The 55,772-nt window shown below is 68.3% G+C and carries 55 protein-coding genes and 2 pseudogenes (2 of these 57 cut by a window edge); 22 read left to right on the forward strand and 35 right to left on the reverse strand.

The window, feature by feature from the left end; all coding sequences use genetic code 11:
* From ispG to ACFX43_RS25895, 6 genes are all read right to left on the reverse strand, one after another.
* On the reverse strand, window positions 1–234 hold the start of the coding sequence (gene ispG, locus ACFX43_RS25870; protein WP_378837940.1) for a flavodoxin-dependent (E)-4-hydroxy-3-methylbut-2-enyl-diphosphate synthase. It extends 933 nt beyond the left edge of the window; the window shows 234 of its 1,167 coding nt (coding positions 1–234); its start codon is at window positions 232–234; the stop codon falls past the left edge of the window.
* Window positions 235–256: 22 nt separating this feature from the next.
* Window positions 257–1,615 (reverse strand): M50 family metallopeptidase, encoded by a 1,359-nt coding sequence (locus ACFX43_RS25875; protein ID WP_378837944.1) that lies wholly within the window; start codon window positions 1,613–1,615, stop codon window positions 257–259.
* On the reverse strand, window positions 1,612–2,721 hold the full coding sequence (gene dxr / locus ACFX43_RS25880) for a 1-deoxy-D-xylulose-5-phosphate reductoisomerase (RefSeq protein ID WP_378837949.1): 1,110 nt from the start codon (window positions 2,719–2,721) through the stop codon (window positions 1,612–1,614). The genes ACFX43_RS25875 and dxr overlap by 4 nt, the downstream gene beginning before the upstream one ends.
* Window positions 2,722–2,771: 50 nt before the next feature.
* Window positions 2,772–5,393 carry a substrate-binding domain-containing protein gene (locus ACFX43_RS25885; protein ID WP_378837954.1) on the reverse strand — a complete coding sequence of 874 codons (2,622 nt, stop codon included), beginning with the start codon at window positions 5,391–5,393 and terminating at the stop codon, window positions 2,772–2,774.
* A gap of 264 nt (window positions 5,394–5,657) precedes the next feature.
* Window positions 5,658–7,694, reverse strand: a complete 2,037-nt coding sequence (locus ACFX43_RS25890; RefSeq protein ID WP_378837959.1) for an acyltransferase family protein — start codon at window positions 7,692–7,694, stop codon at window positions 5,658–5,660.
* Between the two features lie 143 nt (window positions 7,695–7,837).
* Window positions 7,838–9,280 carry an aminobutyraldehyde dehydrogenase gene (locus ACFX43_RS25895; protein ID WP_378837963.1) on the reverse strand — a complete coding sequence of 481 codons (1,443 nt, stop codon included), beginning with the start codon at window positions 9,278–9,280 and terminating at the stop codon, window positions 7,838–7,840.
* A 117-nt stretch (window positions 9,281–9,397) separates the two neighbouring features.
* Here ACFX43_RS25895 and ACFX43_RS25900 point away from each other — a divergent pair, with 117 nt between their 5' ends.
* Window positions 9,398–10,786 carry an aspartate aminotransferase family protein gene (locus ACFX43_RS25900; protein WP_378837967.1) on the forward strand — a complete coding sequence of 463 codons (1,389 nt, stop codon included), beginning with the start codon at window positions 9,398–9,400 and terminating at the stop codon, window positions 10,784–10,786.
* Here ACFX43_RS25900 and ACFX43_RS25905 read toward each other — a convergent pair.
* Window positions 10,773–12,200 (reverse strand): amidase, encoded by a 1,428-nt coding sequence (locus tag ACFX43_RS25905; RefSeq protein ID WP_378837970.1) that lies wholly within the window; start codon window positions 12,198–12,200, stop codon window positions 10,773–10,775. The two genes, ACFX43_RS25900 and ACFX43_RS25905, sit on opposite strands and share 14 nt — an antisense overlap.
* A gap of 82 nt (window positions 12,201–12,282) precedes the next feature.
* Here ACFX43_RS25905 and ACFX43_RS25910 point away from each other — a divergent pair, with 82 nt between their 5' ends.
* On the forward strand, window positions 12,283–12,927 hold the full coding sequence (locus tag ACFX43_RS25910) for a TetR/AcrR family transcriptional regulator (RefSeq protein ID WP_378837973.1): 645 nt from the start codon (window positions 12,283–12,285) through the stop codon (window positions 12,925–12,927).
* Here ACFX43_RS25910 and ACFX43_RS25915 read toward each other — a convergent pair.
* Window positions 12,898–13,512, reverse strand: coding sequence for a hypothetical protein (locus tag ACFX43_RS25915; RefSeq protein WP_091049772.1), 615 nt, complete (start codon window positions 13,510–13,512; stop codon window positions 12,898–12,900). The two genes, ACFX43_RS25910 and ACFX43_RS25915, sit on opposite strands and share 30 nt — an antisense overlap.
* 17 nt (window positions 13,513–13,529) lie before the next feature.
* Between ACFX43_RS25915 and ACFX43_RS25920 the strand changes: the two genes are divergently transcribed.
* Complete coding sequence (locus tag ACFX43_RS25920) at window positions 13,530–13,703, forward strand: hypothetical protein (RefSeq protein WP_168381104.1); 174 nt, start codon at window positions 13,530–13,532, stop codon at window positions 13,701–13,703.
* Between the two features lie 118 nt (window positions 13,704–13,821).
* Here the strand turns inward: ACFX43_RS25920 and ACFX43_RS25925 are convergent, their stop codons facing one another.
* Window positions 13,822–15,210, reverse strand: coding sequence for an NAD(P)/FAD-dependent oxidoreductase (locus tag ACFX43_RS25925; protein WP_378837983.1), 1,389 nt, complete (start codon window positions 15,208–15,210; stop codon window positions 13,822–13,824).
* Window positions 15,211–15,334: 124 nt separating this feature from the next.
* Here ACFX43_RS25925 and ACFX43_RS25930 point away from each other — a divergent pair, with 124 nt between their 5' ends.
* From ACFX43_RS25930 to ACFX43_RS25945, 4 genes are all read left to right on the forward strand, one after another.
* Window positions 15,335–15,808 carry an Lrp/AsnC family transcriptional regulator gene (locus ACFX43_RS25930; protein WP_008363265.1) on the forward strand — a complete coding sequence of 158 codons (474 nt, stop codon included), beginning with the start codon at window positions 15,335–15,337 and terminating at the stop codon, window positions 15,806–15,808.
* Window positions 15,805–17,184 (forward strand): NAD(P)/FAD-dependent oxidoreductase, encoded by a 1,380-nt coding sequence (locus ACFX43_RS25935; RefSeq protein ID WP_378837989.1) that lies wholly within the window; start codon window positions 15,805–15,807, stop codon window positions 17,182–17,184. The genes ACFX43_RS25930 and ACFX43_RS25935 overlap by 4 nt, the downstream gene beginning before the upstream one ends.
* Before the next feature lie 57 nt (window positions 17,185–17,241).
* Entirely contained in the window at window positions 17,242–18,549 is a 1,308-nt protein-coding gene (locus tag ACFX43_RS25940) for a hypothetical protein (protein WP_378837992.1), read from the forward strand.
* Window positions 18,550–18,717: 168 nt separating this feature from the next.
* On the forward strand, window positions 18,718–19,590 hold the full coding sequence (locus ACFX43_RS25945) for a serine protein kinase RIO (protein WP_378837996.1): 873 nt from the start codon (window positions 18,718–18,720) through the stop codon (window positions 19,588–19,590).
* 60 nt (window positions 19,591–19,650) lie between these two features.
* Here the strand turns inward: ACFX43_RS25945 and ACFX43_RS25950 are convergent, their stop codons facing one another.
* Window positions 19,651–20,241, reverse strand: a complete 591-nt coding sequence (locus tag ACFX43_RS25950) for a hypothetical protein (protein ID WP_378838002.1) — start codon at window positions 20,239–20,241, stop codon at window positions 19,651–19,653.
* Window positions 20,242–20,835 (reverse strand): TetR/AcrR family transcriptional regulator, encoded by a 594-nt coding sequence (locus tag ACFX43_RS25955; RefSeq protein ID WP_378838005.1) that lies wholly within the window; start codon window positions 20,833–20,835, stop codon window positions 20,242–20,244.
* A 72-nt stretch (window positions 20,836–20,907) separates the two neighbouring features.
* Between ACFX43_RS25955 and ACFX43_RS25960 the strand changes: the two genes are divergently transcribed.
* Both ACFX43_RS25960 and ACFX43_RS25965 read left to right on the forward strand, forming a co-directional pair.
* Window positions 20,908–21,786, forward strand: a complete 879-nt coding sequence (locus tag ACFX43_RS25960; protein ID WP_378838008.1) for an oxidoreductase — start codon at window positions 20,908–20,910, stop codon at window positions 21,784–21,786.
* An 18-nt stretch (window positions 21,787–21,804) separates the two neighbouring features.
* Window positions 21,805–22,917, forward strand: coding sequence for an LOG family protein (locus tag ACFX43_RS25965; protein WP_378838016.1), 1,113 nt, complete (start codon window positions 21,805–21,807; stop codon window positions 22,915–22,917).
* On the opposite strand, the gene ACFX43_RS25970 is transcribed toward ACFX43_RS25965, so the two are convergent.
* Window positions 22,892–24,052 carry a glycosyltransferase family 4 protein gene (locus ACFX43_RS25970; RefSeq protein ID WP_378838022.1) on the reverse strand — a complete coding sequence of 387 codons (1,161 nt, stop codon included), beginning with the start codon at window positions 24,050–24,052 and terminating at the stop codon, window positions 22,892–22,894. The two genes, ACFX43_RS25965 and ACFX43_RS25970, sit on opposite strands and share 26 nt — an antisense overlap.
* Window positions 24,053–24,240: 188 nt before the next feature.
* Here ACFX43_RS25970 and ACFX43_RS25975 point away from each other — a divergent pair, with 188 nt between their 5' ends.
* Window positions 24,241–24,675: a hypothetical protein gene (locus tag ACFX43_RS25975; protein ID WP_378838025.1), complete on the forward strand. Its 435-nt coding sequence runs from the start codon at window positions 24,241–24,243 to the stop codon at window positions 24,673–24,675.
* Between the two features lie 74 nt (window positions 24,676–24,749).
* On the opposite strand, the gene ACFX43_RS25980 is transcribed toward ACFX43_RS25975, so the two are convergent.
* On the reverse strand, window positions 24,750–25,463 hold the full coding sequence (locus ACFX43_RS25980; RefSeq protein WP_378838028.1) for a TetR/AcrR family transcriptional regulator: 714 nt from the start codon (window positions 25,461–25,463) through the stop codon (window positions 24,750–24,752).
* A 65-nt stretch (window positions 25,464–25,528) separates the two neighbouring features.
* Here ACFX43_RS25980 and ACFX43_RS25985 point away from each other — a divergent pair, with 65 nt between their 5' ends.
* The 6 genes from ACFX43_RS25985 to ACFX43_RS26010 all read left to right on the forward strand — a co-directional run bounded on the left by ACFX43_RS25985 (window position 25,529) and on the right by ACFX43_RS26010 (window position 30,998).
* Window positions 25,529–26,389: an alpha/beta fold hydrolase gene (locus tag ACFX43_RS25985; RefSeq protein ID WP_378838034.1), complete on the forward strand. Its 861-nt coding sequence runs from the start codon at window positions 25,529–25,531 to the stop codon at window positions 26,387–26,389.
* A gap of 89 nt (window positions 26,390–26,478) precedes the next feature.
* Window positions 26,479–27,276: an alpha/beta fold hydrolase gene (locus tag ACFX43_RS25990; RefSeq protein WP_378838041.1), complete on the forward strand. Its 798-nt coding sequence runs from the start codon at window positions 26,479–26,481 to the stop codon at window positions 27,274–27,276.
* Window positions 27,277–27,290: 14 nt separating this feature from the next.
* A complete protein-coding gene (locus ACFX43_RS25995) occupies window positions 27,291–28,856 on the forward strand; it encodes an FAD-dependent oxidoreductase (protein ID WP_378838047.1) in 1,566 nt (521 codons plus the stop codon).
* Window positions 28,857–28,912: 56 nt separating this feature from the next.
* Entirely contained in the window at window positions 28,913–29,260 is a 348-nt protein-coding gene (locus ACFX43_RS26000; RefSeq protein WP_378838050.1) for an MFS transporter, read from the forward strand.
* Window positions 29,152–29,472 carry a hypothetical protein gene (locus ACFX43_RS26005; protein ID WP_378841215.1) on the forward strand — a complete coding sequence of 107 codons (321 nt, stop codon included), beginning with the start codon at window positions 29,152–29,154 and terminating at the stop codon, window positions 29,470–29,472. Before ACFX43_RS26000 ends, ACFX43_RS26005 begins: the two co-directional genes overlap by 109 nt.
* Before the next feature lie 23 nt (window positions 29,473–29,495).
* Window positions 29,496–30,998 carry an amidohydrolase family protein gene (locus ACFX43_RS26010; protein ID WP_378838057.1) on the forward strand — a complete coding sequence of 501 codons (1,503 nt, stop codon included), beginning with the start codon at window positions 29,496–29,498 and terminating at the stop codon, window positions 30,996–30,998.
* Between the two features lie 20 nt (window positions 30,999–31,018).
* On the opposite strand, the pseudogene ACFX43_RS26015 reads toward ACFX43_RS26010, so the two are convergent.
* Both ACFX43_RS26015 and ACFX43_RS26020 read right to left on the reverse strand, forming a co-directional pair.
* Window positions 31,019–31,209: pseudogene (locus ACFX43_RS26015) on the reverse strand (23S rRNA (adenine(2503)-C(2))-methyltransferase RlmN); the annotation flags it as partial.
* 99 nt (window positions 31,210–31,308) lie between these two features.
* Entirely contained in the window at window positions 31,309–32,244 is a 936-nt protein-coding gene (locus tag ACFX43_RS26020; protein WP_378838064.1) for a LysR family transcriptional regulator, read from the reverse strand.
* Window positions 32,245–32,381: 137 nt separating this feature from the next.
* On the opposite strand from ACFX43_RS26020, the gene ACFX43_RS26025 reads away from it, so the two are divergent.
* The 4 genes from ACFX43_RS26025 (at window position 32,382) to ACFX43_RS26040 (ending at window position 37,230) form a co-directional block, all read left to right on the forward strand.
* Window positions 32,382–33,626, forward strand: coding sequence for an MFS transporter (locus tag ACFX43_RS26025; protein ID WP_378838067.1), 1,245 nt, complete (start codon window positions 32,382–32,384; stop codon window positions 33,624–33,626).
* 4 nt (window positions 33,627–33,630) lie between these two features.
* The gene (locus ACFX43_RS26030; RefSeq protein ID WP_378838080.1) at window positions 33,631–34,869 is read left to right on the forward strand and encodes an FAD-dependent oxidoreductase; all 1,239 of its coding nucleotides are present in this window, start codon (window positions 33,631–33,633) and stop codon (window positions 34,867–34,869) included.
* A 34-nt stretch (window positions 34,870–34,903) separates the two neighbouring features.
* Window positions 34,904–35,878: an amidohydrolase family protein gene (locus tag ACFX43_RS26035; RefSeq protein ID WP_378838084.1), complete on the forward strand. Its 975-nt coding sequence runs from the start codon at window positions 34,904–34,906 to the stop codon at window positions 35,876–35,878.
* 296 nt (window positions 35,879–36,174) lie between these two features.
* On the forward strand, window positions 36,175–37,230 hold the full coding sequence (locus tag ACFX43_RS26040; RefSeq protein ID WP_378838089.1) for a hypothetical protein: 1,056 nt from the start codon (window positions 36,175–36,177) through the stop codon (window positions 37,228–37,230).
* A 110-nt stretch (window positions 37,231–37,340) separates the two neighbouring features.
* On the opposite strand, the gene rlmN is transcribed toward ACFX43_RS26040, so the two are convergent.
* The 8 genes from rlmN to rpsB form a co-directional block, all read right to left on the reverse strand.
* Window positions 37,341–38,459 (reverse strand): 23S rRNA (adenine(2503)-C(2))-methyltransferase RlmN, encoded by a 1,119-nt coding sequence (gene rlmN, locus ACFX43_RS26045; RefSeq protein WP_378841159.1) that lies wholly within the window; start codon window positions 38,457–38,459, stop codon window positions 37,341–37,343.
* 121 nt (window positions 38,460–38,580) lie between these two features.
* Window positions 38,581–38,979, reverse strand: a complete 399-nt coding sequence (locus tag ACFX43_RS26050; RefSeq protein ID WP_378838092.1) for a hypothetical protein — start codon at window positions 38,977–38,979, stop codon at window positions 38,581–38,583.
* Between the two features lie 78 nt (window positions 38,980–39,057).
* A complete protein-coding gene (locus ACFX43_RS26055; RefSeq protein ID WP_378838098.1) occupies window positions 39,058–39,561 on the reverse strand; it encodes a histidine phosphatase family protein in 504 nt (167 codons plus the stop codon).
* Window positions 39,562–39,576: 15 nt separating this feature from the next.
* Window positions 39,577–40,470 carry a phosphatidate cytidylyltransferase gene (locus ACFX43_RS26060; RefSeq protein WP_378838101.1) on the reverse strand — a complete coding sequence of 298 codons (894 nt, stop codon included), beginning with the start codon at window positions 40,468–40,470 and terminating at the stop codon, window positions 39,577–39,579.
* A 174-nt stretch (window positions 40,471–40,644) separates the two neighbouring features.
* Window positions 40,645–41,199, reverse strand: coding sequence for a ribosome recycling factor (frr, locus tag ACFX43_RS26065; protein WP_357360808.1), 555 nt, complete (start codon window positions 41,197–41,199; stop codon window positions 40,645–40,647).
* 62 nt (window positions 41,200–41,261) lie between these two features.
* The gene (gene pyrH / locus ACFX43_RS26070; RefSeq protein ID WP_355018075.1) at window positions 41,262–41,975 is read right to left on the reverse strand and encodes a UMP kinase; all 714 of its coding nucleotides are present in this window, start codon (window positions 41,973–41,975) and stop codon (window positions 41,262–41,264) included.
* A gap of 168 nt (window positions 41,976–42,143) precedes the next feature.
* Window positions 42,144–42,953, reverse strand: a complete 810-nt coding sequence (tsf, locus tag ACFX43_RS26075; protein ID WP_160024472.1) for a translation elongation factor Ts — start codon at window positions 42,951–42,953, stop codon at window positions 42,144–42,146.
* 48 nt (window positions 42,954–43,001) lie between these two features.
* Window positions 43,002–43,901, reverse strand: a complete 900-nt coding sequence (gene rpsB, locus ACFX43_RS26080) for a 30S ribosomal protein S2 (protein WP_091049735.1) — start codon at window positions 43,899–43,901, stop codon at window positions 43,002–43,004.
* A 422-nt stretch (window positions 43,902–44,323) separates the two neighbouring features.
* Here rpsB and ACFX43_RS26085 point away from each other — a divergent pair, with 422 nt between their 5' ends.
* Window positions 44,324–44,947, forward strand: a complete 624-nt coding sequence (locus ACFX43_RS26085) for a murein hydrolase activator EnvC family protein (RefSeq protein WP_378838116.1) — start codon at window positions 44,324–44,326, stop codon at window positions 44,945–44,947.
* A gap of 69 nt (window positions 44,948–45,016) precedes the next feature.
* Here ACFX43_RS26085 and ACFX43_RS26090 read toward each other — a convergent pair whose 3' ends face one another.
* The 8 genes from ACFX43_RS26090 to rplS form a co-directional block, all read right to left on the reverse strand.
* A complete protein-coding gene (locus ACFX43_RS26090; RefSeq protein WP_378838123.1) occupies window positions 45,017–45,979 on the reverse strand; it encodes a tyrosine recombinase XerC in 963 nt (320 codons plus the stop codon).
* 29 nt (window positions 45,980–46,008) lie between these two features.
* Window positions 46,009–47,181, reverse strand: coding sequence for a DNA-processing protein DprA (gene dprA / locus ACFX43_RS26095; protein WP_378838128.1), 1,173 nt, complete (start codon window positions 47,179–47,181; stop codon window positions 46,009–46,011).
* Window positions 47,178–48,761, reverse strand: coding sequence for a YifB family Mg chelatase-like AAA ATPase (locus ACFX43_RS26100; RefSeq protein ID WP_378838135.1), 1,584 nt, complete (start codon window positions 48,759–48,761; stop codon window positions 47,178–47,180). The genes dprA and ACFX43_RS26100 overlap by 4 nt, the downstream gene beginning before the upstream one ends.
* Entirely contained in the window at window positions 48,761–49,126 is a 366-nt protein-coding gene (locus ACFX43_RS26105; protein ID WP_160024477.1) for a YraN family protein, read from the reverse strand. Before ACFX43_RS26105 ends, ACFX43_RS26100 begins: the two co-directional genes overlap by 1 nt.
* Before the next feature lie 139 nt (window positions 49,127–49,265).
* Entirely contained in the window at window positions 49,266–49,574 is a 309-nt protein-coding gene (locus ACFX43_RS26110) for a DUF2469 domain-containing protein (RefSeq protein WP_378838143.1), read from the reverse strand.
* Window positions 49,575–49,576: 2 nt separating this feature from the next.
* Complete coding sequence (locus ACFX43_RS26115) at window positions 49,577–50,269, reverse strand: ribonuclease HII (protein ID WP_378838147.1); 693 nt, start codon at window positions 50,267–50,269, stop codon at window positions 49,577–49,579.
* Window positions 50,266–51,168, reverse strand: a complete 903-nt coding sequence (gene lepB, locus ACFX43_RS26120; RefSeq protein WP_378838153.1) for a signal peptidase I — start codon at window positions 51,166–51,168, stop codon at window positions 50,266–50,268. Before lepB ends, ACFX43_RS26115 begins: the two co-directional genes overlap by 4 nt.
* Window positions 51,169–51,244: 76 nt before the next feature.
* Window positions 51,245–51,595 carry a 50S ribosomal protein L19 gene (gene rplS / locus ACFX43_RS26125; protein ID WP_355229220.1) on the reverse strand — a complete coding sequence of 117 codons (351 nt, stop codon included), beginning with the start codon at window positions 51,593–51,595 and terminating at the stop codon, window positions 51,245–51,247.
* A 257-nt stretch (window positions 51,596–51,852) separates the two neighbouring features.
* Here rplS and ACFX43_RS26130 point away from each other — a divergent pair, with 257 nt between their 5' ends.
* Entirely contained in the window at window positions 51,853–53,064 is a 1,212-nt protein-coding gene (locus ACFX43_RS26130) for a Fic family protein (RefSeq protein ID WP_378838160.1), read from the forward strand.
* A gap of 58 nt (window positions 53,065–53,122) precedes the next feature.
* Here the strand turns inward: ACFX43_RS26130 and ACFX43_RS26135 are convergent, their stop codons facing one another.
* The 4 genes and pseudogenes from ACFX43_RS26135 to rimM form a co-directional block, all read right to left on the reverse strand.
* Complete coding sequence (locus tag ACFX43_RS26135) at window positions 53,123–54,382, reverse strand: ammonium transporter (RefSeq protein WP_378838163.1); 1,260 nt, start codon at window positions 54,380–54,382, stop codon at window positions 53,123–53,125.
* A 133-nt stretch (window positions 54,383–54,515) separates the two neighbouring features.
* Window positions 54,516–54,902 (reverse strand): GNAT family N-acetyltransferase, encoded by a 387-nt coding sequence (locus ACFX43_RS26140; protein WP_378841162.1) that lies wholly within the window; start codon window positions 54,900–54,902, stop codon window positions 54,516–54,518.
* A gap of 102 nt (window positions 54,903–55,004) precedes the next feature.
* A pseudogene (gene trmD / locus ACFX43_RS26145) lies at window positions 55,005–55,673 on the reverse strand (tRNA (guanosine(37)-N1)-methyltransferase TrmD); the annotation flags it as partial.
* Window positions 55,670–55,772, reverse strand: the end of a protein-coding gene (gene rimM, locus ACFX43_RS26150) for a ribosome maturation factor RimM (RefSeq protein WP_378838170.1). Its footprint extends 458 nt past the window's final position; the window shows 103 of its 561 coding nt (coding positions 459–561); the start codon falls outside the window, past its right edge; its stop codon occupies window positions 55,670–55,672. The pseudogene trmD and the gene rimM, both read right to left, overlap by 4 nt.

A 55,772-nucleotide genomic window follows, 5' to 3' on the forward strand; every position in this document is an offset into this window, starting at 1 on the left:
CGGGCAGGCCACCCGGACGATGTCGCAGCCCGAAGCGGTGAGCTCGGCGATCTGCTGCAGCGTGGAGTTGACGTCGGAGGTGAGCGTGGTCGTCATCGACTGCACGGAGATGGGGCTCTCGCTGCCCACGCCCACCGACCCGACCTTGATCTGGCGGGTCTTGCGGCGAGGGGCGAGCACCGGGGCGGGTGCCTCCGGCATACCGATGTCTGTCGGCGTGGGGATCGACGTCATGTCTACCAATCTTACGGGCGGGTCAGGCTTGGAGATGAAGTGGGACGACGAGGTCGGCGACGATCAGGACAACACCCATCACCAGGAGTGCCGAGGCCACGACGTACGCCACCGGCAGCAGCTTCGCCGGGTCGGCATGTCCCGGGTCGGGCCGCCGGAAGACCTTGGCGAAGGTGCGACGTACGCCCTCCCACAGCGCGGTCGCGATGTGACCGCCGTCGAGGGGCAGCAGCGGGACGAAGTTGAAGATGCCGATGAAGAGGTTGAAGCCACCGACCAGGAACGCGAAGCTGGCGACCTTCTCGCCGACATCGAGGCCCTCGTGGGCGGCGATCTCGCCAGCGATGCGGCCGCCGCCGACGATGCTGACCGGGCTGTCGGCCGAGCGCTCCTCGACACCGACGATCGCGAGCGCGACGTGCCAGACCTTGACCGGCAGCCTCAGCAGCGAGTGGACGGCGTTCTCGGCCATCGCACCCATCTCCTTGAGCGCGTAGACCGGCCCCTCCTTGGTCGTGACCTCGTGCGAGGTGGGAGACATCCCGAAGAAGCCGACCCTCGCGGTCTCCGGGTCGGCGCTGGTGTCGTCGACGTCCTTGACCCGCTCCTGCACGACGGTCTGGGTGTGCAGCGTCATCCGCTCACCGTCGCGCTCGATCACGATCGTGGCCTCGCCGTCCATGTTGTCGCGGATCAGCTCCTGGGCGACCGACCACGAGGTCAGCTCGGTGCCGTTGAACGAGATCAGCTCGTCGCCGGGCTTCAGACCTGCGTCAGCGGCCGGGGTGGGCTTGTCGCTGGCGCGGCACTCGCGGCCCTGGTCCTCCCAGCTCAGCAGGCACTCCTGCAGGCTCGAGACGACCGGATGTCCCTCGTCGACGACGTTCTCGCGGACCCCGTAGATCCCGAAGACGCCCCACAGCACGAAGAACGCGATCGCGATGTTCACCGTGGGCCCGCCGGCCATCACGATGACCTTCTTCCACCACGACATCTTGTAGAACAGCCGCGGCTCGTCCTCGGGACGGATCAGCTCCCACTCGGCCGAGCGGGCGTCGCTGATCAGCTGGGTGAACATGCCGGTGTTGGACTTGCGCACCTTGAGCGCACCGTCCTCGGTGCGCTCCCCCAGCTGGTCGGCACCGGGCGGCAGCATCCCGACGATCTTCACGTAGCCACCGAGCGGGATCGCCTTGAGGCCGTACTCGGTCTCGCCGACCTGCTTGGACCACACCGTCGGCCCGAAGCCGATGAAGTATTGCGTCACCTTCCCGCCGAACGCCTTCGCCGGGATCATGTGGCCGAGCTCGTGGAGCCCGATCGAGACCAGGATCGCGAGAATGAAGCCGATCACGGCCAGCGTGTAGAGCAGATAGCTCATGGACGGGTCTCCAGGATCCGAGTGGTCTCCTCGCGCGCCCAGGCGTCGGCGGCGAGCACATCCTCGATCGAGAGGGTGCTTTCAGAGCGTACGCCGTGATGCAGCGTCATCACCTCCGCAATCGTGTCGACGATGCCGGGGAACGGGATCCGGCCCTCGTGGAAGGCGTCCACGCAGACCTCGTTGGCCGCGTTGTAGACCGCGGGGTGGGTGCCGCCGCGGGTGCCGGCCTCGCGGGCGAGGCGCACCGCAGGAAAGGCAGAGTCGTCGAGCGGCTCGAAGCGCCAGTCGGCGGCCTTGGTCCAGTCGATCGGCGTCTCGGCGTCCGGCACCCGATCGGGCCACGCCATCCCCATCGAGATCGGCACCAGCATCGTCGGCAGCCCGAGCTGGGCGACCACCGCGCCGTCGGTGAACTCGACCATCGAGTGGATGTACTGCTGCGGATGGACGACGACCTCGATCCGGTCGAAGGGTACGTCGAAGAGCAGATGCGCCTCGATGACCTCGAGACCCTTGTTGACCAGGGTGGCGGAGTTGGTCGTGATCACCCGACCCATCGCGAAGTTGGGGTGCTTGAGCGCCTGCGCCGGGGTGACCTGCGCGAGCTCGTCGCGGGTGCGGCCGCGGAACGGGCCGCCGGACGCGGTCAGCACCAGCTTGCGTACCTCCTCGGCGCGGCCGGCGCGCAGCGACTGGGCGATCGCGGAGTGCTCGGAGTCGACGGGGACGATCTGCCCCTCCCCCGCGACCCGCTTGACCAGCGGGCCGCCGATGATCAGCGACTCCTTGTTGGCCAGGGCGAGCGTGTTGCCCGCCTCCAGCGCAGCCAGCGTCGGGCGGAGACCGACGGCGCCGGTGATCCCGTTGAGCACCACGTCGGCGGGCTGGGCGGCGGCCTCGACCGAGGCCTCCTCCCCCAGCCCGGAGAGCTTGGGCGCGAACTCGGCCACCTGCGCCTCGAACAGCTCCTTGTTGGTTCCACCCGCGGTCAACGCCACGACCCGGAACCGGTCCGGGTTGGCCCGCACCAGGTCGAGGGCCTGGGTGCCGATGGACCCGGTCGAGCCGAGGATCACCACGTCGCGCGGTCGCTGCTCATTCACCCACCCATCTTCCCAGCAGAGGCTGAGAAGGCGCCAAGCGGTGGGCCCCGTCAGGAGACCTTCCCGGCAAGCCCCTGGAAGACGTCGACCAGGACGCGGTCGAGGTTGGCGACATCCGCGGGCTCGCTCAGGTTGCGCAGCGCTCCCCCGGTCTCCTCCGTCAGCCTGCCGAGCACGCCGATGGGTGCCTGGTCCCCGATCCCGACGGCGATGACCGGGATCGCGCCTTCGCCGCCGATCTCGTCCATCAGGGCGTCGAGGCTCTGCGGCGGGTTCTGGCCACCATCGGAGAGGAGGACTATCACGGTACGGTCCGAGACCTCGGTCTCGGACGCGTCGATCGAGGCGCTTGCGTCGCGGACCGCGTCGTACAACGGTGTCTCGCCCAAGGCCGTCAGGTCACAGATCTCGCGCTCGAGCTGCGCACGGGTGGTACCGCTCAGCGGCTTGATCTCGGTGGAGGTGTCCTTCCCGGCCGGCGGGAACCAGTCCAGGCCCACCGAGTCGCGGCCGTCCTTGAGCTCGCCGATGGCGTTGAGCGCCGCGCTCTTCGCGACCTGGAGGTACGTCGGGTTGTCGGTCGTCTCCTCGGTGCAGGCGTCGGTGAAGCCGTCGAGGCGGACCCGGCGGTCCTGCCCGTCGATCTGCTCCATCGAGCCCGAGGTGTCGATGGAGAGCAGCACGCGTACGGGAAGGCGTACGTTCTGCCACTGGTGCCGCCACTGGTTGACCGTCTTCGGTTCCGGCCACGGGGTCACGGTCTCGACGTCGTCGGCGTCGACCACGTCCCGGAGCTGATCGGTGACCTTCTCCGGCTCACCGGCTGCTCGGAAGCCCCACGCACGAAACTCGTTCTGCGCCTTCTTCGTCCTCAGGTAGTCGACGAAGGCCTCCGACACCGACCGCTTCGCCTCGTCGGAGTCGAGGGATGCCATCGGGACCGCGGGGTGATCGAACGCGTAGATCGTGTCGTCGGGGCTCACCGCGACCATCCGACGGTCCTCGTCCACCGTGTCGCGACAGGAGAAGTCGTCAGAACCGAGCGGGTCCTGGCAGTTGTAGAGGTACGCGGTCTGCTCCTGGGCCACCACGGCATCCATCTGAGCGAGGAGGTCCGGGTTCTCGTAGACGCGGTTCATCAGGCGGGTGATGTCCTCGCCGGCCAACTCGTCGGGCACCGAGGCGATCGCGTCGCGCAGCAGCCCGACCGCGTCCTCCTCGTCGTGGCCGGCGACCAGCGCCTCGTTGAGGGCGACCGAGGTCGCCATCCCCGAGGTCGAGCCGATCGGGTCGTCGATAGCGATCGACAACTCACCGCCGGCGGCCTTGGTGAGGAGCTCGTCCCAGTCGGGCGAGCCCGAGAGCTTCTCCCGCCTCGCCGCGGGCATCAGGATCGACAGGACGGAGGAGGCGACCGAAGTCCACTCGCCGTCGTTGTCGGCCAGCTCGTCGCCGCCGTCCTCACCGAGCTCGCCCGCAGCCAGGAGCTCCGGCCAGACCGACTCCGTCGGCAGCCAGAGGTCCGGCTTGCGCGCCTCGACGACCTCGCAGTCCTCCGGGTCGTCGACCGGGCACTCCAGTCGGTCATCGGGCGCAGCGGCCCAGCCGGTGGCGATCGCCTCGGCGGCGTCACCCGAGTTGACTCCGAACACCTCGACATCGGCGCACGCGCCGTCATCGCCTCGGTACTCCTCGTTGAAGTCGGCGGCCAGCTGATCGATGAGACCGTCCTTCTCGGTGCTGACCACGACGCTCAGCCGGGTCGCGTCTCCTTCGCAGGCTGCTGCCGGAACCAGGCCGCCACCGCCGGAGCCGAGGATCGGCTGGATCGCCGCCAGCAGGGCGATCACGGCGGCGACCGCGACCGGGACCAGCCAGCCGGTGCTGCGCCACCAGGACGCACCGCCGACCAGGGCCCGCGCCTTGTCGCGGGTCAACGGCAGGTAGCGCGGTCCGCGGTCGTCGGTGCCGTCGAGCAGTCCGACGACCTTCCGGTTGCCTGTCTGCAGCAGCGGCGCACCGATCAGCTCCTCGCCGGTCGCGGTCTTCTCGGCGTCGAGATTGACGACTCGGTTGTGCTCGCCGACCGCGTGCGCACGCCCGCCGAGCTCACGGTTGCCGTCCCCGTGCCAGGCCTCGGCGACCACCAGCGCGTTCTCGACGTGTCGCCGGACCAGCGAGGCACTCTTCACCTGCCGAGGCAGCTTGTCCTCGGGCATCAGGGTGAGCAGCGCATAGCCACCCGGCAGGGCGGTCACGGCGACGTCGCGTGACTCCGCCGGAAACTTCCAGTGGACCCGCACGAACATCCCGTCGGTGACTGTCCTCGCCTCGCTCGCCGCGAGGACGACGGCCGCCGAGGTCATCAGGTGGCGCTTGGTCACCGGGAACGCGTAGCCGACGACCTCACCACCCTTGTCATAGACCGCTGCGGTCATCATCAGGGCCGCGGACGTGGCCGGGATGGCGCGCTTCCTCGCCGCGTCCCAGGCGAGCAGCGCGTTGAGCACGACCGCGACGACGACGCAGCCGATGCCCGCGACGACGGCGAAGATCCCGGCCTGACCTTGGAAGACGGACTGGAGGTAGGCGAGCGCTGCCATCGCGACGGCGCCGACCACCGACGTCAATGCCCACGGCTTGGCGGACGACAGGTCCGGGTGTTGCGCCATCCGAGTCTCCTAGCGGGCATCGATCCGATCGCGCGGAGTCTAGTGAAGGCTATTCGAATCGCACTGCGAAAAGAGCCCGATTGCCTGAAGGGGCGGCGCGGCAGACAACCCCGGAAATAGCAACAGCCCCGGACTCCCCCACGGGTCCAGGGCTGTGCATGAAACGTTTTGCAACGTCTGCCCACAATTAAGCCACAAAGATGCACGTAAAGGCAAATCCCGAAACGCACGTCCCAGTTAAATCCGCGGCTTGATCAGATCTGGCTAGATCAGTGGCGCCAGGATGGCGCCGAGCCGCGGCGTGACGTGGCGGACCCAGGACTCGGTCAGGTGCGAGTTGTCGTAGTAGGTGACCTTCTCCCCCACGACCAGCGGGCAGCGGTCCTCGGCGCACACGAATCGCTGGGTGTCGACGTACGCCGCCTCGGTGCCCTTCAGTGCCGCCTCGGTGAGCTCGTTGCTGCTGGTCTCGCGCGAGTCCGGGTCGCTGAGGCAGGAGCTCTGGTCCGCCTCGGGGGCACTGATGCAGTCCGCGGGGTTGTGGTCGACGGAAGGTACGTCGCCGAGGACGACGACCCGGCGGGAGATCTCTCGATAGGCCTTCACCGTGCTGCGTACGGCCTGCGACCACTGCTCGTCCCGGTCCATCCCGTCGTACTTCTTCGGCATGAAGAGCTGGCCACGAGCCGTCGAGACGATCGTGTCGGGCTCGAGGCGCTCGAGGCGGTCCTCGGACCAGTCGCGGAAGTCGTCGCACTCGGCCTGGGTCATCTTCTTGCCGCGATGCTGGACCGGATAGGGGGCGCAGCCGACCTTCACCACCGGCACGACCCGGAAGCCGTTCTCCTTGCCGAGGTCGTCGAAGGCGGTCAGCCACATGCCTGCATGGGAGTCGCCGACGACGGCGACGGTCTTCTTCGCGTCGGTGTCGCCGAGGGTGCAGTCGGCGCCGCGGGTGTCTCCGTAGTTGGCGTAGCAGTCGCCGTACGACTTCTGCCACCGGTCCTCGGTGATCTCCTCGCCGAGCACGGCCGGCGGGATCGGGCCACCGCGGTCGGCGATGTCGAGGGCGGCGCGGAGCTCGCGCTGCACCTGCGGCGGGCCGCCGGTCTCGGCAGCGGTGTCGGGGACCTCGTTGGCCGCGAACCACGCCTGCGCCTGCGCGGCCCGCTCCTTCTCGGCGTACGCGGCATAGCCGGTCGTCAGCCAGCCGCTGCCGACCGCCAGCACGAGCGCTGCCGGCCACAGGGCCAGCGAGCGCAGTCCGTGGGAGAGCACGGGCACCTGCTTGCGCTGGAACGGGAGCTCGATGAAGCGGTGGCTCAACGCGGAGAGCAGCAGCGCGGCGGCGACCGCGACCGTCATCTCGAGGGCGCCGTTGCCGAGTTCGAGGAACTCGGGAGCGAGAACGATCAGCGGCCAGTGCCACAGGTAGAGGGAGTAGGAGATGTCGCCGACGTACCTCAGCGGCTTGACCGCGAGCAGCCTCGCGGTCGGGGCGTTGGCGCCGGAGGCGAGCAGCGCGACCGTGCCGAGGGTGGGTACCAGCGCCTGCCAGCCGGGGAACGGGGTGGCCTCGCTGAACGCGACGGTGGAGACGAGGATCGCCGCGGCTCCGCCGAGTCCGGCGGCGACGCTGGCGGCTCCCTTGAGCCGGCCGCCCCAGCAGGCCAGCAGCGCGCCGGCAGCGAGCTCGTAGGCCCGCGCCGGGGTGGAGAAGTAGGCGGCGGTCGGGTTCTCGCCGGTGGCGTGGATCGACCAGGCCAGGCTCGCGACCGCGATCACCGCGGCGACGACGGTGAAGCCCTTGCGTCCGAGCCTGGGGATGAGCAGGAGCGCCAGCACCGGCCAGACGAGATAGAACTGCTCCTCCACCGAGAGCGACCAATAGTGCTGGAAGGGCGAGGGCTCGCTGGGCTGGAAGTACTGCACCCCCTCGGCCGCGAAATGCACGTTGGCCAGGAAGAACGCCGCCCAGGTGCCGTCAGCGACCGCGTCGGTGAGCCGCGTGGTGGGCAGCTGCCAGGCGGCGTACGCCAGGACGACCAGGATCACGAGGGTGGCGGCCGGCAGGATCCGGCGGGCGCGGCGTGCGTAGAACTGCGGGATGCTGACCGTTCCTGAGGTGTCGGCCTCGCGCAGCAGCAGGGTGGTGATCAGGAAGCCGGAGAGGACGAAGAAGACGTCGACGCCGACGAACCCGCCCTCGGTGTGCGGGACGCCCGCGTGGGCAGCGACGACCAGGCCTACGGCAATGGCCCGGAGACCTTGGACATCTGTCCGCCATTGCTTGGCTGACATGTGGGGTGCACCTCGTGTGGGGGTTCGGCTGCTTCCATTGCTGGGTCCGAGTCGCGGAGGTACGCGAAACGGCGCTCGATGCTTTCACGGACGCCATCGGCCCGCACATCGAGGGTCGCACGCTCACACGTTTGTCTAGCGGATTACTCGCCGATGAACGACATCACGTGCTTGATCCGGGTGTAGTCCTCGAACCCGTAGACGGAGAGGTCCTTGCCGTAGCCGGAGTGCTTGAAGCCGCCGTGGGGCATCTCGGAGATGTAGGGGATGTGGGTGTTGATCCACACCACACCGAAGTCGAGGCGCTTGCTGACCCGCAGGGCGGTGGCGTGGTCCTTGGTCCACACGCTCGACCCGAGGCCGTAGTCGACGTCGTTGGCACATCTGAGCGCCTCGGCCTCGTCGGCGAACCGCTGCACGGTGATCACCGGACCGAAGATCTCCTGCTGGATCTGCTCGTCGTCCTGGCGGAGTCCGGCCAGGACCGTGGGCTGGTAGAAGTAGCCGTTCTCACCGCCCTCCACCCGTGCCGGCGCGCCGCCGGCCGCGATCGTGGCGTGGTCCGGGAGGCGGTCGACCATGCCCTTGACGCGGGCGAGCTGGCCGGGGTTGTTGAGCGCGCCCACGTCGGTGTTGTCGGCAGGGAGGCCGACGGTGGTGTTGCGGGCCGCCTCGGCGAGTGCCGCGACGAACTCGTCGTGGATGCCTTCCTGCACCAGCACCCGGGTCGCGGCCGTGCAGTCCTGGCCGGCGTTGAAGTAGCCCGCCGCGGCGATGCCGGCGGCCGCCTTGTCGATGTCGGCGTCGTCGAAGACGATGACCGGCGCCTTGCCGCCCAGCTCGAGGTGGACGCGCTTGACGTCCTGCGCTGCCGTCGCGGCGACCTCCATGCCGGCGCGCACCGAGCCGGTGATGGCGACCATCTGGGGCGTCTTGTGCCGGATCAGCGCGCGGCCGGTGTCGCGGTCGCCGGTGACGAGGTTGAGCACGCCCGGTGGCAGGAACTCCTGGGCGATCTCGGCAAGGAGCGCGGAGCTGGCCGGGGTGGTGTCGGAGGGCTTGAGGACGACCGTGTTGCCGGCGGCCAGGGCCGGAGCGATCTTCCACGACATCATCGCGAGCGGGTAGTTCCATGGCGTGACCTGCCCGATCACGCCGATCGGCTCGCGACGGATCCAGGAGGTGTGGTCCGGTAGGTATTCGCCTGCACTCTTCCCCTCCAGAGTCCGCGCGGCGCCCGCGAAGAAGCGGAAGTGGTCGATCGTCGGCGGCAGTTCCTCCTCCAGGGTCAGCTGGAACGGCTTGCCGGTGTCCTTGACCTCCACGGCGGTCAGCTCCTCGGCACGGGCCTCCATCGCGTCGGCGATCCGGAGCAGAGCCAGGCTGCGCTCCTGGGGCGTGGTCTCGCCCCAGGTCTCGAAGGCCGATGCGGCGGCGGCGTACGCCTGGTCGACGTCGGCCTCCCCCGACATCGCGGCCTGCGCGTAGACCTCGCCGGTGGCGGGGTCGACGACGTCGTACGTCGCGGCGTCGGCGGCCTCGCGCAGCTCGCCGCCGATCACGTTCCTGAAGGTCTGGTCAGCCATGCGGTAGAGACTAACTCCTTCCTGTAACAGGGATGTCACAACCGAATCCGAAGTGGAATTGATGGTTTGCTACTGATTCGCTTGCGAAAGCGAGATGCGTTGGGTGACCATTGAGCCATGACCGGCAACTACGAGCAGCTGCAGCGCGACGCCAAGGACCATCTCTGGATGCACTTCACGCGGCATTCGAGCTACGCAGAGGCCGACGTGCCGATCATCGCCAGGGGTGAGGGCGCCTACATCTACGACATCGAGGGCAACCGCTACCTCGACGGTCTCGCGGGGCTCTTCGTCTCCCAGGTCGGCCACGGGCGCGCGGAGCTCGCCGACGCGGGCGCGGAGCAGGCCAAGCAGCTGGCCTTCCACCCGCTGTGGTCCTACGCGCACGAGCCGGCGATCGAGCTGGCCGCGCGACTGGCCTCACTGGCCCCCGGCGACCTCAACCGGGTCTTCTTCACCAACTCCGGCTCCGAGGCCGTCGAGACCGCGTGGAAGCTCGCCAAGAACTACTTCAAGCTGCGGGGAAAGCCGGGCAAGCACAAGGTGATCGGGCGCAACATCGCCTACCACGGCACGACGCACGGGGCGCTGTCGATCACCGGTCTGGCGGACATCAAGGCGCCGTTCGAGCCGCTGGTCCCCTCGACCTTCCGGGTGCCGAACACCAACATCTACCGGGCCTCGGAGATCACCGGCGGGCTGATGGACGGGAGCGACCCGGAGGCGTTCGGACGCTGGTGCGCCGACCAGATCGAGGTCGTGATCCGCGCCGAGGGCCCCGACACCGTCGCCGCGGTCTTCCTGGAGCCGGTGCAGAACTCGGGCGGCTGCTTCCCGCCTCCCCCGGGCTACTTCCAGCGGGTGCGGGAGATCTGCGACGAGTACGACGTGCTGCTCGTCTCCGACGAGGTCATCTGCGCCTACGGGCGACTGGGGACGATGTTCGGCTGCGAGCGGTTCGGCTACGTCCCCGACATGATCACCTCCGCCAAGGGGCTGACCTCGGGCTACGCGCCGCTGGGCGCCACGATCATCTCCGACCGGCTGATGGAGCCGTTCCTCACCGGCGAGGAGACCTTCTACCACGGCTACACCTTCGGCGGTCACCCCGTCTCCACCGCGGTGGCGATGGCCAACCTCGACCTCTTCGAGGCCGAGGACCTGCTCGGCAACGTACGCCGCAACGAGGACGCCTTCCTGGCCACGCTGTCGAAGCTGAAGGACCTGCCGGTCGTCGGCGACGTGCGCGGCACCGGCTACTTCTACGGCATCGAGCTGGTCAAGGACCGCGAGACCAAGGAGACCTTCACCGAGGAGGAGTGCGAGCGGATCCTCTACGGGTACGTCTCCAAGGCGCTGTGGTCCGAGGGCCTCTACTGCCGCGCCGACGACCGTGGTGAGCCGGTCATCCAGCTCTCCCCGCCCCTCACCGTGGGCCAGGCCGAGTTCGACGAGATGGAGCAGATCCTGCGCCGGGTGCTGAAGAAGGCCTCTACGATGCTGTGATCTGCCCGTCTTGGATCCGCGGCCACGGCGACTGCTCCTCGAGGGCATAGGCGAGCTCGAGGAGGGTCCGCTCGTCGCCGTACGCCGCGGAGAGCTGGACCCCGATCGGCAGCCCCTCCTCGCTGAGCCCCATCGGCAGCGAGATCGCCGGCGCACCGGTGATGTTCTGAAGCGGGGTGAACGCGACGTGGCGAAGGAGCCGGTCGACGAGCTCCTCGAACGGCACGTTCGGGGAGAGATGACCCAGCGGCGGGGTGACACCGGCGACGACCGGGCACAGGACCACGTCGTGGTGGTCGAAGACGGAGGCGTACGCCGCCGCGGCCCGTCGCAGGCGTAGCAGTGCGGTCGGGGTCCGGCGCCAGCCGCCGGAGACGAAGGCGTGACGCAGGCCGTCGGTGAGACCGTCGAGGCGGCCGGTGTCGAGCGTCCGGTCGATGGTCAGGCGGCCCAGGTTGCCGGCGAGGAAGGCGAGCAGACCCCAGTAGCTGAGGAAGTCGTCGCCGAAGCGCGCGTCGACGGGGATCGGGACCGGCTCGACGCTGTGGCCCTGCTCCTCCAGCAGGGTCGCGGTGCGCTCCACGGCCGCCTTCGTCGGCGCGTCCACGACGGCGTCGGTCACCGACTCGATGATCATCGCGACCCGGAGCCGCCGCCGCGCGGGGCCCTCGACGAGCCCGAGGGGCGGCAGCGCCGGGTTGCGCCAGTGCCGCTCGAGCGCGGCGTGGAAGGTGGCGGTGTCGCGGACCGTACGCGTCACCACCCCCTCACTGACCATGTTGATCGGGAGGGTGCGGGCCATCTCGCCGTCGATGTGCCGGCCGCGGCTGGGCTTGAGCCCGACCAGTCCGGCGGCCGCGGCCGGGATCCGGATGGAGCCGCCGCCGTCGTTGGCGTGCGCGATCGGCACGGCTCCGGCGGAGACCAGCGCCGCTGCGCCGCCGGAGGACGCCCCGACGGAGTGACGCGTGTTCCAGGGGTTCGGTGTCGGCGGCCCGCTTCGGAACTCGGTGGTCGCGTTCAGCCCGAACTCGGGCATCCGGCTCTTGCCCAGCACCGTCACCCCGGCGCTGAGGAACTGGGTTGTGTATCGCCCGTCGTGTGTGGCCGGACGCGCCCGGAACGCCTCCGACCCGTGGTTCGTCGGCATCCCGAGCAGGTCGGTGTTGTCCTTGAGCAGGGTCGGCACACCATGGAGCAGGCCGTTGTCGGCGTCCGCGCGACGGGGCGCGTCGTAGGCCTCGTACGCCATCGCGTGCAGCCCCGGGGCCACCTGCCGCAGCCGGGTGACCGCCGCCGCCTCGACCTCAGCCGCGCTCAGCTCTCCCGCCCGGATGAGGCGGGCGAGCTCGACGGCGTCGTGGTCGCCGAGGGCATCGTCGGTGAAGGCGTGTACGCGGACGGGTGCGGTCATGTCGGACAGCGTGCTGGATCGGCTCCAAAATGTCTAGAAGATCTTCCAGACTTCTTGCCGGCTCGCGTGAAACACTCTGCCCATGAAGCGACGGCACGGTGACAGCGCCAGGCAGCGACGCGACGCCCTCGTCCGCGCCACGATCGAGGTGGCCGCCGAGAAGGGCATGGCCGGGGTCACCCATCGGGCCGTGACCGAGCGCGCCGGGCTGCCGCTGGCCACCGTCGGCTACTTCTTCGACTCGATCACGGACCTGGCGGCCGAAGCGATGCGCACGGGCGTCGCCGAGGACGTCGCCCGGCTGCGTACGCTCGCCGACGAGCTCGCCGCGACGGAGTCCGGCACCGACGCGATGGCCGAGGCGTTCGCCGCGGCGCTGATGTCCCCGCCGACCGACTCGCTCGCCTTCCTCGAGGGGTTGCTCCACGCCGCCCGCGAGCCGCAGTTCCGCCCGGTGGTGGCCGAGGCGCTCTCCGCCGGCCGTGCCGTCGCGGACCGCGCGGCGACCGTGGCGGGCGCGACCCGGACCGACCCCGACTCCGTGCTCGCCCTGGTGCACGGCTACCTGCTGCACGCCCTCGCAGCCCCCGACCTCGTCGACCCCGACGTACTGCTTCGCGGGCTCCGTGCCCTCGTCATCGGCACCCTGGTCGAGAGCGGCGAGGTCTCGCTCGCCCTTCGCCTCGCAGGCCGCGGTTCAGCCGACGACGCGTACCTCACTACCTAGGACGGCGCCGTCCTGCAGGGTCAGGTGGTCGCCGGACCAGAAGCGACCCGGGTCGTAGTAGTTGGTCGGGCGCTCGTCGTCGAGCAGGCCCATCTCCTGGTAGGTCGCAGCGACGACCTCGGCACAGAAGACCTGCTCGAGCCCAGCCTTCGAGCGCACCCTCCCCCGCGCCCAGCGTCCGGCCAGGGCAGCGGTCGAGGGGAACGGGGTGCCGTCGAGCCGGGCGATCGTCCGGAGCAGTGCGTCCTCGCGAGGGCGGTCGATGTCGGCGGTCAGCTGGCGCAGCCAGACCTGCTGCTCGTAGCGCCCCGCCCACTGCTCGACCGCGGCACGCAGATCATGGAGCTGTACGCCACGGTGGTGGGTGCCGGTATAGAGATCGAGCAGCCCCTTGCCGAGCTCGGCATGCCACATCAGCGGCGGCAGGTCATCGAGCACCACCGCCATCCCGACATGGTTGACCGGGGCGTTGCTGAGCATCCGGATCGCTCGGTCAGCGACCGAACGCCCGCGGAAGAGCCACAGATCACCGGTGCGGGTCTGGTCCACGGCGTCGGCAAGGGAGATAGTGGTGTCATCAGACATCGTGAGCAGGGGGTCCTATGAGTTTCGGCAGTGCACGCGTGTGGAAGATCGTCGGTCTCGCCGGACTGGCCGGAGTCACCGCGACAGGCGTCATCATCGCGCGCAACCACCGCCAGCGTACGCAGCGCACGCCGGAGGAGATCCACGCCAAGCTCCGCGAGCGGGTCGCGGCGGCGCAGGACGCTGCCTGAGCCCGGTGTAGGGATACCCGGTTAACCGGGTATCCCTACACTTATCAGGCAATGCAACACCCGAGAAGCGCAGGAATTGCCTGTACGCCGTGACGGATGAGGTTCGAGTGACTCGCCGCTAGGAGTCGAAGCCGAGCCCGAGCCGGTCCATCGTCCGCAGGAACAGGTCGCGACGGCCGCCGTTGGCGTCGGCCTTGCCGAGCGAACGGACCATCATCGAGATGCCGGCGTACCGGGCAGGCTCGGGAGGGAACGGCAGCGGCTTGGAGCGCACCATCTCCAGCGACGTACGTTCCGTCTGCTCTCCGCTGAGGAGGTCGAGCATCACCTGGGCACCGAAGCGGGTGGCTCCGACGCCTAGACCGGTGTAGCCGAGGGCGTAGGCGACCCGCCCGGCGTACGCCTTGCCGAAGAACGCCGAGAAGCGGGTGCAGGTGTCGATGATTCCGGCCCAGCGGTGGGTGAAGCGCAGTCCCTCGAGCTGCGGGAAGGTCTCGAAGAAGTGGCCGGCCAGCTTGTCGTGGGTGGCGCCGGTCTCCAGCTCCGGTGAGATCTTCGAGCCGAAGTGGTAGATCGCGTCGTAGCCGCCCCACAGGATCCGGTTGTCCCTGGTCAGGCGGTAGTAGTGGAAGTGGTTGGCGGAGTCGCTGACGCCCTGCCGGTTCACCCAGCCGATGGCATCCATCTGCGCGGCGGAGAGCGGCTCGGTCGTGAGTACGTAGTCGTAGACCGGCACCGTCATCATCCGCAGTCTCCGCAGCAGCGGCGGGAAGGCGTTGGTGGCCAGTGCCACCCGCCCGGCCCGGACCGACCCCGCGATCGCCGAGACCCGCATCCCAGAGCCGTCACGCTCGAGACCGGTGACCGCGGAGCCTTCATGGATCACCACACCCGCGTCCAGACAGGCCTGCCGCAGCCCCCAGGCGAGCCGCGCCGGCTCGATCGTGGCCGTGTCACCGACCACCTCCAACCCACCGAGGTAGGTCGGCGAGCGGAGCTCGTCCCGCACGCCGGTCTCGTCCAGGAGCCGGTGCTTGATGCCGTGCTCGGTCAGCGCGGTCGACCACTCGGCGAGGTCGTCGACCTCGTGCGGACGGGTGGCGACGTTCAGCGCGCCGGTGAGCTGCCAGTCGCAGTCGATGCTGTGCTCCTGGATGGTCGCGGCCATCTCGTCGAGATTCTGCTGGCCGAGCCGGTCCAGGGTCGCGAGCTCGTCGGGCCAGCGCTCCAGACCGTTCCAGAAGCCGTGGGTCAACGACGCCTCGGCGAAGCCACCGTTGCGGCCCGATGCCTGGTCCCCGCACTGCCCGGCCTCCAGCAGCACCACCGACCACGACGGAAACCGCTCGCGGGCCAGCAGTGCCGTCCACAGCCCCGAGTATCCGCCTCCGACGACCACCAGATCCGCCGACGCCACCCCGAGCAGAGGCGGCAGCGGCGCTGGCTTCGCAGGGTCGTCCAGCCAGTAGACGGCGGGCTTCGCATCGGTCAGCGAGACATGGTTCACGACGCCCACTATGACAACTTCAGAGGCCTTCAGCCACACACAATGTACGGAATCATGGAAATTGTTCGTTACACACGACGGATTTCGTTGCATCTGGCCACGGCAAACAGGTTGACTGGGTGCCATGACCACTCGCAAGCGCAACGGGGGCGCTCACCTCGACGAGGTCAACAAGCTGATCATCGAGCAGCTCCAGCAGGACGGGCGGCGCAGCTATGCCGCGATCGGCAAGGAGGTCGGCCTGAGCGAGGCCGCGGTGCGGCAGCGCGTGCAGCGCCTCGTCGACAGCGGCGTCATGCAGGTCGTCGCCGTCACCGACCCGCTCGAGCTCGGCTTCGCGCGGCAGGCCATGATCGGCGTACGCACCTCCGGACCGATCGAGGGGATCGCCGACGAGCTCGGCAAGCTCGACGAGGTCGACTACATCGTCATCACCGCCGGCTCCTACGACCTGCTCGTGGAAGTCGTCGCCGAGAGCGACGAGGCCCTGCTCAACCTGGTCTCCAGCAAGATCCGCGCCATCGAGGGCGTGGTGAGCACCGAGACGTTCATGTACCTCCACCTGCACAAGCAGACTTACGCCTGGGGCGTGAGGTGAGCAACTACCCCGAGATCAGCCTGTGGCACGAGACCGCCGGCGACACCTGGGAGCCGCGGCCGGCGCTGATGGGCGACATCGAGGTCGACGTCGCGATCGTGGGTGCGGGCTACACCGGTCTGTGGACGGCCTACTACCTGGCCGAGGCGAGGCCCGACCTGAAGATTGCCGTCCTCGAGGCCGAGGTCGCCGGGTTCGGGGCCTCGGGCCGCAACGGCGGCTGGTGCTCGGCCCTCTTCCCCGCCTCGCTCGACAAGGTGGCCGCGGGCTCCAGCCGGGAGGCCGCGCTCGCCCAGGACCGGGCGATGCGGGCAACCGTCGACGAGGTCATCCGGGTCGCCGAGGCGGAGGGCATCGAGGCAGACATCGCGAAGGGCGGCACTGTCGTGGTGGCCCGTACGGCCGCCCAGCTCGAGCGCGCCCGGGCCGAGGTCGAGCACGCCCGCTCCTGGGGGCTCGGTGACGCCGAGATCTCCCTGCTGGACCGGGCCGCTGCCGAGAAGCGGCTCGCCGCGACCAGCACCCTCGGTGCGACCTACACCCCCGACTGCGCCGCGCTCCATCCCGCCAAGCTCGTCCGCGGCCTGGCCCGAGCCGTGGAGGCCCGCGGTGTCACGATCTACGAGCAGACCCGGGGCACCGCGATCGAGCCGCACCAGGTGCGAACCGAGCGTGACGTGGTCACCGCCGACGTCGTCGTACGCGCCACCGAGGGCTACACCCCGACGCTGGCCGGCCTCGAGCGCGAGGTCATCCCGGTGCGCTCCCTCATCATCGCCACCGAACCGCTCTCCGACCTGGTCTGGTCGAGCATCGGCCTCGAGGAGCGCGAGACGTTCTCCGACGGCCGACACCTGCTGATCTACGGGCAGCGCACCGCGGACGACCGGCTGGTCTTCGGCGGCCGGGGCGCTCCGTACTCGTTCGGGTCGAAGATCACCCACGCGGATGCCTCCGACATGCGCACCCACCGTCGCCTGCTGGCGACCCTGATCGAGATGTTCCCAGCCGTACGCGGCCACAAGGTCACCCACCGATGGGGAGGCGTGCTCGGCATCCCGCGCGACTGGCACGCCTCGGTCGGCTACGACCCCGCCAGCGGCCTCGCGCACGCCGGCGGTTACGTCGGCGACGGCGTCGCGACCACCAACCTCGCCGGCCGTACGCTGCGCGACCTGGTCCTCGGCACCGATTCCGATCTCACCGCTCTCCCCTGGGTCGGTCACGTCTCACCGCGCTGGGAGCCGGAGCCGCTGCGCTGGCTCGGCGTCAACGTCGGTCTGCGCGCGATGACCATGGCCGACGCCGAGGAGACCGCCACCGGCAGGGGCTCTCTGGTCGCCCGGGCCGTCGCTCCGCTCGTCGGCGGTCACTGACCCGTCCTCGGGGCCGGGCGCTACGCTGCCCACGTCGGTCCATACCTCGGGGGAAACATGGCTGTGTCGTCGCGCGCAAAGAAGGCGCTCATCGCAGTAGGTTCGCTGGCCGGTGTCGCGGCCCTGCTCGTCGGGATCGGGCACTGGCGAGCCCATGACCTGATGGCCGGCGACGTCGTGTGGCACGCGGAGGTGGAGCAGGGGTCCCACGAGTCGGTCGTCGTGAACGACCGGATCTACACCTACGGCGACAGCCTGCTCACCATTCGTGACCTCGCCGACGGGACGACCGTCGCCGAGGAGAATCTGGACGGCACCTGGGCATACGTAGGCGACGGCGGCCACGTCGCGGTCGTCTCGATCGGACAGATCACCATGCTGGACCGCGACGGCGAGCAGATGTGGCAGCGCAGGTTCGACGACCTGCACAACCCGCTCGCGATCAGCCCCGACGGAGCGCTCGACACGGTCGTGTGCGCGAGGAAGGTGTGCTCGACGGTCCGCTTCGACGCCTCGGGCGAGGAGACCTCCGCCGCCGTCCAACGGCGCTCGCCGGACCTCCAGGCGCCGGCATCCATCGGCCACGGCACGACCGACGACAGCCGCGTACGTCGCATCCCGGCGTTCGCGACCGACCTCGACCCGAAGACGCACACCGTCCGCGAGGTGCGCGACGGCAAGCCCGTGGGCGAACCGATCGCGCTCATGGACGACCATGTCGCGGCCCAGGTCGGTGACCTCCTCGTCGGCGTCGACCGCGTCGACGGCACGTGCACCTTCACCGCCACCCGTGCGGGCGAACCGGCCTGGAGGACCGCGACGGCCTGCCCCGACCTCGGGTTCCCCTACGTCGACGTCTTCACCGACCGCATCTACCTCACCAACCGCACCGCTGGCGCCTACGACGTCGTCACCACGGATCTCGAGGGTAGGAAGGCCACAAGCTTCAGCATCGATGCCGAGCCCGCCTCGGACGCGGAACGGACCGATCTGGCGCCGACGCCCGACGCGGTCGTGCTGACGTTGACCGATCAGATCGTGGCGTACTCCCCCACTACCGGGAAGAAGCTGTGGACCGAGAAGCTGAACAGGACCTCGCGTGCGGCACTCGACAAGACGACGAAGATCTACCCCGGCGTCCAGGTCAGCGGTCCGATCGTCGACCTGTACGACAACGCCCCGGAACCGCTGGCCGCCCTCGCGATCGGGCGCGACGTACCGTCCTACACGCACTCCTTCATCGACGCCGCGTCCGGTGAGGTCTCGGCGAAACTCGCCGCGCCGTGGGGATCGGTCGCCCATGGGCTCGACGACGGCCGGGTGCTGGTCGTGGGCAGCGACGACATGTGGCTCGTCTCGCCGTAGCCGGCCCGTCCGAATAAACCTGTTGCGTACGCCGGTCGCGGTCCTCCACCATGGAGCGCGACCGGCGTCCTCGTCCACGAGGCGCCCCTGATCGAGAGGAGCAGACCATGACTGTCGTTGTCCTGTGCCTGCCCACAGACCACATCTCTCGTATCAGGAGCACCCGAAGTGACTCAGGAGAACATCTCCGCTGATCCTCTCCAGGGGATCGACTCGAATTTCATCTTCGACTTCCAGGCCTACGACGACCTGGACGACGGACAACGCTGGTCCACCTGGCTCTCCGTGGAGCCGCTCTCCCGTGGGCCGGAGCCACGCCCGGACTGGGTGGTGACCTCTCAGGGCGCCATCGACACCGAGCTCGGCATCCTCAAGACCGGCAAGGAGGCCGACGCCTTCCTGGTCGTACGGGCCGACCCGCTCTTCCCTGAGCACGAGGCGCTGATGGTCGCCAAGCGCTACCGCGACACCGACCATCGCACCTTCCACCGGGCCGCGACCTACACCGAGGGCCGTTCGGTCAAGCGCTCTCGTGACGAGCGCGCGCTGAAGAAGGGCTCGACCTTCGGCCGCGAGGTCGCCAAGGCCGAGTGGGCCAACGCCGAGTGGAACGCGCTCGTACGCTGCTGGGAGCTCGGTCTCCCGGTCCCCTATCCGGTCCAGATCGACGGGACCGAGATCCTGATGGAGTGGATCGCGGTCGACGACGGCAACGGCGAGCTCGAGACGGCGCCGCGGCTCGCCCAGACCCGGCCGGAGCGCCACGTCCTGGAGATGTGGTGGGACGGGCTCGTCGACGCCCTGGCCACGATGGTGCAGGCGGGCCTGGTCCACGGTGACCTCTCTCCGTACAACATCCTGGCCCAGCAGGACCGGCTCGTGATCATCGACCTTCCTCAGATCATCGACCTGGTCGGCAACCCTCTGGGCTTCGACTTCCTGCTCCGCGACATCACCAACGTCGCGAAGTGGTTCCAGGCCCGAGGCCTGGAGGTCGACGAGCAGGAGGTCTACGCCGACCTGATGGCGCACGCCTTCTGAGCCCGCCGTGGGCTGCCAGGAGTACGCAATGACGTACTCCTGGCAGCGCAGCGCGGCGGTTCAGCGGCTGACGGAGCAGACCTTGGGGGCTCCCTCGAAGAAGAGGTGCCCCAGGATCGAGTTGCCGAGAAACTGAGTACGGATCGTAATGCCCGAGGGGTGCTCCAGATCGGCGGAGTCGAAGTCACGGTTGGCACCAGAGACCATGCCGTTCAGATTCTCCCGCTTGGTGATCCGCCATCCGTGGTCGGCGAGGTAGTCGAGGATCTCGACATATCCGGCAGCTCCCGCCTCGCTCACCTCATCGAAGGCAACCTCCTCGGTCGCCTCCCACACGAACCAGGCACCAACCTGGACCAGATTGTGGTCCGACTCGTCGACGCGGCACTCGTCCACCGTGGCATCCTCCGGCCAGCGGAGCCCGTCAGGCGTCGGGATCGAGTTGATCTGCTCGAGGTGTGGTTCGAGCTTGTCACGCCAGACCTCGAGCGCCTTCTGGTCCGTGACGACCGCGCGCTCCGCTTGTCTGCTCTCATCCACGCTCGCCCGGATGACAAGCCCTGCGAGCAGCAGGAGGGGGCAGAGGATCGCGATGCCGATCCCCACTTCCACCAGTACGCTGCGTGCCGCCACCGCGCGAAGAAGGCGCATCTAGCGTGCCAGGCCGCGCATCAGGGTGGCGACGACGTCCTCCAGCATGCGCTGGGACTGCTCGGGCGTCACGAAGCCCGAGCCGACGAAGGTGGCCAGGCCCTGGATGGCGGCCAGGACGGTGACCCCGATGACCTCGGGGTCACCGTCGACGACCTCACCACGGGCCTGGCCCTCGGTGAGCAGGGCGGTGGGGTGGGCGAAGGCGGCGGCGACAGCCTCGGCGATCTCGGCGCCGGAGGTCTCGCTGTGCTTGCGCGCGAACATCACCGAGAGCAGTGCCGGGTTGTCGGTGGCGAACTCCAGGTAGGCCGAGGCGAAGGTCACCAGGTCGTCGGCCAGCGAACCGCGGGTCGCCAACGCGGCGTCCATCACCTCGCCCAGCCGCCGGAACCCGGCGACCGCGAGCGCGTCGAAGAGCGCGTTCTTGTCGCGGAAGTGGGCGCTCGGCGCAGCGTGGCTCACGCCCAGATCGCGGGCGATGCCGCGCAGCGAGAGCGCGTCGGTGCCCGACTCGCGCAGCACCTCCTCCGCACGGCGAAGCACCGCGGCGCGCAGGTCGCCGTGGTGGTAGCGGGTCATCGTCTCGGTCATCAGTCCACACCTTATCGAGATTTGACCGATATTGGCATTGTCAAGATTCTTGACACCGCCTAGATTGGTGTCATGACCGAACAGAAGTGGACTTCCGAACGGCTGCCGTCCTTCGAGGGCCGCACCGTCATCGTCACCGGCGCGACCAGCGGGCTGGGCCGCGTCGTCGCCACCCAGCTGGGCGCGAAGGGCGCCCGCGTCGTCCTAGCCGTACGCAACGTCGCCGCCGGCGAGGAGGTGGCCGCCACGATCGGCGGCAGCGCCGAGGTGCGGGCGCTCGACCTGGCCGACCTCAGCTCGGTGCGGCACTTCGCCGACGAGTGGGAGGGTGAGATCGACGTACTCATCAACAACGCCGGGATCATGATGGTGCCCAAGCGCCTCACCACCGACGGCTACGAGAGCCAGTTCGCCACCAACCACCTGGGGCACTTCGCGCTCACCAACCTGCTGCTCCCCCACATCACCGACCGCGTCGTCACGGTCGCCTCCTCGGCCCACCGCTGGGGCGGCTTCGACCTCGACGACCTCAACTGGGAGCGGCGCGACTACCGGACGGAGCGGGCGTACGGGCAGTCGAAGATCTCCAACCTGCTCTTCACCCTCGAGCTCCAGCGTCGTCTCGAGGGCACCGGGCGCCGGGCGTACGCCGCCCACCCGGGCTACGCCGCGACCAACCTGCAGAGCCACACCGGCAACCCGGTCAAGCACGCTCTCATGGCGCTCGGCAACCGGGTCGTCGCGCAGTCGGCGGAGGCAGGCGCCCTCCCGACCCTGTACGCGGCCAGCCAGGACCTTCCGCCGGGAAGCTACGTCGGGCCGGACGGGCTCGGTGAGTACCGCGGCAGTCCGACGCTCGTCGGCCGTACCGCGGTCGCCTCCGACCCAGAGCTCGCCCGCAAGCTGTGGACCGAGTCAGAGAGCCTGACCGGAGTCTCCTGGCCACTGTGAGTCGGTAGGTTTCTCGGTATGAAGCATCACCGCGGACGGCATGTCGACATCGAGTCGGTGGAGGAGCTCGACGGGCATCTGGCGGCCGGGGCGGGGAGCCTGAAGGGATGGCGGCTGCGGTCGCTGGACCTGAGCTCGCGTTCGGAGACCCTGCGGGAGACCGAGCTGGCCGGCGCCACCTTCCTCGGGTGCACCTTCGCACCCGGGGACGGCGACTACGCCGAGGACGAGGGCGCGCTGGTGATGCCGGTGATCCCGGAGGCACCCGTCGACGTCTACCGCTCCCGGCTCTACACCGCCGAGGAGCTCTACGACAACCCGGTCTATGCGCGGAGCCTGGACGCGAGAGCGTACGCCTGGCTGCAGCAGCCGCTCGACGCCGACGACGAGCTCGCGATCACCCTCCACGACCACGCGATCGACACCGCGCTCGAGGCATGGGTGCGCGCGCGACGCGACGAGGGGACGCGGATCGTCGGGATGATGGGCGGGCACGCACTGCGGAGGGGCGAGGAGGACTACGCGGCCGCCGCCCGCCTCGCCCAGCACCTGGCGAGCTCTCATGTCGTCGCCACCGGCGGCGGCCCGGGCGCGATGGAGGCCGCCAACCTGGGCGCCTTCCTCGCCGGGGCGCCGAAGACGGTGCTGGACGATGCGCTCGCGTCGCTGGCCGCGGTGCCGTCGTTCCGGCCCTCGATACGGGCATGGGCACAGGCGGCGCTCGGCGTACGCGACCAGGTCGAGGGCAGGCCCGGAAGGTCGCTGGGGATCCCGACCTGGCACTACGGGCACGAACCGCCCAACGTGTTCGCCGGGGCCATCGCGAAGTACTTCCGCAACGCCACCCGCGAGGCAGTGCTGCTGGAGGTCTGCGACGGCGGGATCGTCTTCCTACCCGGTGCCGGCGGCACCGTGCAGGAGGTCTTCCAGGACGCCTGCGAGAACTACTACGCCGACACGAGCGCGCTCGCGCCGATGGTGCTGGTCGGGCGCAGCTACTGGACCGAGGAGCTGCCGGTCTGGCCGCTCCTTCAGGCCCTCGCCCGTGGCCGTGCGATGGAGGGCCACATCCACCTCGTCGACACTGCGGAGGAGGTCCTCGACGTCATCGCAGCCGGCGCGCCCGGATGACGTCGCGGTAGTGGTCCACCAGGGCGGCGTTCACCGCGCCCCAGGACTTGTGGGCGACGCTCTTGCGGGCCTCGCGCCCCATCCGCAGCCGCAGCTGCGGGTCGTTGTGGAGCAGCGCGACGTGGGAGGCGAGGTCGTCGCGGCTGCCGGGCTCGTAGAAGAACCCGGTGACGCCGTCGGCGACCAGGTCCAGCGGCCCGCCCGAGCGTGGCGCCACGACCGGGACCCCGGAGGCGAGCGCCTCCTGGACCGCCTGGCAGAACGTCTCGTGGGAGCCGGTGTGCGCGAACACGTCGAGGGAGGCGTACGCAGCCCCGAGCTCCTCCCCCTGCAGCACGCCCATGAAGGTCGCGTTCGGGAGCAGGTGCCGCAGCTCACGCTCCTGCGGGCCGCCACCGACGAGCACGACCTTGTACGCCGGGTTGTGCGCGAGCGGAGCCAGCAGGTGCAGCTCCTTCTCCTGGGCGAGGCGGCCGACGTACCCGACGATGGTCTCCCCGTTGGGCGCGAGCCGGGCGCGCAGGTCGTGGTCGATGCGACTCGGGTGGAACAGCTCGACGTCGACGCCTCGCGGCCACAGCCCGGTGCGCTGTACGCCGAGGCCCTCGAGCTGAGTGAGGGCCGACGAGCTCGGTGCCAGGGTGCGGTCGGCGGCCGAGTGCGCCTGACGGGTGAGCATCGCCGCGGCCTGCGGGCCGCCGACTGCCTTGTACTTGTCCCAGAAGCCGACCAGGTCGGTCTGGTAGATCGCCACGCTCGGGATGCCGAGCTCCTTGGCCACCAGCACCGCCTGCCGCCCGAGCAGCGCGGGTGAGGCGACGTGGATGACGTCGGGGCTGAACCGGCGCATCACCGCGCGCAGCTTGCGCCGCGTCTCCAGGCCGACGCGGAAGTCCTTGTAGACCCAGAACGTCGCGCCGCGGGTCCGGGTCACCGGGAACCCGGCGTACTCGGTGGGCCCGGTGGGGGCCACGACCTCGACGGTGTGGCCGTCGATCGCGAGATGCTCCAGGACGCGGCGTACGGAGTTCGTCACGCCGTTGACCTGGGGCAGGAACGACTCCGTGACGATGAGGACACGGAGCGGCTCTGAGTTGGCGGCGACCAGCGGGACCCGATCGAGGCTGATGCTCATGTTCCTGATCGTGAGCGCAGTCCGGCAACGCGACCCCCGACTTGGTTGACGGGTCGGTGAACCTCCCGTGGCCAGAACTCCGTGTCGGGCGACAGATGGTCCGGGCGGTGTCATCAGCGGAAACACCGCGTGACTCTCAGAAAATCTGGGGCTTGCCGCCCGCCCGCTCACTTTGCCACGATCGCGGCATGACCACCGATGAGGAGCACATCCGGCCCGAAGGCGTCGACGACCTCACCGTCGAGGCGCTCGGCTCCATCAGCGAGGCACTCGAAGCGATCGAGATCGCCCGCGGTCATCTGTACGCGATGCATCGCATCACCGGCACTGCCGACCTCACCCTCGGCAAGGGTGTCCAGCAATTGCGCGAGGCCGGCCACACCGAGCTCGCGGACACGTTCGAGCACGAGCTCGTAGGACGCAACGTGCTCGAGGGTAGGTGGACGTTTCAGATCGTCGAGGAGTACGACGACGGCTATTACGCCACCTTCAAGCGGCTGGAGAAGGAGGCTCGCGACACTCTCGTCGAGGGGAAACGGCACCTGTACGAGTCGGAGCTGAAGGAAGCCCGCCGCACCCAAGGCCGACACGGCCACGAGCGCCGGCCCGAGCCAGGGGCTTGAGCCAGGGGCTTGAGCTGACCGCAGGCGCCGTCGATCTCACGGCCGCGGGTGTCGCGGACGGTGATGGCGATGACCTAGCGCGACCGCAGTTGGGCCAGTCCGGCCAACAGGAGGTCGAGGCCGAAGCTGAACTCGTCATCCAGGGGAACCGGGACAAAGGCGGCCACGGCGCCGGTCGCCGGGAGGTTGTCCTCGCCGGAGTTCCGATAGGCCTCGGCGAGTGCTACATCTTCTGTTTCCTCGCCGTTGAGCTGGATGGCGAAACCCAGGACGAATCTCGCGAGCGTCGCGTAGCAGCGGATCGCGACACGTGGCGAGAACCCGGCGTCCAGAAGCACCTGGAGAGCCACCTCCCGCAATGCCATCGCATTAGGACCCGTGGGCGCCTGGGCGAGCAGTAGGGGTGCGATGTTCGGATGGCTCCGGAGATTCTCGAACATCCAGGTCGCCATAGCCCGGCACGCGTCCTCCCAGCCGAGGCTTCGTAGTTCATCGGCCTGAACGGGGACCCCGCCGAGCGTGTGATCGATCAGGTGGTTGATCAGCTCGGCCCGGTTTGAGAAGTGTCGATACAGCGTCGCGGTGCTGGAGTCCAGCCGTTGCGCCAGAACGCGGAGCGAGAGCACCTCGGCACCCTCTTCGTCAACGATCTTCAGCGCTGTCGCCAAGATTCGTTCCTTCGGGACAGGCGGACGGCCGCGCGAGCGGCCCGAAGCAGAGACGTCGACGTCACCGTCAGGACCTGAGGTCGGTTCGGCAGTGGTGACGGAATCGGAGCGTTCGTTCATATCGGTTACATCGTAGCCGATAGGCATTGACAAGCTTCAACAATAACGACAACACTGTAGCCGTTATGAACTCTTCCCTTCTCGGTCCGGATCCGGACTCCCAATTCGCCTTCGTCGGCGACATGCGTCTGCACTTCAAGCGCTCCGGCACTGGACGCGCGCTTCTGCTGCTCCACGGGAGTGGTTCGTCGATTCACGGTTTCGAGCGCGTCGCGGAGCATCTCTCCACTTCGTTCGATGTCATCACCCTCGACCTTCCTGGCTTCGGTTTCACCGGGCCGCGCCCCGATCGGGACTACCGGGTGCCGACATACGTCGACGCGGTCGCTGGGTTCATGACCGAGCTTGGCCTGGGACGCTTCTCGGTCGTCGGCAACTCGCTCGGCGGGAACATCGGCTGGAACCTCGCCCTGGCCGAACCCACTCGCGTGGAGAACCTGGTGCTCATCAACGCCACGGGCTATCCCGAGAAGTCGCTCCCGATGGGCATGCGGTTGGCTCGCAACCCGATCCTCCGACCGCTGCTGCGGCGCTGGCTTCCGAAGCGTGCAACGGAACGCAACCTTCGCGCTCTTGTCGGTCGACCGTCGATCGTGAATGAGGCGATGGTCGACCGCGTCCACGCCATGATGAGCCTTCCCGGCAACCGATCCGCCTTCGTCGACCTCGCGAATATGGATCAGGAGGACCGCAGCAACCTGATTCCTCTTGTCGCCGTACCGACGCTCGTGCTTCGCAGCGTGTCGATCGACGGTCAGCATTTCGGCCGGGACATCCCAGGGGCGGTCGAGATGACTCACCCGACCGGGGGGCACTTGCTGCCCGAAGAGGACCCTGAGTGGGTCGCCGCGCGGGTCCGCGATTTTCTGGGAGGTAACCCGGACCCCCACGGCGGTCGCACGAGGCAGGACGGGGCGCGACCATGAAGTACTTCGTTGGGCAGGGAGAGGACCTCGTCCTGGACGACCGGGCGCGGCGTGACCTACGCGGAAGCTTCGTCGAGCTCTCCCAGGGCGTGACGCACTATGAGTTGACTGGCCCCGAGGACGGCGAGACCGTCGTCCTCACCGGAGGGTTGACCGTTCCCTTGTTCTACTGGGACGGTCTGGCAGAGCACTTGCACGACCTGGGATTCCGAACGCTTGCGTTCAGCGCCTACGGACGCGGGTATTCGCAGCGACTGATGGGTGACTACGACGAGACACTCTTCGCCGGCCAGCTCACGGAACTCGTGGACGCACTTCGACTCCCGCGTCACCACGTTTTCGGGACTTCGATGGGCGCGGTCATCGCCATGGCGTACGTGGCGGGACGCTCGGACATCAAGAGCCTGACTCTTGCCGGGCCGGCAGGGCTATCCGCCGCCCCGGCGAGCCGCTGGCTCTTCAAGAGCGATCATGCTGCCGCATTCGTCGGCAGACGGCTCGGACGGCGACTCTTGGAGAGCCACCTGGACCACAACGTGCGGGACGACGCAAGTGCGGCGGTCCTGACGCGCATGGTGCGTGACGCCTTCCGCTACCAAGGCTCCATGTACGCGCTGTTCTCCACGCTGCAGAATCTGCCCTTGCACGGCCGGGCCGAGCTCTTCCGTAGCACCGGTCTCTCGGGCATTCCCACCATGCTCATCTGGGGCGACGACGACCACGTCACCCCGATCGCCAGCCTCGAGGAGGCTCGCGCACTCCTGCAGCCCCAACAGAGTCACGTGATCAAGCAGTGCGGACACATGACGCCACTCGAGCGACCCGACGAGGTAGCGCACCTGGTCGCATCCTTCACCACCAACCCAGCAGAACGGCCCGAACGATGAAGACAGATGACAACGTGATCGACGTACTCATAGCCGGTGCCGGCCCGAGCGGCTCGGCGTTGGCGATCGACCTGGTTCGTCGCGGTCTTGACGTCCGGGTCGTCGACAAGGCGCCGCACTCTTTTGAAGGCTCCCGAGCGAAGGGACTCCAGCCCCGAACACTCGAGGTGCTCGACGACCTCGGCGTCCTCTCGCGCGTCCTCGACGACGGGAGCCTATATCCCAAGCTCGGCATCCACCTCGGTCGCGCAGTGATTCCGTGGCGCATGATGAAGAACCGCGCAGCCACCGCCGACGTGCCATATCCCAACACATGGCTCATTCCTCAGTTCGCCACCGACGCAGCGCTGCACGCCCGGCTTGTCGAGTTGGGCGGCAAGGTCGAGTACGGCACCGAGATCACCGAATTCACCCAGGACGACAGGGCGGTCACCGCGAAGCTCGCCACGGCGGGGGGCGTCGAACACGTCACCGCCCGGTACCTGGTGGGCACCGACGGTGGGGCGAGCACGACTCGCACCGCACTTGGCATCGACTTCGTCGGGTCAACCGACGAGCAGGACCGCATCCTCATCGTCGACGCCACCACGACGGGGCTCTCCCGAAACCGGTGGCACATGTGGCCCCGGCTTCGTGGAGGCTTCGTTGCGGCGTGCCCACTGCCCGCCAGCGACCTCTTCCAATGGATGATCCGGCTCTCGCCGGACGAGAACCCACCCGCCGATCTCGACGAGATCAACACGCGGATCCGTGCCCACACCCACGCATCGGGCGTCGAGCTGCAGGACGTTCGCTGGAGGTCGGTGTTCCGCCCCAACATCCGGCTCGCCAGCACCTATCGCCAAGGCCGGGCCTTCATCGCAGGGGACGCAGCGCACGTGCACACCCCCGCAGGCGCTCAAGGCCTCAACACCGGCATCCAGGACGCCTACAACCTCGGATGGAAGCTCGGCCAAGTCCTCGCGGGAGCTCATGACGCCCTTCTCGACTCCTATGAGGCCGAGCGCCAGCCCATCGCAGCCGGGGTCCTCGGGCTGTCGACGAAGAAGTACGAGGCCATCGGCAAACTCGATCCGACAAGCATCCGTCGAGGCAAGGACGAACAGCAGCTCGGGATCACTTATCGAGGCGGTCCGCTGGCGGCCGCCGGTGAACAGACCACCAGCCAGCTCAACGTCGGCGACCGTGCGCCAGATGCCGTGATGGTTGATGCCGACGGGAAGCCCACCAGGATGTTCGATACCTACCGAGGCCCACATCTCACAGTCATCGCTTACGGCGACGGAGCGGTTCGCGCCTTGAGCCAGATCCAGTGGCCAGCGGCTGGCGCGGCCCTGAGGACGGTGGCTGTCGAGGCACAGTCCTCTACCGCCGATCTTGTTCTGACTGATCGCAACGGAAGCTTCCGCGACTCGTACGGAGTCGGCGAGGACACGTTGTTCCTGGTGCGCCCAGACGGCCATCTCGCGTCGATCGCCTCGGGAGACATGGTCAGCAAGACGGAGGCCGCGATCTCGCTGTTGACACCTCGGCCACGGGATAAGGGCTCAGGTGCTCGTCCGCTCCGTGGCTCCGTATGAGGCCCGTTCATCGGCCCGTCCTGCCGTGAGGGAATTCCACTGCAGCCGCCCTCCTGATGCCGGGGCGCAGCTCGGACGTCACCGGGAGAAAGCCCATACTGTTGCTCGGGCTCGCGTGTGCGTCGACCAGCGACCTGGTCTTCCTCAACCCCCACGGCGTGGACCTGTTGTTGGCGGGTCGCGTGCTCGCAGGCCTCGCGGCCGGCATCTTCACCGGGACGGCGACCACCGCGATCGTCTGCTCGCCATCGCACTCGGAACAGCGTCGCTCCCGCTGCTCCTCGTCGCCGCCACCGTGGCGGGGCTGGGGCAGGGCATCACCTTCCGCACCGGTCTCACGCTGGTCAACGAGCAAGCACCCGCCGACAGACGATCCGAGGTGGCATCGACCTTCTTCACGGTGATGTACGCCGGCATTTCCATCCCTGTCGTAGGGGATGCCCGGACCCTCAGAACTGTCATGCCCCATGTGGGCGTTGCGCTGGAACAGACCGTGAACAACGGAGTCTTCAGCCTGATCGCTCCACGACTCAACCCGACGCTGAGCCCCCACCCCGAAGTCGGCTCAGCAAGCCGCACACGATCCGAGGTGGATGTATGTCCCGACGAACACTGATCACCAACGCGAACTTGTTGACCATGGCCGAGCCAGCCCCACCTGGGGTCAACCAGCTGTTGGTCGAGGACGGCCGGATCGCCGCGATCGGACAAGACCTCGGAGTCACCGATGCCGAGGTGATCGACGCGCGTACAGGCATCGTCATGCCCGGGATGGTCGACACGCACAGGCACACCTGGCAGTCGATCCTGCGAGCCACCTTGGCCGACGGATCCCTCTACGACTACATGGCCCGTGTGCGTTACGGCTACGCGCCGCACTTCACCGCTGGCGACGCGGAGCTGGGCAACTACGCCGGCGCATTGGATGCGCTCAACGCTGGAGTGACAACGGTGGTCGACAATGCCCACCTGGTCGCCACCCCGGACCATGCCGACGCGTTGCTCACAGGTCTGGAGAACGCGGGCATCCGGGCCGTCTACTGCTACGGCCTGCCCGACGTGGCGGACCCCGACGTACCCATCGAGACCGAACGAACCTTCACCTCTCGCTGGCGCCATCAGGACGCGGAGAGGCTTCGCGCCGCGAGGCTGCCCGTCAGCGACGGGCTGATCCGGTTCGGGATCAGCGGCAGCGACTTTCTCTTCGCGCCCCTGCACTACACCGTCTCGGAGGTGGATCTTGCCCGGCGTCTGGACGCGCATCGGTTCTCGGTGCACGTCGCCAACGGGCCGTTCGCCCGCGGCACTCGCTATGTCACCCGGCTGCTGAACAAGGGCTTGGTCGATGACCGCACACTCTTCGTGCACGGCAACGTGCTATCCCACGCGGACCTGTCACGTATCGCGAGCGTCGGCGCCTCGATCTCGGTGACCCCGGAGAGCGAGATGCAGATGGGCATGGGGACTCCGATCTGGCCAGCCGCACGGCACGCAGGAGTGGCCTGTGGCCTAGGGGTGGACATCGTGTCGGGTGGCTCGGGGGACCTGTTCACCCAGATGCGCTTGGCACTTGCCGCCGGGCGCATGGCCGCCAACGACGACCTCGGCGCCCACAGGATGATGCCCGAGAAGTTGCAGCTGACCACGGAGCACGTCTTGCGCGCGGCCACCATCGAGGGCGCTCGCGCGGCCGGCCTGGACGACGAGGTGGGCACGTTGGAGGTCGGGAAGCGCGCCGACCTGATCCTGGTGCGGACCGCCGAACACCACCTGTCACCTCTCCTCGACCCAGTCAAGACCGTCGTCGTACAAGCCGGAGCGGGCGACGTCGAGCTGGTCATGGTTGACGGCCGGATCGTCAAGCGGGACGGGGAACTGGTGGGCACCGACCGGCACGGGATCGAGGCGCGTCTTCAGCAGGCCGCCGAGCGCATCTTCACGGCCACGACCCAGCAGAGTCTCGACCAGGCATACACCTACGTCCGAGCAGCATTCCCACTGGACCGAGCCACCGCGCTCGGAGCTCGACTCGTGGGGAAGGCCCTACAGGTCCGTGGGCTGGACGACACGGTGTTCCGGGTCATGCTCGCCCAGTCCGGCAAGAGCCAGCAGCCCGCCATCGAGGACCGCACCACGAACTGAATCCATTGCCTGTTTCGCCCCTACTCGTCCACCTGAGCCGCGAGTTGCCCGCATGCGCCGTCGATCTCACGGCCGCGGGTGTCGCGGACGGTGTGGAGATGCCCTTGGCCTCCAGGCGGCGTACGAACTCGCGCTCGTCCTCCGGGTCGCTCGCAGTCCACTTGGAGCCAGGGGTGGGGTTGAGCGGGCACAACACGAATACAGGTGCACCGTCTCGAGTTGGACCTGCCAACCCGTCGACTCATCCCGCGACGGGACCTCGTGGGTGGCCCCGGCGTTCTGCCCCTCCTCCCGACACGACCGACCACAGTCACCGAGGGCGCAGCTTCCCCTCTTGAGCGGCCATGACGCGGGCTACCTGGTCCACAATTGCCCGCGTCTCGCGTGGCCACACGAGCCAAGTGACGAGCTGAAGTTCCGTCCCAGCCAAGGGGAGCCAAGGCCAGTCGGGCAGTAGTCGTCGTGCCGAGTGCTCGATGAGGAGTACTGCGTCCGCTTCAACCGAATGTGCCGCAGCTAAGGCGTACTCCGAGAATTGGACGAACTGCCATAGGGGGACGGCACCCGAGTCATGGGCGGCAACCACGAGCTGGTCGTCAACGACGGGGACCTGCTGGCGACTGTGTGCCAGGACCCGCAGCCCGGACAAATCACCCATACAGCAGCTCGTCTGAACTGCCAGCGGGTGTTCAGGGCGGACCGCGACACCGAACGCCTGCGAGAAGAGCGGTTCGGCGTTGCCTGATTCAGGTGGTTCCCGGGTCATACCCAGATCCAGCCGACCTTCGTGTAATAGGCGCAGTTGCTCCCGACTACTTGCCTCGGTCAACGAGAGCGCTGCTCGAGGGACCGCCTCTCGTACGGTGTCAAGGAGCCGGATCAGTTGGTCCTGAGGAACTCCCGGCGGGACTCCAAGGTTGACCAGCTCCCGAGCGCGGACATCCTGGTCTCGCGCCATGTCAGGGATGGCATCCACCAGCCTCAGCAGGAGCTGCACGTGGCGATGCAGCGCCACCCCCGCCCCTGTGAGCGCCGTCCCGGTGTGTGTTCGCGCGAAGAGCGGACTGCCGATCTCGCGCTCAAGCTGCTTGAGCTGCCTGCTCAACGATGGCTGAGTGGTGTGGAGCCGATCGGCAGCCCGAGACATCGAGCCCTCATCAGCAACGGCAGCGAAGTAGCGCAGGTGACGTAGTTCCACGGACTTCCTCCAGGCCAGGCCATGCCCGCCAGGCATGCCCTTCCTCATCACTAGGTATTGGACGGGACCATCAATGAGCGCTTGTACTAGTGGCAACGCGGAATGTGATGGCCATCTCACTCCTGCTCATTCTGCCGGATCTGCCTCGCAGGCAGATCTCCCGCCTCCTCTGAAGGGTTCTCGACATGAGTCAATTCGTCGAATCCACAACCGAACGACATGGATATCGCTGGGTCATCCTGATCCTGGCCTGGCTGGCGTTCACGATGACCGCAGTCGACCGGTCCACGTGGGGACCTGCCTCGGTTTCCGTGGCCGATCACTTGGGCGTCTCCCTCGGAGCTCTCGGAGTGTTCGCAACTGGGTACTACATCGGATACGTCATCTCTAATGCCGCAGGAGGCCTCCTCACCGACTGGCTGGGTCCGCGCGTCATGATGGGCTCCTCGCTGTTCTTGGCCGGCGGCTTCATGCTGCTCTTCGGACAAGCCGAGTCGGCCGCTGTCGGCATCGCGTTCCAGGCAGGTATCGGCATCTTTGCCGGGTGCGACTACTCAGCCGGCGTAAAGGCCATCACGCAGTGGTTTCCGGCGAGCGATCGAGGTTTCGCGATGGGCGTCTTCATGACTGCCACCTCACTTGGAGTGGTCATCGCGAACGCTGTCGTCCCCCGGCTCATCGAGGCGTCTGGCTGGCAGGCCTCCTACCGTTTCTTCGGAATGGCCTCGATGGTCGTGGCAGTCCTGTGCCTCGTCTTCATCCGCGAAGCCACCAACACAACCTCCACCCGCCGACAGGTCCCAGACCTGCGGCAACTCTCCAGCAATCGTGACCTATGGCTGCTGGGCCTGGGCGGGTTCTGCGCGCTGTGGGGAACGTACGGCTTCATCACCTGGTCGAACGCGCTGATGATCAAAGGCAGCGACATCTCACCTGTCAAGGCCGGGGGCGTCGTGGTCATCTTCGGCATCGCCGCGATCGCTGCGAAGCCTGTAGTCGGTGTCCTCTCCGACATCCTCGACATGCAACGCAAGACGCTAGCCACGATCATGCTGATCGCTTTCTCGGCCTCCTTGATCCTGTTCGGGCTCCAGGATGGCCTCACCGGTTTCTACTGGGTGGCCCCACTGCTAGGTGTCTTCGCGTACGCCTACAGCCCCCTGTTGGTGGCCCTCATTCCGCAGTTGGCCGGAGCCCGCCTAGCGGGCTCCGCCGCCGGCGCCACCAACGCTTTCTGGCAGCTGGGAAGCGCCGCCGTGCCCGTGGTCCTCGGGATGGTGTTCGCCCAGACTCAGTCATTCTTCTGGGCCTTCGCCACCCTGGCTGTCGGTCCGCTGCTCGGCGCCGTGCTCATCAGCCGTGTCCGCGAGACCGCCCCGAATCCGGGGACAGCCCTCACCGAGTCCACCGCCACCGCTGGAAGGAACTGAACAGATGAACTCCGACTTCGATGTCATTGTCGCCGGCGGCGGATCAGCCGGTATCGGAGCTGCCGTCGGAGCAGCACGGCGCGGAGCCCGCACTCTGCTCATCGAGCGAGGTCCAAGTCTCGGCGGCGCCGCGACCCTACGCAACGTCGTCGCCTACTGCGGCCTCTACACCCTGGAGTCACGCCAAGTGGTCTTCGGCGTAGCTGAGGAGATGCTTGCCGGGCTGCGTGACCTCGACGCGATAACCGGACCGCAGCAGTTCAAAGCAGTCGCCGCGGTCTTCGATCCCGAAGCGGTGAAGCGAGTCGCTGACGAGCTCTGCGAGCGAGCGGGCGTGACCGTCCTGCTCCACAGTCAGCTGTTCAACGCCCACCGCGACGGAAACTGCATCGCAAGTGTCCAGGTAAGCGACCACGCGGGAGTCCACGAACTCACCGCACGCGCCTACGTTGACGCAACAGGAGAAGCGGACCTGGCACATCGTGCCGGCGCCGAAGTCCGCTACGGAAACGACGGTTGGGTGCTCAATGGCACCCTCGGGGTCCGGTTCGGCGGGATTCCTGCCGACGTCGAGCTCACCCGGGAACAGATCGCCGAGGCGGTTCGGCAAGCAAAGCGCGCCGGCGTAGAGGGCCTGACCGGCGACACAGGGCTCACAGCCCGGATGCCGATCTCGCACGACCTCATCACGTACCTGGCTGACGAAGCCTATGACGCCCGGGACGCCGCAGACACCAGTCGTGCCGAGCGCTCCGCCCGACGCCAAGCCCAGGCATACCTGCGCGTCATCCGGACCATGCCCGGATGCGATGGCGCGTACATCGCCAGCACCGGCCCCGAGCTCGGGACCCGGGAGTCGCGCCACGTTGTGGGGCGGGTACAGCTCACCGAGAAGCACGTCTTGAACCCGGGGCCGACCGACGACGCCGTCGCGCTCGGCGCATGGCCGATCGAGTCTCACCCCGGGCCGGGGCTGCCGCTGGAGTGGAAGTACATCGGAGAGCCCGGGCACTACGGGATCCCGCTCGACGTCCTCCGTAGCCGAAACACCGACAACCTCTTCGCCGCTGGACGCGCGGTCGACGGCGACCGCGGCGCAGGTGCCTCCATGCGAGTCATGGGGACCGCGTTCGCCACCGGCCAAGCAGCCGGCGTGGCCGCAGCTGCGGTCGCCTCGGGCAAAGAGCCCACGACTCCGCTCGTCCGTGAAGAGCTCAACAAACAAAACGCACGCCTGCCCTGACCACCCGGTCCCTACACATCATCAAGGAGTTCACATGCTGTCCAAGATCGCGCTCGAGGAACACTTCGGAGCCGTCGACCCCAATATCGTCGAGCAGTCCGCAACCCACTTCACCCCTGACGCGTGGCCCGCGCACCGCGCCAGGCTGCTGGACCTCCACGAGGAGCGCCTCCAGACCATGGACCAGTGCGGAATCGAGAAGGCGGTCCTCTCCCTTCTCTCCCCCGGCATCCAGTCGCTGCACAACCCAGCCCAAGCCATCGACTGGGCCGCACGTCTGAACGACTATGTCGCAACCCAGGTCGCCCAGCGTCCAGACAGGTTCGCGTCGTTCGCAGCACTGCCGATGCAGGACCCCGAGGCCGCGACCGCTGAACTTCGACGAACTGTCGTCGAGCTCGGTCTCGTGGGCGCTCTGATCAACGGCTTCTCCCAGGTAGGAGACGAACAGACCGTCGTGTACCTGGACGACCCTCGCTACGACGTCTTTTGGGCAACCGTGGCTGAACTCGGCGTCCCGATTTACCTCCACCCTCGCGATCCCCTGGAGTCGACCAGCCCGCAATACTCCGGCCACCCCTGGCTCTACGGCTCAGCCTGGGCGTTCTCCGTGGAGACCGCCACCCACGCTCTTCGACTGATGGGAAGCGGAGTCTTTGACCGCCACCCCGGGATCCAGATCATCCTCGGCCACCTCGGAGAACTACTCCCGTTCAACATCTGGCGCACCGATCATCGACTAGCGGTCGCTCCCCGCGGCCTGAACGTCCAGCACACGTTTGGCCACTACCTGCGAAACAACTTCTATGTCACCACCAGCGGGAACTTCCGCACACCAGCGCTGCTCAACGCAATCCAGGAAGTCGGGTCTGATCGAATCCTGTTCTCCGCGGACTATCCGTTCGAGGACATGAGGGAAGCCGCCACATGGTTCGATGCCGTCGAACTGAACGAAACCGACCTCGTGAAGATCGCCAACGGAAACGCTCGCAAACTCTTTCACATCTAGGGTGACCGGCCCACTAAGCTAGCGGCACACGTGGCCCCATCTCACGTCTATAACCGGACGAATCTGTAATCCCCGAGCCAGCCCCTCCTGTTTTCCTCGCCAGAGCGGCGGTTCACTTAACGCTTTCACAGTTCGTTCATGGGCATTGGAATCTCGCGCTTCCTTCGCTCCGTCCCTAGCTGAAGCGCAGCCGGTTTCAGAGGGCTCAATCTGTCTTAGAGTGCACCCATCTTCACGCCGCATGACTCCGAGCAAATCGTTCGCGATCACGGCGCCCCATCGCGGATGATCGACGCATGTCGGAACATCCCTCACGCCAGTTGCTGCTGTACGACGCAGCCACGCGCTGGAATGCGCCACCACTGTGGCGCGGTCCCGAGGAAGTCATTGAGGCTGCCGTGAACTGCCTCGTTGATGGCATCGACAGCCCGAGCCTTCGCATGCTCGCGGGGGCTTCCCCGAAAGATCCAACCGATGAGATCAAGGCACTCGTCGCTGCGATCCTGGAGGAGCTGGGACTTCCCCAGCCCGGGGCCATGCCTCGAACGCAGGTCATTGGAAGCAACGGCGCCGTCGTCACCCGCCTTCCACGAGACACCGTCCGCTTTGAGGTACGCAGTACCGAACCCGACCTCTCCGGGCACGAGGTACTCGTGTACGTGAATGACGTGGAGATGACGCGGCTCGGCGCGGGCATGGGCATGGATCCGTTCGACCTCCTGATCCCGGACAACCGGCTCGTAGCCACGGCAACCCCACATCAGGTCGGCATCGCCAGGTGCGAGTGCGGTGAGTACGGATGCGGTTCAACCGATGTCGTCATTACTCGTGACGAGAACGCGGTCCACTGGGACTGGGAATTTGAAGCCCCGGTTCGTGGAGGAGCCTCGTTCACGGCAGACGAGTACGACGCGGAGGTCGCCCGAGTCGGAGCTGACACGACATGGGAGCGCCCCGAAGACACCGCTGCGAGGCTGACCCTCGCTGGCGTAGATCGTGAGCGCCTCGCGTCCATGGGCATGCGGCTTGACTGGGTAGCCAAGGACCATGCGGACCACAGTCTGCTCAAGATTGCCTTGTACATCGGCAGTTCAGACTGGAACTCGGACGAGGCTGGCTATCAGGTGTTTCTGCGGGTTGACCGTGCGGGACGCACACCGCAAGAGGCGGCGACAGGGGCGCTCGCCGCGATCTCGCGTGACCCGCAGGAGTGGACTGCCACTTGGCACGCCACAAAACGGGGCATGGCGGTCCCGCCGGTGGTCGCCGGACGAAAGTGGCGTCAGGAAGCCATCGGGATCACGGTGCCTGAACACCAGAGGCGTCAGCTGTTCTGGCGTCGTCGCAGCTGAGTCCACCAGATCCGACACCGCCCGTCACCTTGACCCGCGCCAACGAGCCGTGTCGGGCGAGCGTGAAACACGCCTAGCGAACACTCACAGCCGGAAGAACAGCCCGCGCGTCACTCGGCGGCGGCGAGCTGGCCGCAGGCGCCGTCGATCTCGCGGCCGCGGGTGTCGCGTACGGTGGTGGAGATGCCCTTGGCCTCGAGGCGGCGTACGAACTCGCGCTCGTCCTCCGGGTCGCTCGCGGTCCACTTGGAGCCAGGGGTGGGGTTGAGCGGGATCAGGTTGACGTGGACCCAGCCCCAGTCGCCGTAGGAGTTGAGGACGTCGGCGAGCAGGTCGGCGCGCCAGCCCTGGTCGTTGATGCCGCGCATCATCGCGTACTCGATGGAGACCCGGCGCTTCGTGACCCGCGCGTAGTTCCAGGCGGCGTCGACGGTCTCGGCGACCGAGAAGCGGGTGTTGATCGGGACGAGCTCGTTGCGCAGCTCGTCGTCGGGTGCGTGCAGCGAGAGGGCGAGGGTCACCGGGATGCCCTCCTCGGTGAGCTGCTTGATCCGAGGCACGAGGCCGACGGTGGAGACGGTCACGTGGCGCGCCGAGAGACCCAGGCCCTCGGGTGCCGGCGAGGTGAGTCGGCGGACCGCGCCCATCAGCGCCTTGTAGTTGGCCATCGGCTCCCCCATGCCCATGAAGACCACGTTGGAGAGACGACCGGGGCCGCCGGGGATCTCACCGCTGGCCATCTGCCGGGCCGCGACCACGACCTGATGGACGATCTCGGCGGTCGACATGTTGCGCTCGAGACCGCCCTGGCCGGTCGCGCAGAACGGGCAGGCCATGCCGCAGCCGGCCTGGGAGGAGATGCAGACCGTGGCGCGGTCGGTGTAGCGCATCAGCACCGACTCGACGAGAGCGCCGTCGAAGAGCTTCCACAGCGTCTTGCGGGTGGTGCCCTTGTCGGCCTCCTGCTGACGGATCGGCGTCATCAGGTCGGGCAGGAATGTGTTGACGAGCTCTTCTCGCTGCGCCGCCGGGAGATCGGTCATCTTCTCGGGGTCGTCGACCAGCCGCTCGAAGTAGTGCACCGAGAGCTGCTTGGCCCGGAACCCCGGAAGGCCTGCCTCCTTCGCCGCGTCCTGACGGCCGGCCAGGTCGAGGTCGGCCAGGTGGCGCGGAGGCTTCCCGCGACCCTTGGGCGGCGCCATCACCAGGGGCAGGCGGCGCCCCTCCATCGCGGCGGCCTCGGCCTCAGGGCTGTGCGGGGCCGGTACGTTCGCAGGGTCGGGCTCGGTCACGCATCCATTGTCCCACCGGGGTGCGGCGTACGGCTAAACCTGGATCCGGCCCGCTCGGTCAGCCAGTCTTCAGCAGGATCCAGAAGACCAGCGAGCCGACACCGACCACCACCAGCACGGTGAGGATGATCCCCAGCCAGACGAACTCGGCCAGGCGACGGGTCTTGCGCGGGATGAGCAGCGCCAGGGGCACCAGCAGGGTCAGCGCCACCCACGGGAACAGCTCCTCCGCCCGCTCCTGCCCGACGACCCACGTCAGCAGCGCGCCCCAGGTGCCGGGCACGAGGATCGCGTACGCCAGGCCGATGTAGAACCCGACCAGGGCTGCCACGGTCGGGTGCGAGTCGTGCAGCCACGCCGACACGCCACCCGGCCCCGAGGACTCTTCCTCCGGGCCGTGATCTGCCTCGACGTCTGGATCGGAGTCCACGTCGAGGTCCGAGGGACGCTGGGTCACCCTTCAACCGTAGCGCCGAACCAGGTCATCCTTGGTAAAGAATCGCTGCCGCAACGAACTCCGGGCGATTCAAGCCGATCAGGCGTCGACGGTGATCAGGTCCGGGAAGCCGAGGTCTCGCCACCGGGCGAGATCTGGCGGCGTGCCCGTCAACTCGCTCACCAGGACGGTCCAGGCCGTGCCGTGTCCGATGAGCACGGCGTCTTCGCCCGCGTGGGCCGAGAGGATTCCGGCAGCGGCCTTCGTCACGCGAGCACGGCACTCCTCGAGCGGCTCCCAGCCGTCGTAGGCCGGCACCGTCGGCTCCGCGAACGCCCGCTCGACCGTGGCGTGGAAGTCCTCGACCCAGGCCGCGCCGCGGCGGTGCTCACGGAGCGCATCGACCACACCGACGTCGCCGTCGGTGAGCAGCTGGGCGGTCTGCTGCGCCTTGGGCTCGGGCGAGGAGTACCACGCGGCGCCGGCCGGCAGCCGGTCACGCAGAGCCCAGACGTCGTCGAACCCGGCCGGGTCGAGCTCCCAGTGCTCCGCGGCGACGCCGCGCACCTGGATGGGTCGTCCGTGGCGTACGAGGAAGAGCATCGGGCTGGAACCCGCTCAGAAGACGGCGTAGTGGAGGATCAGCCAGACCGGGGCGACGGTCGCCAGGAGCGAGTCGAGGCGGTCCATGAGGCCGCCGTGGCCGGGGATGATCTGGCTCATGTCCTTGACGCCGAGGTCACGCTTGATGACCGACTCGACCAGGTCGCCGAGGACGGCCATCACGCAGGCGACCACGCCGAGCGCGACACCGACCCACCAGGCGCCGTCGAGCAGCCATACGACCAGGCCGACGCCGGTGGCGACGGTGAAGACCACCGAGCCGGCGAAGCCCTCCCACGACTTCTTCGGGGAGATCACCGGGGCCATCGGGTGCTTGCCGAAGAGGACCCCGGCCACGTAGCCGCCGATGTCGGACATGATGGTGAGCAGGACCCAGACGATGATGCCGCGTACGCCGTCGTCGGAGAGGCCGCCCGAGGTCCAGCCGCCGCCCTCGCGGAGCATGAGCGCGACGAACGAGCCCAGGAACGGCAGGTAGAACAGGGTGAGGACGGCGGCGGCCGAGGTGCGTACGTAGCCGTCGACCCCCCGCCGCAGCACCCACAGCATGATCACCAGAGCGGTCACCGCGGTGGCCGTCACCAGCGCGTCGGAGCCCAGGAAGTAGGCGACCAGGACCATCACCGTGCCGCCGATCATCAGCGGCTGCTCGGGGACGTCCATGTCCTTGGCCATCAGGCCCCGGTGGAGCTCCCAGACCGCGGCCACGACACAGCCGACGACGATCAGCATGAACGCCGTCTTCACGAACATCAGGCTCAGCGCGATGGCGACCAGGAGGACGGCGGCAGAGCCGATCGCCGCGGGCAGGTTGCGGCCGGCGCGGCCGTAGTCCTTCTTCGGCGGCTCGGAAGCTGACGGAGAAGGAGACGGCGGCGTCTGGCTCACGAGTGATTCCTTCATGCTCAGGTCTTTCATCTGGTCGCGGTCCGAATCGCTCGTGGCTCTCGACTGCGTCGCACACTGGATCTCGACCCGCGGTCACGCCTTCGCAAGCTCAGGCGTGCGCTCGCTCGATCTTTTCGCGTTGTGCCCCTGCGACTTCGTCGCAGGGGCACAGGCTCAAACCTCGAGCAGCTCGGCTTCCTTGGACTTGAGCAGCTCGTCGATCGCGTCGGTGTGCTTCTTGGTGAGGCTGTCGAGGCGCTTCTCGGCACCGGTGACGTCGTCCTTGCTGGCCTCGCCGTCCTTCTCGAGCTTCTCCAGGTTCTGCTTGGCCTTCTGGCGCACCTGGCGCACCGAGACGCGACCCTGCTCGGCCTTCTCCTTGGCGAGCTTGATGTATTCCTTGCGGCGCTCCTCGGTCAGCTCCGGGAAGACCGCACGCAGGATCTTGCCGTCGTTGGACGGGTTGACACCGAGGTCGGAGTCGCGGATCGCCTTCTCGACGTTGGCCATCGCGCCGATGTCGAAGGGGGCGATGTTGATGATCCGCGGCTCGGGGCTGGTGAACGAGGCGAGCTGCTGGATCGGCGTCGGAGTGCCGTAGTAGTCGACCAGGATCTTGCTGAACATCTGCGGAGTGGCGCGGCCAGCACGGATGGTGGAGAAGTCCTCACGCGTGGAGTCCACCGACTTCACCATCTTGCTGTCGGCCTCGTTGAGGATGTCGTTGATCACCGGATGCTCCTGTGCGCTCGTAAGTGTTGTGTTGTGGGTGGCGTGTGGGCTCGTGTCGCTCAGCCAGCGGTGACGAGCGTACCGATCTTCTCACCCTGGACGATCCGGTAGACCGCCCCCTCGTCCTCCGCGCCGTAGACCACGATGGGCATCTTGTTCTCCATGCAGAGGGCGAACGCGGTGGCGTCGGCGATCTTGAGTTGCTTCTGCAGTGCCTCGCCGAATGTGATCTCATCGTACTTCGTCGCCGTCGGGTCCTTCTTCGGGTCGGCGGTGTAGATCCCGTCGACGCCGTTCTTGGCCATCAGGACGACCTCGGCGTGGACCTCTAGGGCGCGCTGGGCGGCGACGGTGTCGGTGGAGAAGTAGGGCATGCCGGAGCCGGCGCCGAAGATCACGACACGGCCCTTCTCGAGATGACGCATGGCCTTGCGCGGGATGTAGGGCTCGGCGACCTGGCCCATCGTGATCGCGGTCTGCACCCGGGTGTCGACACCCTCCTTCTCGAGGAAGTCCTGCAGCGCGAGGCAGTTCATCACGGTGCCGAGCATGCCCATGTAGTCGGCGCGGGACCGGTCCATGCCCGCCTGCTGGAGCTCGGAGCCACGGAAGAAGTTGCCGCCGCCGACGACGATCGCGATCTGCACACCGGAGGCGGCGACAGCGGAGATCTCCTTGGCGATCGAGGCGACCACGATGGGGTCGACGCCGACCTCGCCACCGCCGAAGTTCTCTCCGGACAGCTTGATCAGGATGCGCTGGTAGCGGGTCATGCCGTGGCCTTTCCTGGGGCGACGTCTTGCGGGGTGGTGCATGTAGGGGTGGCGTACGAAAGGGCCGGTCCGATGATCACCATTCGGTTCATCGGACCGGCCCCTTTCGTCGTACGTTGCTGCTCAACCTAACTGATCGCGCGCCGTTGGCGCGGAGTCAGGCTCGGTTCAGGCGCCGACGTCGAAGCGGGCGAACTGCTTCACCTGCGTGTTGGCGGCGTCGAGGACCTGCTTGACGGACTTCTTCGACTCGAAGACCGACTCCTGGTCGAGCAGGACGATCTCCTTGAAGAACGCCTTGATCCGACCCTCGACGATCTTCGCGACGGCAGCCTCGGGCTTGCCCTCCTCGAGCGTCTTCTTGGTGAGGACGTCCTTCTCGGCGTCGACCACGTCGGCCGGCACCTCGTCGGAGGTGAGGTACTGCGCCTTGAGGGCGGCAGCCTGCTGGGCGGCCTGCTTCGCGGCCGCCTCGTCACCCTCGTAGGCGACCAGGACGCCGAGGCTCGGCGGCAGGTCGGAGGCCTTCTTGTGTAGGTAGACCGTGGTCTCACCCTCGAAGTAGGCGACCTGGCCGAGCTCGATCTTCTCGCCGATGGTGCGGGCGAGCTCCTCGACGGTCTCGCCGACGGTCTTGTCGCCGAGCGAGATGGCCTTGAGAGCCTCGAGGTCGTTGACCTTGTTGGCGTCGGCGGCCTCGGCGATCTGCTGGGCAGCAGCGACGAAGCTCTCGTTCTTGGCGACGAAGTCGGTCTCCGAGAGGAGGCTGACCAGAGCGTTCCCGGACGCGGCGACGAGGCCGGCCGAGGTGGTGCGCTCCGCGGCGCGGGCGGCAGCCTTGGCGGTGCCCTTGACGCGAAGGATCTCGACAGCCTTGTCGAAGTCGCCGTCAGCCTCGTCGAGCGCCTTCTTGCAGTCCATCATGCCGGCCTGGGTCAGCTCACGGAGCTTCTTGACGTCGGCAGCGGTGTAAGCCATGCGTGTCTTCCTCTGACTTGTTAAGTGGCTTTGGGTGGACGATGAGGCTCAGGCCTCGGCCGGGGCCTCGGGGGTCTCGGCGGGGGTCTCCTCGGCCGGAGCCTCGGTGGTCTCAGCAGCCTCAGCGGCGGGGGCCTCGGCGGCCGGGGTCTCCTCGGCCTTCGCCTCCTCGGCAGCCGGGGTCGCCAGGAGCTCGCGCTCCCACTCGGCCAGCGGCTCCTCGGCGGTGGCGCCCTCGGTGCCCTCGGTCTTGCCACCGGAGCGGGCGATGAGGCCCTCGGCGACGGCGTCGGCGACCACGCGGGTCAGCAGGCCGACCGCGCGGATGGCGTCGTCGTTGCCCGGGATCGGGAAGTCGACCTCGTCGGGGTCGCAGTTGGTGTCCAGGATGCCGACGATCGGGATCCTGAGCTTGCGAGCCTCCTCGACAGCGAGGTGCTCCTTCTTGGTGTCGACGATCCAGACGGCGGAGGGGGTGCGACCCATCTCGCGGATGCCGCCCAGGGTCTTCTCGAGCTTGTCGCGCTCCCGCTTCATCTGCAGGAGCTCCTTCTTCGTGCGGCCCGAGCCGGCGACGTCGTCGAAGTTGACCTCGTCGAGCTCCTTGAGGCGGTTGATCCGCTGGTGCACGGTCTGGAAGTTGGTGAGCATGCCGCCCAGCCAGCGCTGGTTGACGTAGGGCATCCCGACGCGCGTCGCCTGCTCGGCGATGGCCTCCTGGGCCTGCTTCTTGGTGCCCACGAACATGATCGTGCCGCCCTTGGCCACGGTCTCCTTGATGAAGGCGTAGCTGCGGTCGATGTAGGCCAGCGACTGCTGAAGGTCGATGATGTAGATGCCGTTGCGGTCCGTGAGGATGAACCGCTTCATCTTCGGGTTCCAGCGACGGGTCTGGTGTCCGAAGTGGACGCCGCTCTCGAGGAGCTGGCGCATGGTCACGACTGCCATGATGTTTTTTCTCCTAGGTGGTGGCCCGCGTGTGCACCGCTGGTGGCTCGACCTTGCGTTTCTCGAGGTCGGGCGGGTGTTGGCGCGAGCCGGTCGGTTTTCAGTTTCGCGCCCATCAGTGCTGATGGGCCCTGACGCCTGCACGCGGTCCGACCTGAGCGTGCTGCTCGGGACTGAGGGCCGCGCCCGCGGGCGACCGGCGTCTCGGAGCGAGGCACCGTCGCGGTCTGCTGGCGTGCGAAGTCAGCCCACAGGGGGCTGCCGGTCCAAGACTAGCCGCCGACCGGGGTCTCGGGCCAATCCTCCGTGACCGGCTCAGGCGCGGGCCGATCAGTGTCCACAGGGGTGTCTCGGGACGGGGTTATCCACAGGACGTACGCCACTCGTTGTGCGGGTCCTCGATCCGGGGTTGTCTGCTCGTCATGACCTCGTACCGCCTCTCCGACCGGGCCCGCGCCCTCGTCGCGGCCCTGTTCCTCGTCGTCCTCATCGCCCCGGCAAGCCCAGCCCTCGGAACGCCACGTGCCGAGGTGGCGCCGTCCGGCGCCTCGCTGGGTGGGGCAGTGGGTCACGACGAGGGTCCGAGCCCGGTCGGAGAAGCCGACGAGGTCCCCCAGGGCGAATGGCCGCTGGCGCCCCGGCCGGAGGTCGTGCGCCGCTTCGATCCGCCAGACGCTCCGTGGGGTGCGGGTCATCGCGGCGTGGACCTGGCCGGATCGCCGGGCGCGGTCGTCCGCGCCGCGATGGCCGGGACGGTCGCGTTCGTCGGAGTGATCGCCGGCAAGGCGGTGGTGAGCGTCGACCACGGGGCCACGCGGACCACCTATGAGCCGGTCTCGGCCACCGTGGCCGTCGGCGATCCGGTCGCGGCCGGAGCGCCGTTGGGCCGGCTCGGGATCGCCGGCTCCCACTGCTTCCCGGCCGCCTGTCTGCACTGGGGCTGGATCCGCAACGCGGACGATGTCTACCTCGACCCGCTCCTGCTCGTCGACGCACCGCAGCCGGTCCGGCTCCTCCCCCTCTGGCGCGGCGACCCCGTCCGGTAGGCCGAGTCCGCAGTTGTGGCGGGCCGACGCGGGTGACGTCTCGGCCGACGCGCCTGACGTCTCGGCGGGTCAGGCGCGGGGGTGGGCCTGACGGTAGGCCTTGCGGAGCCGGTCGCTGCTGACGTGGGTGTAGATCTGGGTGGTGGCCAGGCTGGCGTGACCGAGGAGCTCTTGGACCGAGCGCAGATCGGCGCCACCCTCGAGGAGGTGGGTGGCGGTGCTGTGGCGCAGTCCGTGGGGGCCGAGGTCGGGGGCACCGGGGACGTCGGCGAGGCGGCGGTGGACGAGGGTGCGTACGGCTCTCTGGTCGAGCCGGCCGCCGCGAGCCCCGAGAAACAGGGCCGGTCCGGAGGACTCGGTGACCAGCTGAGGGCGGCCACGGACGACCCAACGGTCGAGCGCCCGCACCGCGGGGCCGCCGAAGGGCACCATCCGCTCCTTGCGTCCCTTGCCGAGCACCCGGATGACGCGGCGTTCGTAGTCGACGTCGTCCAGGTCGAGGCCGACGAGCTCACCGACGCGGGCACCGGTCGCATAGAGCATCTCCAGCACGGCGATGTCGCGCATCCCGACCGGCGTGCCGTCCTCGGCCGCTGTGATGGCGGCGGCGATGAGGGACTCGACCTCGTCGGGGCGCAGTACGGGCGGAAGCGTCCGGTGGGCCTTGGGCGAGCCGAGCGCGGCTCCGGCGTCGACCTGCGCCCGGCCGGTCCGGACCAGCCATCCGCAGAAGACCCGGGCCGCGGTGGCCCTCCGGGCCAGGGTCGTACGTGAGTGGCCGGTCGTCTGCTGCTTGGCCAGCCAGCTGCGCAGCGTGCGCAGGTCGATGGCCTCGGGCTCGGTGCGGCCCATACGGCCGGCGTGGTCGAGCAGGCTGCGGATGTCGCCCAGGTAGGCCCGGACCGTGTGGTCGGAGAGCCCGCGCTCGGCGCTGAGGTGCCGCTCGTAGTCCCCGAGCAGCGCGGCGTAGACCTCGGGCAGCTCCGCTTCCGCGGACCCGCCTTCCTGGTCCCCCTCGGGTTCAGCGCTCACCCGAGTCAGGATAGGTGTCGGCTCGGGCCTCAGGTGCGAGCCGCGCCCGGGGCCAGCTGCCACCCGTCGGGGAACCGCTCGGCGAGACCGAGCGCCTCGAGCCGCGACAGCGCGGTGCCGGCCGTCTTCGGGTGCAGGCATGCCGACCTCGCGATGGCGAGCTGTGACGAGGGGCTGCTCACCGGGACGGCATCGAGGACCTGCTTCTCGACGGAGGTGAGCGAGTCGCGGCGGCGTACGGGACCTCGGGGTTCCTCGGGGACGGCCTCGCCCATGTCGCCGACGAGCTCGCGTACGTCGAGGCCGTCGGTCACCAGGACGCCTTTGCCGCTGCGTACGAGCTCATGGGTGCCGACCGAGGTCATCGCGCCCACTTGACCGGGCACCGCCATCACGGGTGTGTTGATGCTGTAGGCCCAGTGGGAGGTGTTGAGGGAGCCGCTGCGCGCTGCCGCCTCCACGACCACGGTGCCCCGGGCAAGGGCGGCGATGATCCGGTTGCGAGAGAGGAATCGATAGCGGGTGACCGGGAAGCCGGGCGCGATCTCCGAGATCACCGCTCCGCCCTCGGCGATCGCGTCGATCAGGCGCCGGTTGCGCAGCGGGTAGGGAACGTCGACGCCACCTGCGAGAACGGCGACGGTGCTCCCCGGCGGGCCGGTGAGCGCGCCCCGATGTGCGGCCGCGTCGATGCCGACCGCTGCCCCGGAGACCGTCACGAAGTCGTTGACCGCGAGGTCCGCCGCGATCCGCGCAGCGGCGTCGGCACCGTAGGCCGTCGCGTCCCGGGACCCGACGATGGCGACCGACCGGTCGAGGTCGCTGAGCAGGAGCGGCCCCCGCACCCACAGGCCGAGCGGCGTGCCGGTGCGGTATTGAAGAGGCTCCTGACCGGTGAGCCGCTCGACCTGGGTGGGCCACTCCTCGTCTCCGGGGATGACGTAGCGGAACCCGGCGTTGGCCGCCCGCTCCAAGTCGCGGTCGGGGTGGATCTGGGCCAGCCGCAATCTGGCTTCGAGCCCGTCTTCGCCGAGGTCGGGATCCTCCTCGGCGAAGCGTCGGTAGACCTCGGTCGCGGTGGATCCCACCATGCAGGTGTCGAGCAGCGGGGTGCCGGGCTCGATCAGCTGGGTCAGCGCGATCCGGGCCAGGCGCTCGCGCTCGAGGTCGGTGAAGGACGGTGCGACGGGCGCCGCTGTCATGCCGACCTCCCCTCGAACGTCGACACCGTGAGCGAGCCGCCGTTGCGCAGCGCGAGCGCCGTCTCGGTCTCGGTGACGCCCGGCCAGTCGACCCCGGCGAGGTCGGCCACCGTCCACGCGAGGCGATGCACGCGCACCGCACCTCGACGGGTCAGGGCACCGGAGAAGATGCGTGAGTCGATGAGCGCCTCGGCGGATGGCGGCAGCGGCCAGTTGTCGCGCAGGGCGATCCCGCTGGCCTGGCCGTTGAGCCGCCACCCGAAGTCGGCGTAGCGCTCGCGTTGGCGGCGCCTGGCCGCCGTGACCCGTTCACGGATGTCGGCGCTGGTCTCCGAGCCCCACGGATCATGGTTCTGCTCGGACATCGGCCGCAGCGTGCGGATGATGTCGATGCGGTCGGTGATCGGTCCGGAGACCTTCCGCTCGTAGGACTGGCGCTCGTTGGACCTACAGATGCAGCCGTCCTTGGTGATCGAGGCGTCGAAGTTGCCGCACGGACACGGGTTGGCGGCGAGCACGACGAGGGCGCGCGCCGGGAGCGTCACCGACTCCTCGCCTCGCGACACCGTGATGTCGCCGCTCTCGAGCGGCTCCCGCAGGCACTCGATGACGTCGCTCTTGAACAACGGGAACTCGTCGAGGAAGAGGACGCCGGCGTGGGACAGCGAGACCTGGCCCGGGCGGACCCGACCGGTGCCGCCGCCGACGATGCCGGGTTTGGAAGCGTCGTGGTGGGGAGCCGCGAACGGCGGCCGGGTCAGGAGCCCTCGGTCGACGTCGAGCACCCCGGCCAGCGACTGCACCGCCATCACCTCCAGCGACTCCTCACGGGAGAGATCGGGCAGGATCGTCGGGATCCGCTCGGCGATCGAGGTCTTGCCGCAGCCCTTCGGTCCCTTGAGCAGCAGGTGGTGCCCACCGGCGGCCGCGACCTCGACCGCGTAGCGGGTCTCAGGCATGCCACGAAGGTCGGACATGTCCATGTCGTCGAGCCTGCGGTCACCGCGCCAGCCGAGCAGGCTGCCGCCCGTGCCGGTAGCGACCGGCGGCGCGTCGGGCACCGGCTCGCCGCGCAGCTCGGCGACCACCTGGCCCAGCGACCGGAACCCGAGGATCTCCATCCCTGGCACCATCCGCGCCTCGGCCACCTGCGGCTCCGGCACCACCACCCGAGCGATCCCGGCGTGGGAGGCGGCGAGCACCATCGGGAGCACACCGGAGGTCGGCCGCAGCCCACCGTCGAGCGCCAGCTCCCCGATGAAGACCGTGCGTTCCAGCCCAGTCGTCTCGAGCTCGCCACCGGCCGCGAGGATCGCCAACGCCATCGCGAGGTCGTAGTGCGAGCCGCCCTTCGGCAGGTCGGCCGGTGAGAGCAGCACCGTGATCCGCTTGGTCGCGGGCCACTCGAGGTCTGAGTTGATGATCGCCATCCGGACCCGGTCGCGCCCCTCGGCCAGCACGCTGTCGGCACGGCCGACCAGGGTCACTCCTACCAGGCCGGGCGAGACGTCGGCCTGTACGTCGACCAGGTGGCCGACAGCGCCCCGAAGGGCGACGCCGTGAGCTCGCGCGTATCCCATCACAGGCCCCTGACGTGCTCGACCAGCGCCGAACCACGAGGCGCGTGCATCACCGCGACGAGATCGATCCGGATCCCGGGAGCTCGCACGTCGTGCTGCTCCAGCCAGGCGATCGCCAACCGCTTCAGCCGGTCGAGCTTGGTCTTGTCGACCGCTTCGTGCGGCGTGCCGCACCCGTCATGGCTGCGGGTCTTCACCTCGCAGACGACGAGCGTGTCGCCCTCGCGCAGAACCAGGTCGATCTCCCCATCGGCACATCGCCAGTTGCGGTCGAGCACGGTCATGCCCGCCTCGACCAGATGCCTCTCGGCGACCGATTCGCCGTAGTTTCCCAGCGCGATCCGCGCTGGCGCCGTTGAACTCATCATGGACCTCCTGCCCTTCGGCTTCGAGGTCCAGACTCATCGCGAGCACCGACAATCCGGGCTAGTTCCGGGGCGCCTGGGGATAACCCCGGATCGAGATCGCCCTGTGGACGGTAACTGGCCCGAGATCAGCCGTACGTCAGTCCAGCGGCTGGTCGATGTCGGTCGGGTTGAGCGTCTCGACGTTGACGTCCTTGAAGGTGAGCACCTTGACCGCCTTCGCGAACCGGGCCGGCCGATACATGTCCCACACCCAGACGTCGTTCATCGACACCTCGAAGTAGACGTCCCCCGAGTCCGTGCTCGCTCGCACGTCGACCTGGTTGCACAGGTAGAAGCGGCGGTCGGTCTCGACGACGTACTTGAAGATGCCGACCACGTCGCGATACTCGCGGTAGAGGGTCAGCTCCATCTCGGTCTCGTACTTCTCGAGATCCTCCGCGCTCATATTCAGGACTCTAGAGCCAACACAGGCGAAGAGCCGGGAAGACTCCACGAGCGGCGGTGATATGCCGAGGGTCCCAGGCGCTCCAGCGCCGCGATGTGGGCAGGGGCGGAGTAGCCCTTGTTGTCGGCCCACGCGTAGTCGGGATATTCGTCGTGGAGCGCGACCATCAGCGCGTCGCGCGAGGTCTTCGCCAGGATCGAGGCGGCGGCGACGGCGGCACACTTCATGTCGGCCTTGATGATCGTCGTCACCGGCGGCACCTCGACCTCCTCCACCATCTGGGAGACCTCACCGAAGAGGCCCTCCTGCACGGGCGGGGTCAGGTAGTTGTGGTTGCCGTCGAGCAGCAGCGCGTCAGGACGTACGTCCAGGGCACTCAACGCTCGCTGACCGGCCAGCCGCATCGCGGCCATGATCCCGACCTCGTCGATCTCGGAGGCCAGCGCATGCCCGACGGCCGAGTCGACGGCCCAGCGGCGCACCTTCGGCGCGAGCATCTCGCGAGCCTCGGGAGTGAGCAGCTTGGAGTCGCGTACGCCCTGGGGGGCCGTGCGGGTCGCCTCGGAGATCACCACGATCCCGATCGAGACCGGCCCACAGAGCGCACCGCGCCCCACCTCGTCGACGGCACCGAGATGGGTGACGCCGTCGCGCAGCATCGACCGCTCGACTCGCAGGTTTGGCGCACTGCTCACTGTGACGGCACGTCCTCGAAGCTCTCGGGCCGGTGGATCCACTTCGCCCGGTCCAGCGGCCAGCCCAGCGCGACGACCTTGCCGACCACGTTGTCCTCGGGCACCCAGGGCACCAGCGCGCAGTCGGTCTCGTTGGCCGTGCACATGTGGACGGTCGAGTCGGCCGAGTTGGCCCGGTTGTCGCCCATCACGAACAGCGAACCCTCGGGCACCGGACCGGCCTCCCAATGGCGGTTGCCGGGCATCGGCCCGAAGCACTCGCCCTCCTTGTTGGGGCGGCCGCACTTGGTCTGGGAGGGCCGAGCGTACGGCTCGTCGATCGGCACGCCGTTGACGATCAGCCGACCCTGCTTGTCGCAGCACTCGATGACGTCACCTGGGACACCGATGACACGCTTCACCAGGTGGCCGCCCTCGGGGTAGAGACCGATGACCGCGAGCGCCTTGCCGAAGAGGTTGCTGGGGCCGGCCGACTCGTCGACGCCGAGCCAGGAGCCCGGGTCGGAGAAGACCACGACGTCGCCGCGCTGCGGCGTGCCGGCGAGCCAGTAGGACGGCTTCTCGACCAGCACCCGGTCGTCGGTCGCCACCGACGGGCCGCCCTGCAGGCCGGGCTCCATGGACTCCGAGGGGATATAGAAGGCCTGCACGAACAGGGCCTTCACGACGATCGCGACCAGCACGGCCAGCACGACCAGGACGATGCCCTCCTGCCAGGCCGACAGGCGGGGCTTGTGCTCCTCCTCGCGGCGCGGTCCGTTGGCCGGGCCCGGTTGCTCTGAGGCCCAACGCGGGGCCTGGGGAGAAGACGAGAACGACCGCGATCCCCCCATCTCGGGCCCGTCCCAGCGGGCCTGGGGCCCTACGCCGACGGAAGGATCGCGGTCGTTCGAAGTCACGCGGTGAGTCTAGAGACTCCCTCCACAACGAGCCTCATCGACTCGCAATGCTCAGGAAACCCTCAGACCTCCCGACTCACGCCTCGCGGCGCTCCTTGATCTTCGCCTTCTTGCCGCGCAGGTTGCGCAGGTAGTAGAGCTTCGCGCGACGGACGTCACCGCGGGTGACGACCTCGATCTGCTCGAAGATCGGGGAGTGCAGCGGGAAGGTGCGCTCGACACCCACGCCGAAGGAGACCTTGCGGACGGTGAAGGTGCGGCCGATGCCGGAACCGTGGACGCGGATCACGACGCCCTGGAAGACCTGGACGCGGGACCGGTTGCCCTCGACGACCTTGACGTGCACCTTGACGGTGTCACCGGCGCGGAACTGCGGCAGGTCGTCGCGCTTGGCGACGTTGCCGACCTCAGCGAGTACGTTGCTCATCATTTTCTCCTCACGCTCGCCACAGGCCGATCGCGGTCATCCATGCCCTGGTCAGGGCGATCTTTGGCGGTGGTCCAGCCACGCTGGCCGGCGGCGTACGGTTCCCCCTGTGGCAGGAGCCCGTCGCGACACCTCCGGGTGTCATCTTCGGAGCGTGCTTCGGCCGACTGGACCGGCCCACAAGTCTGCCACAGCGCCGCGGACCGCCGGGAATCGCGACGTACGCGGCACAACCGCGCCCGTGCGAGGATGCCCCCGTGACCGACACCGACTGGCCACCGCACACCTACGTGACGCGCCCCTACAAGCAGCGGATCCCGCGCGGTCCGCGCGTCGACCGGCTGCTGCGTGAGGTCACGGTCGCGCTGCCGCCCCACATCGCCGACCTCGACCTGGCGCTGGAGCGGCCGGTGGCGGCGATGACGACCGCCAGCGCGGGCGCACTCCGCCATCTCGACCTGGTCCACGGCCGGACGATGGACGGGCTCAACCACCTGCAGCTGCGCACCGAGGCGATCGACTCCTCCAAGATCGAGCACGTCGAGGCCAGCCTGGCCGATTACGGTCGGGCCCTGCTCGGCATCGGCGCCAACTCCTCGGCGACCTCGATGGCGTCCGCGACCCAGGCGATGCAGCGGCTGATCAGCGAGGCCGACACGACCCGCAAGATCACCTCCGACGCGATCCTGCGCGCCCACCGGGACCTGTTCGTACGCCATCCCGACAAGGCGGCCAACGCCGGCAAGTTCCGCGTCGTGCAGAACTGGGTCGGCGGCTCCGACTACGCACCCCGCGACACCCTCCACGTGCCACCGCCACCGGAGACGGTCATCGACTACATCGAGGACCTGGTCGCCTTCGCCAACCGCGACGACCTCTCCCCCATCGCCCAGGCGGCGATCGTGCACGCCCAGTTCGAGTCGATCCACCCCTTCATCGACGGCAACGGCCGGATCGGGCGGGCCCTCATCCACGCCGTGCTCCGGCGACGCCGCGCCTCGCGCCACCTGGCCGTCCCGATCGCCTCGGCGCTCGTCGCGCACCGCGACCGCTACTTCGCCGCCCTCAACGACTACCGGGCCGGCACCGCGTCCACGATCATCGCCATGCTCGCCGCCTCGACGACCATCGCGACGACGGAGTCGTGGAAGACGGCCGAGACGCTGGAGAGCATCCGGCGCAGCTGGGGCGAGGCGGCCGGTGCCCCACGGCCCGGGTCGGCTGCGTACCGGCTTCTCGACCTGCTCACCGAGGAGCCCATCCTCAACGCCGAGCTGGTCACCAAGAGCCTCGGGATCGAGGACCCCACCGCGACGATCGACGGCCTGGAGCAGGCCGGGATCCTCACCCGCGCCAAGCGCACCCGCCGCTCCCCCGTGTGGGTCGCACCGGCGGTCCTGGCCGAGGTCGAGGACCTCAGCGCCCGCATCCAGCACCAGGCCAGGCAGCTTCCGTACGGACCGCGCTGAGGTACGCCGCGAGGCCCGCCCCGGCGAACCGGGACGGGCCTCGTGAAACCTGAAGAGGTCAGCCGACCTCTTGGTAACCGGGCTCGTGGATGGCGAGGTCGATACCGGCGACCTCGTCCTCCTCCTTGGCGCGGAACCCGATCGTCTTCTCGATCGCCATGCCGACCACGTAGGCGACGATGAACGCGAAGGCGATCACGGCGAGCGAGGAGCCGACCTGCTTGATCAGCTGGTCGAAGCCGCCGCCGAAGAAGAGGCCGGTGCCGCCGACCTGGGCGAAGAAGCCGATGTAGACGCAGCCGATGAAACCGGCGACCAGGTGGATGCCGACGACGTCGAGGGTGTCGTCGAAGCCGAGCTTCCACTTCAACTCGACGGCGAGGCAGCACACGACGCCGACGAGGAGGCCGAGGAGGATCGCCCAGATCGGCGCGATGTGGGCACACGCCGGGGTGATCGCGACCAGACCGGCGACGACACCGGAGGCGGCGCCGACGGCGGTGGACTTACCGTCCTTGAACTTCTCCACGATGATCCAGCCGATGAGACCCGCGGCCGGGGCGATCAGGGTGTTGAGGAAGATCAGGGTGGTCTGGCCCTGGGTGGTGCCCGGGACGCCGGTGTTGAACCCGAACCAGCCGAACCAGAGGATCGCGGTGCCGATCAGGACCAGCGGTACGTTGTGAGCAGCCGTCTCCTCCTTGGAGAAGCCGACCTTGCGCTGACCGAGGACGAGCGCCAGCGCGAGCGCGGCGGCACCGGCGGCCTGGTGGACGATCGTGCCACCGGCCCAATCGAGAGCGCCCCACTTGCCGATCCAGCCGATGTAGTCACCGTCGGCGTTGAGGGCCCACACCCAGGCCTGGCCCGGGAAGTAGACGACGGTCGCCCAGATGCCCGCGAAGAGCAGCCACGGCCAGAACTTCGCCCGGTCGGCGATCGAACCCGAGATCAGCGCCACGGTGATGATGGCGAACGAGCCGCCGAAGGCGAGGCCGCCGAAGAAGTTGGTCGACTCCTCGACCGGCGTACCGTCGTCGAACTCGGTGACCAGGTCGCTGAAGGCGCTGGTCAGGCCGAAGTCCTGGAACGGGTTGCCGAAGAAGTTCGTGATGCCGGACTCGGAGATGGCTCCGATGCCGCTGAAGCCGTAGAGCACCCACAGCAGGGTGATCAGGCCGAGAGAGCCGAAGCTCAACATCATCATCGACACGACACTCTTCGACTTCACGAGGCCGCCGTAGAAGAAGGCAAGACCAGGAGTCATGAAGAGCACGAGTGCCGTACACAGCAGCTGCCATGCAAGATCGGTAGTCATTCGTACCTCATAGGGTCGGGGTTCGGATCGCGTGAGCCGAGCACACGTTTCGCCGGATCCTGTCGAGCCCTCGTTTCGGTAACAAACTCTTTATGTTACAGACACGTAACAGGCCACTGATGTATGTGACTTGTTATCTACTTGCTCGCCTGGGTTTGGTGAGGATCACAGCTCCGGGCGGCGCGTCGAGGTCACGGCGCAGCCGGAATCCCGCCTTCTTGTAGATCTTCTGGTTCCGTTCGCTCTTCGCTCCGGTGAAGAGCGAGTACGTCGCGGCGGTTGCCGGGGCCATGGCCTGGATGTGGTCCAGCAGCTGACGCCCGAGGCCCCGACCCTGCAGGTCCGGGGCGGTCATCAGCCGCCCGATCTCCCAGACGTCGCCCTCGAGCCGGGCACGGACCGAGCCGACCAGCCGCCCGGCGGAGCGGACCACGTACACGTCGTGCGTCTCCAGTGCGCGCACGGTGTCCTCGAGCGACTCGTGCAACGGCGGGATCTCGACGCCGGGGTTGTCGTGCATCTCCTGCACCCAGCAGGCGAGCTGCAGCGTGTGCAGCTCGGGGACATCGGCGCGTACGGCCGGCACGATCTCCCACTCGGTGGCTGCCTGGGATGCGTGGAGCAGGTCGGGGCGGCGTACGGAGGTCCGGGCCACCGCCTGGTCGTGGCGCCACTGCGCGATGCGCTTGTGGTCGCCGCTGAGCAGTACCTTCGGGACCTCGAGGTCACGCCAGGAGGCGGGCTTGGTGTAGACCGGGTACTCCAACAGGCCGTCCTCGTGGGACTCCTCCACGAGCGACTCGGCGTTGCCCATGAACCCGGGGAGCAGGCGTACGACGGCCTCAGTGATCGCCATGGCGGCGACCTCTCCCCCGTTGAGGACGTAGTCGCCCAGGGAGATCTCGCGGACCTCGGCGCGGGTGGCGGCGTGGTCGAGCACGCGCTGGTCGATGCCCTCGTAGCGGCCGAGCAGGAAGACCAGCCTTTCCCGGGTCGACAGGTCACGAGCCAATGCCTGGGTGAACGGCTCACCACTCGGGGTCGTCACGATCACGGTCGCGCCGTCGATCGCCAGCTCGTCGAAGGCCTCGCCGAACGGCTCCGGCTTCATCACCATCCCGGCGCCGCCGCCATAAGGCGTGTCGTCGACGGTGCGGTGGCGGTCGTGGGCCCAGTCGCGTACGTCGTGGACGTGCATCTCGAGCAGCCCCGACTCGATCGCCTTGCCCGGCAGGCTCAGCCGGAGCGGCGCGAGGTAGTCGGGAAAGATGGTGAGGTAGTCGAGCCTCACGTGGCGTCGTCCTCGTCCTCGGCGAACGGCGTGACCAGCCCGGGGCGGTCGGCGATGACGACCTTCCTCTCGGCCAGGTCGACGACCGGCACCAGCGCC

Source organism: Nocardioides sp. YIM B13467, from assembly GCF_042788075.1.
In the GTDB taxonomy this organism is placed as follows: Bacteria; Actinomycetota; Actinomycetes; order Propionibacteriales; family Nocardioidaceae; genus Nocardioides.

Coding starts and splice junctions, on each gene's coding strand:
- ACFX43_RS25970 (WP_378838022.1), bottom strand. CDS start 24,052: ATGAGCATCAGCCTCGATCGGGTCCCGCTGGTCGCCGCCAACTCAGAG.
- ACFX43_RS26035 (WP_378838084.1), top strand. CDS start 34,904: ATGCTGTCCAAGATCGCGCTCGAGGAACACTTCGGAGCCGTCGACCCC.
- ACFX43_RS26055 (WP_378838098.1), bottom strand. CDS start 39,561: ATGCTCTTCCTCGTACGCCACGGACGACCCATCCAGGTGCGCGGCGTC.
- dprA (WP_378838128.1), bottom strand. CDS start 47,181: ATGACAGCGGCGCCCGTCGCACCGTCCTTCACCGACCTCGAGCGCGAG.
- ACFX43_RS26100 (WP_378838135.1), bottom strand. CDS start 48,761: ATGGGATACGCGCGAGCTCACGGCGTCGCCCTTCGGGGCGCTGTCGGC.
- ACFX43_RS25955 (WP_378838005.1), bottom strand. CDS start 20,835: ATGACCGAGACGATGACCCGCTACCACCACGGCGACCTGCGCGCCGCG.
- ACFX43_RS25920 (WP_168381104.1), top strand. CDS start 13,530: ATGAGTTTCGGCAGTGCACGCGTGTGGAAGATCGTCGGTCTCGCCGGA.
- ACFX43_RS26135 (WP_378838163.1), bottom strand. CDS start 54,382: ATGACTACCGATCTTGCATGGCAGCTGCTGTGTACGGCACTCGTGCTC.
- ACFX43_RS26105 (WP_160024477.1), bottom strand. CDS start 49,126: ATGAGTTCAACGGCGCCAGCGCGGATCGCGCTGGGAAACTACGGCGAA.
- ACFX43_RS26000 (WP_378838050.1), top strand. CDS start 28,913: ATGCCGGGGCGCAGCTCGGACGTCACCGGGAGAAAGCCCATACTGTTG.
- ACFX43_RS26140 (WP_378841162.1), bottom strand. CDS start 54,902: ATGCACGACAACCCCGGCGTCGAGATCCCGCCGTTGCACGAGTCGCTC.
- ACFX43_RS25890 (WP_378837959.1), bottom strand. CDS start 7,694: ATGTCAGCCAAGCAATGGCGGACAGATGTCCAAGGTCTCCGGGCCATT.
- ACFX43_RS25985 (WP_378838034.1), top strand. CDS start 25,529: ATGAACTCTTCCCTTCTCGGTCCGGATCCGGACTCCCAATTCGCCTTC.
- ACFX43_RS25980 (WP_378838028.1), bottom strand. CDS start 25,463: ATGAACGAACGCTCCGATTCCGTCACCACTGCCGAACCGACCTCAGGT.
- ACFX43_RS25885 (WP_378837954.1), bottom strand. CDS start 5,393: ATGGCGCAACACCCGGACCTGTCGTCCGCCAAGCCGTGGGCATTGACG.
- ACFX43_RS26110 (WP_378838143.1), bottom strand. CDS start 49,574: ATGAGCGCGGAGGATCTCGAGAAGTACGAGACCGAGATGGAGCTGACC.
- pyrH (WP_355018075.1), bottom strand. CDS start 41,975: ATGACCCGCTACCAGCGCATCCTGATCAAGCTGTCCGGAGAGAACTTC.
- ACFX43_RS25910 (WP_378837973.1), top strand. CDS start 12,283: ATGAAGCGACGGCACGGTGACAGCGCCAGGCAGCGACGCGACGCCCTC.
- ACFX43_RS25915 (WP_091049772.1), bottom strand. CDS start 13,512: ATGTCTGATGACACCACTATCTCCCTTGCCGACGCCGTGGACCAGACC.
- ACFX43_RS25960 (WP_378838008.1), top strand. CDS start 20,908: ATGACCGAACAGAAGTGGACTTCCGAACGGCTGCCGTCCTTCGAGGGC.
- ACFX43_RS26040 (WP_378838089.1), top strand. CDS start 36,175: ATGTCGGAACATCCCTCACGCCAGTTGCTGCTGTACGACGCAGCCACG.
- ACFX43_RS25900 (WP_378837967.1), top strand. CDS start 9,398: ATGACCGGCAACTACGAGCAGCTGCAGCGCGACGCCAAGGACCATCTC.
- ACFX43_RS25975 (WP_378838025.1), top strand. CDS start 24,241: ATGACCACCGATGAGGAGCACATCCGGCCCGAAGGCGTCGACGACCTC.
- ACFX43_RS26020 (WP_378838064.1), bottom strand. CDS start 32,244: ATGAGGAAGGGCATGCCTGGCGGGCATGGCCTGGCCTGGAGGAAGTCC.
- ACFX43_RS25875 (WP_378837944.1), bottom strand. CDS start 1,615: ATGAGCTATCTGCTCTACACGCTGGCCGTGATCGGCTTCATTCTCGCG.
- ACFX43_RS26030 (WP_378838080.1), top strand. CDS start 33,631: ATGAACTCCGACTTCGATGTCATTGTCGCCGGCGGCGGATCAGCCGGT.
- ACFX43_RS26025 (WP_378838067.1), top strand. CDS start 32,382: ATGAGTCAATTCGTCGAATCCACAACCGAACGACATGGATATCGCTGG.
- ACFX43_RS25950 (WP_378838002.1), bottom strand. CDS start 20,241: ATGCGCCTTCTTCGCGCGGTGGCGGCACGCAGCGTACTGGTGGAAGTG.
- ACFX43_RS25895 (WP_378837963.1), bottom strand. CDS start 9,280: ATGGCTGACCAGACCTTCAGGAACGTGATCGGCGGCGAGCTGCGCGAG.
- rlmN (WP_378841159.1), bottom strand. CDS start 38,459: ATGGAGGGGCGCCGCCTGCCCCTGGTGATGGCGCCGCCCAAGGGTCGC.
- ACFX43_RS25930 (WP_008363265.1), top strand. CDS start 15,335: ATGACCACTCGCAAGCGCAACGGGGGCGCTCACCTCGACGAGGTCAAC.
- ACFX43_RS25965 (WP_378838016.1), top strand. CDS start 21,805: ATGAAGCATCACCGCGGACGGCATGTCGACATCGAGTCGGTGGAGGAG.
- ACFX43_RS25940 (WP_378837992.1), top strand. CDS start 17,242: ATGGCTGTGTCGTCGCGCGCAAAGAAGGCGCTCATCGCAGTAGGTTCG.
- tsf (WP_160024472.1), bottom strand. CDS start 42,953: ATGGCTTACACCGCTGCCGACGTCAAGAAGCTCCGTGAGCTGACCCAG.
- ACFX43_RS25905 (WP_378837970.1), bottom strand. CDS start 12,200: ATGACCGCACCCGTCCGCGTACACGCCTTCACCGACGATGCCCTCGGC.
- rplS (WP_355229220.1), bottom strand. CDS start 51,595: ATGAGCAACGTACTCGCTGAGGTCGGCAACGTCGCCAAGCGCGACGAC.
- ACFX43_RS26010 (WP_378838057.1), top strand. CDS start 29,496: ATGGCCGAGCCAGCCCCACCTGGGGTCAACCAGCTGTTGGTCGAGGAC.
- ACFX43_RS26085 (WP_378838116.1), top strand. CDS start 44,324: ATGACCTCGTACCGCCTCTCCGACCGGGCCCGCGCCCTCGTCGCGGCC.
- rpsB (WP_091049735.1), bottom strand. CDS start 43,901: ATGGCAGTCGTGACCATGCGCCAGCTCCTCGAGAGCGGCGTCCACTTC.